The organism is Mucilaginibacter gotjawali (assembly GCF_002355435.1).
GTDB classification, from domain to species: Bacteria; Bacteroidota; Bacteroidia; order Sphingobacteriales; family Sphingobacteriaceae; genus Mucilaginibacter; species Mucilaginibacter gotjawali.
Genome location: NZ_AP017313.1, coordinates 5,934,126 through 5,991,796 on the forward strand (window position 1 = coordinate 5,934,126; position 57,671 = coordinate 5,991,796).

A 57,671-nucleotide genomic window follows, 5' to 3' on the forward strand; every position below is an offset into this window, starting at 1 on the left:
GGGAAGTAGTGCAGCGACCGGCCTCGGCAGTAAAAGAGCTGGTGGAGAATGCGCTGGACGCCGGCGCCGACAAGATCCAGCTGATCCTTAAGGAGGGCGGCAAATCGCTGATCCAGGTGATTGACAATGGTTGCGGCATGAGCCTTACCGACGCCCGCATGAGTTTTGAAAGGCATGCCACTTCAAAGATCCGCAAGGCAGAGGACTTGTTTGCCATCCGTACCATGGGCTTCAGGGGCGAGGCAATGGCCTCTATCGCCGCCATTGCGCAGGTGGAGCTAAAAACCCGCCGGCACGAAGATGAGCTGGGCACCTGTATCCTGATAGAAGGCTCGGAAGTGATCAGCCAGCAGGCCTGTTCGGCTAATACAGGGACCTCCATCTCGGTAAAAAACCTGTTTTACAATACCCCCGCCCGCCGCAACTTTTTAAAAAGTAACCCGGTGGAAATGCGCCATATTATTGATGAATTTCAGCGTGTGGCGCTGGCCAACCCGCAGGTGTTTTTCTCGATGCACCACGACGGGCAGGAGATTTACCACCTGCCGCAGGCCACATTAAAACAGCGCATCATTCACCTGCTGGGCAATAATTATAACGAGCGTTTAGTGCCGGTAGAAGAAGATACCAATGTGATTAAACTGCGCGGCTTTGTGGGCAAGCCCGAGTATGCCAAAAGAACCCGCGGCGAACAGTTCTTTTTTGTGAACAACCGATTTATCCGCGATGCTTACCTGAACCACGCGGTGCTGATGGCTTTTAAAGAATTATTGCCTGAGGATACTTATCCCCTTTATGTACTGTTTATTGAGATAGACCCGGCTAAAATCGACATCAACGTTCATCCCACCAAAACAGAAATTAAATACCAGGATGAGCAAACCATTTACGCCATTATCCGGTCGGCAGTAAAGCGCTCGTTGGGCAGGTATAACATCACCCCGAGCCTGGATTTCGACCAGGAAAACAGCATTGAGCATTTGGTTACGCCAAAACCTTTTGAGGAAATTGTAGCGCCAACCATCAGCTTTAACCCCGATTATAACCCTTTCGCCACGGAGCAAAAGATTGAGCGCGAGGCCCCGGTATACAGTAGCAGCAGTAACTACCGCAGCTCGCCGGTGCCGCAAAACTGGGATACCCTTTACGAGATCGCCAGGAAAGAAGAAAACGCACAAAGTGAAATGCACGGCCAAAAAACCATTGCTGTTGACGACCAGGACCTGAATAAACCCAGCGAGCAGCAGCTTTTCCAGGTGCATAACCGTTATATTTTATCGCAGATAAAATCAGGTTTTATGGTGATCAACCAGCAGGCGGCGCATGAGCGGATCTTGTACGAGCGTTTTTTGCAGCAACTGGAGAACCATACCGGCGTAAGCCAGCAAAGCCTGTTCCCGCAGTCGGTTACACTAAACAGCAGCGATTTTGAGTTATTAAAGGAACTTTTACCCGATATTCGTGCGCTGGGTTTTGATATCCGCGAGTTTGGCAAAAACACCGTAGTGGTGGAGGGTGTCCCGGCGGATCTGAATAACACTTCGGAAACGGAGATCCTGGAACAATTGCTGGAGGGGTTTAAAAACAACCAGTCGATATTAAAACTGGACAAGCGCGACAGCCTGGCGCGGTCTCTTGCACGTAATGCTGCAACGAAAGCAGGCACCAGGATGTCATTGGAGGAAATGAATTTATTGATCGACCAGCTTTTTGCCTGCCAGATGCCCAACCTGGCGCTGAACGGTAAACTGGTGATCACTACTTTTACATTAAACGAATTAGCAGAACGATTTGAAAAATAATCCCGCAGGCGCGGGGTTCAACACATAAAAATATGAGTCCACAAAGGCAATCACCTTTCGATAATTTAACGCCGGTTGTAAAAAACCTGCTGATTATTAACATTATTTGTTTTTTACCCTTTCTGGTATTGGACCATAGCGATCCAAGAGGACCCTATACCACATTAATGGGCGGATTTTATTTCAACTCCCCCAATTTCAAGCCATGGCAGCCTATTACTTACATGTTTATGCACGGCGGTTGGCAGCATATCCTATTCAATATGTTTGCTTTATTTATGTTCGGCCCAATACTCGAATATGCAATAGGGGCTAAGAAATTTTTAAACCTTTATTTTATATGTGGAATAGGAGCTTACGTACTTCAAATGTTGGTACAGGCGATCGAAGTACACAATTTAATCGGTAGCTTCACTATCGCTCAGCCGTCGCTTGATGCCTCCTATCTCCAATTTGGCGACAGAGCGCAGGCTCTTCACGATCTCTATTTTGGGCCTTTGGTTGGCGCATCCGGAGCGATTTTTGGTGTTTTAGTTGCCTTTGCCATGTTGTACCCCGAGCTTGAATTAATGATCTTGTTTGTTCCCGTACCAATTAAAGCGAAATACCTTATCCCCGTGTACATTTTAATTGAACTTGTTTCGGGATTCGGACAATTTACCGGCGACAATGTTGCCCATTTTGCCCACTTGGGCGGCGCGTTGCTGGGTTTCATCATGATAAAAGTTTGGCGGTACAGGTAGGCGTTTTTTAAAGTTTCAGGTACAAAAACACCGCCACTGTTAATAGTTTGTAAAATGCATAGCGCAATACAACTTTTTTAAATTATTTGGGTTATCTTTAAGTACATTTTATCTGACATGAGTACCCTCTGGAAAGACATACAACTCAAAATGCTCCATTCGGGCAGTAAGCTGAATTTGCTTATTGGCATCAATATTATTGTGTTTTTATTGATCAATGTACCCTCGATATTTGAAACACTCTTTTTTAACTCGCATAATTTAGACCGCCTAACGACTGAGTATCTTTTGCTTCCTGCGTCCTTACACAAATTGCTTACGCATTTCTGGACACCGCTAACTTACATGTTCATGCACGCGGGTATTTTCCATATCCTTTTCAACATGCTATGGCTGTATTGGTTCGGGCAAATATTTGAAGAATTCCTGGGCAAAAAACGGACCGTCGGTTTATATTTAATGGGCGGTTTCGCCGGGGCATTTTTATTTGTATTTTGTTATAATGTACTCCCTTTTTATACCCAATTGCATGTAGCTGACAACAGCACCCTGGTAGGGGCTTCAGCGGGTGTTATGGCTGTTATGGTTGCCACCGCTACCCAACTACCCAATTATACTATACCACTGATATTGATAGGCCCGGTAAAATTGAAATGGCTGGTACTGTTTTTTATTGTCGTTGATTTCTTCGGAATTACCAGCGCAAACGCCGGTGGCGAACTATCTCACCTGGGCGGCGCGCTGATCGGTTTTATCTATATCAAACAACTGCAAAAAGGGAACGACTGGATAGCCGGCATCACCAAAATATTTAAACCCAGGCCAAAATTAAGGGTAGTGTCCTCCAATCCTTCGGGCAGATCCTCCGGCGCGCCAAGACAGGAAGAAATTGATTTGATTTTGGATAAAATTTCCCGTTCCGGATACGATAGCTTGTCCAAACAGGAAAAAGATATACTATTCAGGGCAAGTAATGAAGGCTGATAACAAGCTTCCCTTTATCGACAGGCTGTTTTTATGGATAAATATTATCCTTTGCGTTGCCCTGTTGCTCAGCTACCTTGCACCCTTTACCGATCCGCGTAAAATATTGTTCCCCGCCTTTTTAGGACTTGCCTACCCGCTGCTTTTATTGTTAAACGTCTTAATGATTTTTTATTGGCTTATCCGTAAAAAATGGCATGGCCTGATTTCTGTTATCACTATCCTTGCCGGGTACCCTACTTTGCTCAATAACATAGGCTTTCATGGAGGGAATAAAGAGGTGATTATACCGAAACCGGCAAATACCATCAGGATAATGACCTATAATGTTCACCATTTCAGGCATTACGGTTCAAAAATGGATGAATCAACCCGAACGGAAATATTGCAGATCGTTAAACAACAGCAGCCCGATATCCTTGGTTTCCAGGAATATTTCACCCAAAAAAAAGGCGTGTATGATTTTACCGATTCAATAATGAAAATTTTAAATGTAAACTTCGCCTACTTTAAAAGCTTTACCATAAGCCCGCATAAAACCATCGGCATGGCGATATTTTCAAGATACCCGATAACTGACGAACAGGTTATTCCCCTGTCTGACAGCACCAACGAAAACCAATGTTTATATATAGATGTGCTAAAGGACAATAAACCTTTTCGCTATTATAACGTGCACCTTAAATCAATTGGGTTTGACCCGGAAGATTATAAATACCTTGACGGTGTTTCAAAAAAAGGCAAAACAGATATACGTTCAACCAAACGCATGGGGAGTAAATTGGTAAATGCCTTCAAAAAAAGAGCCGCACAAATGTATTTGGTTAAAGAAAACAGCCGGCAATGCCCATATCCCTATATTATCAGCGGCGACTTTAACGATACCCCCTCGTCTTTTTCATTGAATCAAATGGCAGCCGGTTTAAAAAACGCATTCAGGGAAAAAGGATCAGGTTTTGTACGTACCTACAACGGAGATTTCCCTAATTTCCAGATTGATTATATTCTCACCAGCCAGCAATTCAACATCGTGGATTACCAGGTCATTGAAAAAAAGCTATCAGATCATTATCCGGTTAGGAGTGACGTTTTTTTAAGTCGTTAGTCTTGAGTCTAAAGTCGTAAGTCATTATTTCTGTAAGTGCCTGACTGGTAACTGAAGAATTGACCGGTTCAACTTTTTGACTTAAGACTTCGGACTTAAGACTTATTTCTTCATCTCTTCCTTAATCGCCCTTAATAATTCGTTGGCGTTATGTGAGCCGATGATGTAAACCAGCCCGTCGCGATCTGTTAAAAAGATAGCTTCTTTGCCAGATGCAAAAAAACGGATAGTTCCTTTGGAGTGCAGGTTATATACCGGGTTATTAAAAAGATACCTGCTGTACTGTCCCTGTTCGGCCTTAATAATGCTGTTAAGATCGATCTTTACCAGGCGGGTGGTCCATAAACCATCCAGCAAAACACTTTTATTTAAAATGCGGGTCCGAAAATGGAGTAAAAACCCCATAATGATGGAAATAATGATGATAGCAAAGCCAACCACTACCAGCAGGTCGCCGTTTCGTTCGCGCTCATCAGTAAAAAAGTATGCGGCAAAACAAAACATAGCCAAAACCAGGCGGATGGTAAGCGGTATAAACTCACGCCCCAGGTATTGTTTTTCGGTAAATGCCGGTTTATCGCTCATTTTTTTAATTTGAAAATTTGACGATTTGAAAATTTGAAAATTATTGCAAATGTTGAAGATGATTAAATCATTTTCAAATTGACACATTTTCAAATCTTCAAATTATCTTCATCAACTCGAATATAGTTACTTTTTTGGTTTCCTTACTTACTTTATAACGTTCATCGGGCCGGTATCCGCCAACCCATATCACCTCACCGTTGCCATTAATCAATAAAGGTATTTCATTTTTTTTATGCAAAGGCACTTTCTCCCCTATAAAAAATCACTTATTTTTTTATTCCCGCGCATGCCCAGCGGATAAAAATGATCTCCCTGCCGCCAGGCGCGCAAAGTTAACGGATATATCAGTAAGTCAGTATCAATTGATACCGCCAAAGGATTGTTTTTTACAATAAGCGGGCTGTCATCATGCAATATGCTGAGTTTATACCCGGGGTAATCCAGTTCCCGGTCATTTAAACGGATCCGTATTTCTCCGCCTGCCTGGCAGTCAACAGGGCTGATAATCAGTTTGCCCCTATCAATCACCAGCCGGTAACTGGGCGTTTCAAATACCCGTCCCGGGTGTTTATCCAGCGACGCGATGAGGTCATCAACAATAGTTTCGTTAACGCCAAACGCTTGTAAAAGGTTAAACAGCAAAAGTTTTTGGGGCGCCAGTTTTTTCAGCTCATCCAGCAACAGGTGTACCTCGCTATCCTGGTAAACAAACAGTCGTTTTTGCAAGTCAGCAACCGTATGTGCCAGCAATTGTTCCAGCTCACGAAAATGCTGCAGGTTTTTCTCAAAGGTTTGTTCCAGGGCGGGGTTAAGCTCTTTTAGTTTTGGGATCACCTCCAGCCTGAGCTTATTGCGGGCATATTTTACTGATGCATTTGAGCTGTCCTCTACATAATCCAGCCTGTTTTCAGCAATGATATTTTTGATCTGCTCCCGGTTTAAAAACAGCAATGGCCTAACCAATGCGCCATTCTTTGGCAAAATGCCATGCATGCCTGCAATGCCGGTGCCGCGGGTAAGGTTTAACAATATTGTTTCAATTGCATCGTTTTGATGATGCGCAAGCGCTATAACTGAGTACCCCGATTGTATCCTGACTTCTTCAAACCATTGGTACCGAAGATTGCGGGCCGCCATTTGGGTAGATATTTTTTCATCGGCGCCATATTTCAACGTGTCAAAATTGATAGTGTGGAAAGGAACATGCAGCTGTTCGGCAAGCCGGCGGCAAAATTCCTGGTCGCCGGTTGATTCATCGCCCCGTAATTGGAAATTACAATGGGCAATACCAAAATTAACGCCTGACGATTTAAGTAAATGAACCATTACCACAGAATCCATACCCCCGCTCACTGCCGCCAGTACCTTGCTGCTGTGGCCGAACAGGTTATTTAGGTCGATAAAATCAGTAAAAAGTTTAACCGGCAGCATCCATCAAAATTATTAATTTAAAACCCCAACAAAAAACTAATTTTGCCATCGTGAATAAATATGTTTTAAGTTTTTGTTTATTGCTTGCCGCCGGGGTTGCTATGGGCCAAAAAAAGTCGATTGTAAACCTGATCAAATCCCAAAGCAGCACAGGTATAAAACTTAACGGCAAGGATATTATAAAGGTGTACCAGGGCACATTTAAGCAGGATTTCTCTACGCTAAGTTCGGATAGCGCCTACTTTTATCCCAAGGATAATGCCGTGGATGCTTTCGGCAACGTACACATCAACCAGGGCGACACGCTGAATGTTTATTCGGACAAGCTGAATTATAACGGCAACACCAAGGTGGCCATATTAACGGATAATGTGCGCCTGGTAGACAAGGATGCAACGTTAACCACCAACCACCTTAACTATAATACGGCAACCCGCATAGGTACCTATACCGATGGCGGCAAGCTGGTAAACAAGGACAATACCCTTTTAAGTAAAAACGGGTATTATTTCGCCGTAAGCCGCGATGCCTATTTCAGGTATGACGTGTCACTTAAAACGCCCGATGCGCTGGTTAAAACAGATACGATGCGCTACAATACAGGCACGCGGATCTCTTATTTTTACGGGCCCACCAATATTTACAGTACCAAAAACGAAAAAGACAAGGATACCCTGTATACCGAAAACGGCAACTATAACACGGTGAATGAACAGGCCTCCTTCGGGAAAAATAACTTTTACCACTCGGGAACAAAATCCTTAAAAGGCGACAGTTTGTTTTATGACAAGCTGAAAGGCTATGGGCGGGCGGTTAAACATGTGATTTTTAACGACCGGGAGCAAAAAACGACTATCAGGGGGAACCTGGGCACTTATTTTAAGGCCGATGAACGTACCATTATTACCGATGACCCTTATGTGATCATGGTTACCGAGCAAAAGGATACCACTAATGCCGACTCAGCGGCCAAAGCGGATTCATTAAAAAAATTGCAGCCGCAAAAAAAGGGAGCAATTACGATGGATCAGCTGATCAAAAAAATGATCCCGGGTAAAACCGGCAGCATCAGCAGCGAACAGAAGAACAAATTGATTGATTCTGCCCTGATTAAAAAGGACGAACTCATCAAACGCATCCAGGCCGAAAACTTATCAAGAACCGATTCTGCCTTTAAAAAACTGTCGCCACAGATCAATGCCGTCATACCAAAAAAAGACATCCCGGCAGTGGTTAATACAGCGACGGGCTTGATAAAAAGCGATTCGACAGTTAAGAAGTTGATGGCAAAAAGCAATACGCCAAAAACCAAAATAGTGCCTGCAAAAAAGCCGGGCGGTGCCACGGTAGCCAAGAACACGGGCAAGCCAGTAGCTACGGATAAACTACAATTCAAAAAGCTAACTGGCAAGGATACGTCTAAAATGAAGACGGACTCTATTTATATGTCGGCTGATACGATCGAAACGCAAATAATGACCTATAAGGATTTAAAAGTTTATTTCGAAAAACAGCGCCAGGCCCATTTGATTGATACTACCGTAAAGAAAAAAGCTAAAGTAAAAGAGTCGAAGTTTTTGTCGGGAGCCCGTGCCGTTTTAAAAATAGATTCGAACTTTTTGCAACGCGAAATTTTTGGCAAGGCGAAACCCGTTGCCGTAAAGAAAAAACAACTCACCAAAAAGCAGTTGGAAAAGGATAGTATCATAAAAAAACAACAGGCCGATTCTATCGCGACAGCAAAACTGCATGAACCAAGTGACACCGCCCGTATCAGGATCATTATTGCGCACCATAATTTTAAAATGTTTAAGTCGGATCTGCAGGCAAAAGCCGACTCGATGTTTTACAGCAACAGCGACTCCACCATCCGCTGTTATGTAAACCCTATGATGTGGACACAAGGCTCGCAACTTTCTGGCGATACTATCCATTTGCAGATGAAGCACAAAAAACTGGACAATTTGACCATGTGGCCACATGCCTTTATTGTAAATATTGAAAAAACGGATTCATTGCATTTTAACCAGGTAGCAGGCAAACGAATGCGGGGATTTTTTAAGGACGATAAACTGCACCGGATGCTGATTGAAGGCAATGCTGAAAGCATTTATTTTGCACGCGACAGCGGAAAAATGACCATCAGCGGCATGCAGCGCTCATTAAGCAGTAAGATAAGGGCCGATTTTAAAGATAACAAAGTAACCAATATGGGCTTTTATACCAAGCCCGAAAATAAATACGGCCCCCTGAATAAATTTACCGAAGACGATAAAATATTAAAAGGTTTTATCTGGAAGCCAAAAGACAGGCCGGTATCCAAGGAGTCGATCATCCCCTCGTTCAGCAAAAAGAAGAAAAAAGCCGAAGCCAAAGCTCCTGCCGCAAAAGCAGCCAAAGGAAAGCCAAACGATAAAAAAACAGGGGGCAAAACAGCAAAGGACAGCACCCAAAAAACTAGCCCCGGAAAACTGCCTGCACTAAAAACAGCGAAAGATAGTACGGTAAAACCACCCGCAATAAAAGCGGCAAAAGACAGTACCATAAAAACTCCTTTAATAAAAGCCGCAAAAGACAGCGCGGTAAAAAAAGGACCGGCCAGTTTGCCGGTTGGCGGAGCAGGCAAAGATTCTACCCTTAATTCCCCGGTAAAGCTACCCGTTATAAAAGCGATTAAGGACAGCGCCAAAACGGTGCCGCCGAAGGGTAACCGATAGCGTAAGTTTTGCGGTCATTGGGCCAAATTTTTAACTACAAAGGGCACGAAGAACGCACAATGAACACGGATGATAAGCCCGATAGTGATGAGCTGTTATTTCATATAATTACGGAATCAATTTGCATATCTGCACATCAAACCGCTTTCTCTTCCCAAATCATGCATAAATACAAAATGGTTTCCACTGCTTTTTGCATATCCTGTACCGACACCCATTCCTGCCGGCTGTGGAAGGCATGTTCGCCGGCAAAAATATTAGGGCAGGGCAATCCCATAAACGAAAGTCTTGATCCATCGGTGCCGCCCCTTATGCTGCACATTTTGGCTTGCAAACCAGCACGCCTCATGGCCTCCATACCATATTCAACAATTTGCGGATGCTGATCAAGCACCGACCGCATGTTGCGGTACTGCGGCTGCACGTCCAGGTCATAGGATGAACCGGGGTATTTTTGCAAAACCTGATTGACAACGCCACGGATCGTATCGGCATGGTCCGCCAGCTTTGCATCCTCAAAATCGCGGATAATAAACTCTATGGTTGCTTTTTCTACATGGCCCTCAACTGCAACCGGGTGCACAAAACCCTGCATCCCTTCGGTACCTTCAGGCGACAGGCCATAGGGCAGCGCCGCGATGATCTCGCCGGCTATTTTAATAGCGCTTTCCATCTTCCCTTTCGCGAAACCGGGGTGTGTGCTTACGCCTTTAATGGTGAGTTTTGCCCCATCGGCCGAAAAGGTTTCGTTTTCCATATTGCCGGCGCTTTCGCCGTCCATGGTATAGCCGGCATAGGCCCCAAGTTTTTCGATGTCGACCTTATCGACGCCACGGCCGATCTCTTCATCCGGCGTAAACAGGATCCTTATTTTACCATGTTTTATTTCGGGGTGATTGATTAATTGATAACAGGCGTCCATAATTTCGGCAACGCCGGCTTTATTATCGGCGCCCAGCAAAGTGGTGCCGCTGGCCGTCACCAGGTCGTTACCAATCTGGTTTTTCAGGTCGGCATGGTCTTTTAATCTGATGATCTCTGACGGATCATCGGGCAGAACGATGTCCGCTCCCTGGTAGTTTTTATGTACAATAGGTTTTACCCCCGTACCGCTGCAATCAGGTGCGGTATCCATGTGCGAACAAAAACAAATCACCGGCACATTGCTTTTTGAAGTATTGGCAGGGATAGTAGCATAAACATACCCAAATTCATCCAGGTGCGCATCATCAATTCCCATGGCAAGCAGTTCCTTTACCAAAATGTGGCCCAGGTCCTTTTGTTTTTCGGTGGAGGGGATCATTGTAGAAGCAGGATCGGATTGCGTATCCACCGTTACATATCGTAAAAAACGCGCTGTAACTGTAAATTCCGCTATTGAATTGAAATTCATATAAGTATTATTTGAGTAAATTTTATACTTTTGAAAAAGCTCCTAAAATTGTAAATATTGATCAACATTTAGCATTGAAAAAATATATTTTATTTTTCGCAGTAGTTTTTATTGCAACTGCTGTAAAGGCACAAAGTGGGTATAATTATCAGGAATGGGGTATCGGGGGCGGCGTCAGTTGGGAACGGGGATATACCAACATCACCACACAATACAGTCACCCGGCATTTAATCTCAATGTTGTTTATAATTATAATCCATATCTGCCGGTTGAAGCCGAAATTCAGATAGGACAGCTATCCGGCGGAGGCAATTCACCCAAACAGGATCCTTACGGCCGCCATTACACTAATAATTATAAAGCGATTATTTTTCATGCCGATTTTCAGCTTGGCGCCGGTATTGATTACAGCAACGACTGGTTCCTCCAAATTGTAAAGGATTTTTATATCGGCTCAGGTGTCGGTTTTATTTCAAACACCAATACGGTGCAACGAAACAGCATCTATCAGCCCAGTTATGTATTCCCCGGGAATAACAACAGCGTGGATATCATGGTACCCATTCGTTTTGGTTATGAGTTTAAAATCTTTGATGAATATAACGAGCCGGCTTATGCTATTGATATCGGATATATCCATACCCTTGCTTTTGGCGAAGGCCTCGACGGTTATAACGATCCTTCGTCGAAATTTAAAAATAATGCCATCGATCAGTACCGGCAGTTCAATATCACCTTTAAATATTATTTCGGCCGGGTGGTATCGTTTAATAAACTGATAAGGGAATTTCATTAACAAGTTGAATATAGAAGAACTTCGCGAATATTGCCTGCAAAAACCGGGCACGACCGAAGGTTTACCTTTTGGCGATGACACCCTTGTTTTTAAGGTTGGCGAAAAAATATTTCTGCTCACCAGCATCCGCCAGGGCGACCGTTTCAACGCCAAATGCGATCCCGAACTGGCCGTCGAGCTACGCGAACGCTATACCGAAGTACAGCCGGGCTACCACATGAACAAAAAGCTTTGGAATACTATTCATATGGATGGCGCGTTAACCACCCGGCAACTACAGGAAATGATCGATCACTCGTATGAACAGGTATTTAAAGGCCTGCCGAAGAAGGTGCAGGAAGAAATAAATGTTAACAGGAATTGGAATTGATATTTACCTTTATATTTATAAACCTAAATTGCAAAAGTAGAAATGGGATTATTTAGCTTTCTTAAAAACAACGGTAACGGGCAATTTGTATCTGCGCCAGCATTTGAAAATCAGGTTGCAAAACAAATGCAAATGACGCCCCTGACGATGAAGGAGTTAAGGAAGCTCGACGTAACTGAAGACAAAGAGCTTAAGCTTGAATATTTCTTTTATACAAATACTGCTCAAAAAGCAAGTGTATTCGCACAGGAACTCGAAAAGTTAAAATATGAGGTTAAATCAGGGCAATCTGCCGGTGATAAAAAGCTTTTCATAATTACAGGCTGGACAACAAAAATGAAAATGGATGATGTAACTGTTTCAAACTGGACAACAAAAATGTGCGAATTGGGTTTTAATTTTGATTGTGAATTCGATGGGTGGGGTACAACACCTGATCAGTAAATTAACTGACCGTCAAAAAGCAAAATATAAAGTTGTACAAAATAGACTAAAGGCCTTTGCGCGGTCATGGTTCTGCAAGCTCACCATTACAACCCATCGCATTAATAAATTAACTCCGATACTAATAAAATCTGCATCGGATAATCCGCTAATCAAATAACTTTGTCAAAACTTATCAAATGAAATCAACTCTAACGGCGCTGTTTATTTGTATTATTTTTTGCTCCGCGAAGGCCCAGCTTACCCCATTTGAATTAAGCAAGGATAAAAACTATACCGCTACCTACAGCGAAATAATAGCTTATTACCAAAAATTAAGCGCCCATTACCCTCAAATGCGCCTGTTGAATATTGGCATGACCGACGTTGGCAAGCCCTTAACCCTTGTTGTTTTATCACGCGATAAGGTTTTTGATCCGGCCCTCATCAAAAAGCAAAATAAAAGGGTACTGCTTATCAATAACGGCATCCACCCCGGCGAACCGGAAGGTATCGACGCCAGCATGATGCTTACCCGCGACCTGCTCAAAAAAAATGCCCTGCCAAAAGATGTGGTCATCTGTTTGATCGCGGTTTATAATATTGATGGTTGTTTGAACCGCGGCCTTAGCCGCATCAACCAGAACGGCCCGCGGGCCTACGGTTTCAGGGGGAATTACCGCAACCTGGATCTGAACCGTGATTTTATCAAGGCCGACAGCCGCAATGCGCTGGCTTTTGAAAAGATCTTGAATACCTGGAACCCGGAGGTCTTTTTGGATAACCATACCAGCGATGGCGCCGATTACCAGTACGTAATGACCCTGATTGAGACGCAGAAGGATAAACAAAACCCCATCCTCGCTGCATACACTTCGAAAACGTTATCGCCGGAGTTATACAAAAGGATGAAAACAAGCGGTTACGAGATGACCCCATACGTGGAAAGTGAAGAAACCAGCCCGGATTCGGGCATTGTAAGTTTTTTGGAGACGCCGCGCTTTGCTACCGGCTTTACCGCACAGCACAATATCATCAGCTATATTACCGAAACACATATGCTGAAAGCTTTTGATAAAAGGGTGTATGCCACTTATGATTTTATGCAGCATTTGATAGACATTGTGCAACGCGATGCCAAACAAATAGGCCAGGTAAAACATGATGCCGATGAACAGGTAAAACAGCAGAAAACCTTTGCCCTTAACTGGGAACTTGATGAGCAGCATTATGATACCCTTGTATTTAAAGGTTTTTACGCAGGCCATAAAACCAGCGAAGTAAGCGGCCTGCCGCGTTTGTATTACGACAGAAGCAAGCCCTATACCAAAACCATTAAATATTTTGACAATTACAAAGCCAGCGCAACCATTGATAAGCCCCTGGCTTATGTGATCCCGCAGGCTTGGGGGAAGGTGATCGATTTGTTTAAGCTTAATAATGTTGCTATGAAACAGCTGGCGCATGATACCACGCTTGATTTGCAGCTATATTACATTGGCGATTATAAAACACCCCAACGCCCATACGAAGGCCATTACCTGCACAGTAACGTCAAACTGAACCCCGTAGACCTAAAAGTAAAATTTTATGCCGGCGATTACGTTGTTTATACCAACCAGGCGCTTAACCGCTATATTGTAGAAACATTGGAGCCACAGGGCGTGGATTCATTTTTTGCATGGAACTTCTTCGACTCGGTATTGGGCGAGAAAGAATATTTTTCGGATTACGTTTTTGAGGATGTGGCCGCTGACTTATTAAAAAAAGACCCTGACCTGAAGAAAAAACTGGAGGATGAAAAACTGAAAGACCCTAAACTTGCCGCCAGCGCTTCCGCGCAATTATATTTTGTTTACCGTAATTCGACCTATTTCGAAAAAACATACCTTCGCTACCCGGTAGGCAGGTTGCTTACTGATACAAAACTTGATTTAAAATGACCAATATCCTATTGCAGGCCGAAGATTCCGGCATGATGCAGCTTATCATGACTGCGCCGGTGGCCTCGTTCATATTTGCAATCACCATAGCTACCTCTCTATGGGCTTTTTATAATGAAACCCTTTATAGTAACATGATACTGCACCCGGCCAGTGTTTCAAAAGGCTACCGGGTTTATACCGTAATTACCAGTGGTCTTATTCATAATGACTGGATGCACCTGTTCTTTAACATGCTTTCCTATTATTTTTTTGCGTTTCAACTGGAACCTGTTTTAGGCCATTGGCAATTTGGTTTGCTTTATACGCTCAGTTTAATTTTAAGCGACCTGCCAACGGTTTACAAACATAGGAACGATGATTGGTACCATAGCCTGGGCGCTTCGGGTGCTGTTAGTGCGGTAATATTCAGCTATATTATGTACAATCCTATGGGGTCCATGTACATCATTCCGTTCCCTTTTCCAATTTATTCAATCGTTTTCGGGGCGTTGTACCTGGTATATTGTAATTACGCTTCAAAACGTGCACAGGACAATGTTAACCACGATGCACATATGTTTGGCGCGTTAAGCGGGCTGTTGCTTACTATCATTCTGCATCCGCACACCGCGCATGATTTTTTGATGCAAGTCAGCGAGAAAGTTCAATCGTGGATCCATTGATCAGGCTGCCGTCAGCATTAAATAAAAAGCTCATGGGCTGTTCGGGATTTTTGATAATCTCGAACAGCAAAAACCCCCAGTTTTTCCAGAAGCTTTCCAGCACCTGCCCGTAGGTTTTTGGCATCCAGTCGTCAAATAAAGGTTTGCTGCTCATGCCGCGCAGGGGCATCGCCTCCAAATAGATCTCATCCCCAACCGGCAAAATATTATACTCGGGCAGGCGGTTAAACAGGTAGGCCGAATAAAATACCCGCCCGCAAAACTCCTCAAACTGGATTGGATGCAACATGGCATCTCCTATTTTGTCAACCGTTTCTTTATGGTACCTGCCATTGGCGCCGTTATCCTGTAAACAGAGGATCAACCCGAAATCTTTTATCCTTAAAGAAAACGTTAAAGTATTGATCTCATCGCGGTAATAGAATTCGTCCGGATCATTATCAACCTTAAATAAAAAAATGCTATAGGGCTTAAAGCCGTCAAAAATTACCGGAAGATTTAAGCTTTGCAGCATTAAATGCAGGTTGGTAAACTTATGGATAATGGCCTGCGAAATATTAAACTCTTCGCCCTGCGCATGTTGCTGTTTAATGCCCGATTGGATCTCGTTAAAGATCACTCCATACAACATTTTGCCCGCCCATTGAAATAATTTCAAATCATCCAGCGCTTTTACAGCTTCATAACCGATATCAAATGCCGCTGCAATCTCGGCCTCCAGCGGCTCCAAAAAAGCTTCGTTCACACTGGCTTTACAAGGAACCTTTAGATCCTTATAAGTGATCATGTTTTCGTCAAGCATTTTCAGGGGCTGATCCTCCAGTTTATAACGGCTCATCAGCCATTGAGGAAAAACCTGGATCTTCTCTTCGGCAGAAGTTAAAGCCTCCCCTGTTAAAAAACAGTTGCGGTTGCTAAAGTTAAAAGTGCTGAACGGGTTATAAATTTGTGCCGGCATGGCGGCAAAGATACACATACCGGTGACTTGTTATGTCGCGGTAAAATCAAAAAACAGCCTCACCAACAACTTTGAAACCAGCCTAACCTTTGGTTTTATTTAGCTGCTTCAACGGAGTTTTTCTGTCCGCCAACACCAAACGCGATCAATATTCTTTCAAGGGGACAAAAATTGGTAAAGGCCGACTGCAATAAATTAGCGCCAACAAAAATACCGAGCCACATCCAGTTGATATCGACAAAAACAGCTAAAGCAAAACTGGCTAAAATTAAGGCGCCGGCTACGGCATGTACGATTCTATTTATCATATTCTCCAGCTTAAATAAACTTTTCTACGGGAAGCATAAATGCCCTGACCGGGAAGTCGGGCGTATGGGTTTCGTTATAGTTTTTAAATAATTCAAGGCCGCGCTCCGCGTTTTCGTCAGCGGTAAAGCTGAAAACCATCAGGCTGTCAAATTGCTCATCGCCCCGGGCAAACCATTCCTCCGCCAGGTTAATTGTTTGGTTGTTTTTAAACCCTACCAGGTCGGTCGCGCTGAATACATTGATATTAGCCTGTTTAAATAGTTTATAAACATCGTCCTTGCATTCCTTCACGCAGGTAACTATTAATAATTTCATGTTATATCGGTTTATTTTTGTTCAGGATATTTTTACGCATCATTTTATAATAAAGCAAAGGAACCACCAGCAGCGTTAAAAAGGTGGAAGTGATGGTACCGCCCATTAACGAGATGGCCAGGCCCTGGAAGATCGGGTCGAACAAAATAATTACCGCGCCCAGGGCAACAGCGCCTGCGGTTAATAATATCGGAGTGGTACGTACTGCGCCTGCCTCAATAATAGATTGTTTTAACGGGATACCTTCCCGTAAGCGGATATTGATAAAATCGATCAGCAGCACCGAGTTGCGCACCATTACCCCGGCCAGCGCGATGAAGCCGATCATGCTGGTGGCAGTAAAATAAGCGCCAAGCATCCAATGACCCAGGATAATACCCACCAGCGATAAAGGAATAGCCGCCAGCATCACCAAGGGCACCGTAAAGTTCTGGAACCAGCCCACAATGAGGATATAGATCATCAGGATAACCACCGCGAAAGCGATACCCAGGTCGCGGAATACCTCGAAGGTGATCTGCCATTCGCCATCCCATTTCAGGCTGTAATTGTCTTCCATCACCGGCTGGTGGGTATACTCTTCAGTTAAGGTAAAACTTTTAGGTACTTTAATATTCTTCAAATGATCCGACACATCTGATATCGCATACGAAGGACTTTCCAGGTTCCCGGCCATATCTGCCAGCACATAAACCACTTCCTTTTGGTTTTTGCGGTAGATGCTTTTCTGGCGGATCTGTTTGGTAACTGTTACCAGGTCCTTTATTGGCACCGTATTGCCCTGCAAGTTGGCGATCTTCAGATCAAGGATATCATCAAGGCTTGATTTATCGGCATCGTTTAATTGCAGTTTGATTGCAGTTTGCTTATACGATGCTGGCTCCGATAAATTACCAACCGCCATACCCGACAAAGCGGCGTTTACTGTTGCTGCTACCTGCGCGGTGGCGATGCCATAACGCATCGCTTTATCTTTATTTACTTCGATGTGGTACTCGGGCTGGTCGGCTTCAACCATCCAGTCAACATCCACCACATCGGGGGTTTTATTAAACAGGTCTTTTACCTGTTTGGCAATATTTATTTGCTGTTGATAATCCGGGCCGTAAATCTCAGCGACAAGGGTTGACAGCACGGGAGGGCCAGGCGGCACTTCCACAATTTTAACATTGGCATTGTATTTTTTGGCGATGGCCTGTATTGGGCCGCGCATTTGTTTGGCTATAGCATGGCTTTGCAGGCTGCGGTCTTTTTTATCAACCAGGTTCACCTGTATATCGGCCACGTTATCCCCACGGCGCAAATCATAGTGCCTTACCAGCCCGTTAAAGCTGATGGGGGCCGAAGTACCGATATAAGATTCATAATTCATCACCAACGGCTGCCGCGAAACATAGTCGGCAATATCTTTGGTCACCGCCTGGGTTTTCTCCAGCGTAGTACCGGCCGGCATATCCACCACCACCTGGAACTCGTTCTTGTTATCAAATGGCAGCATTTTTACCGCAACCGCCTTGGTATAAAACATAGATAGCGATGCGAAAAGAACCACCACGATACTCAAAATAAATGTCCAGCGTTTCCAGCGGGTTTCCAGCATCGGTTTGATGAAGGCGCTGTAGATCTTATAAATGCCGGTTTGCTCAAGCGTGCGTGGCTTGGTTTCTTCATGGCCGATACCTTTCTTTTCTTTTTCCCGCAGGAAAATATAACCCAGGTAAGGTGTAAGCGTTAAAGCAACGATCAGCGATAACATCATGGCGATGGATGCCCCGATAGGCATCGGGCTCATGTATGGCCCCATCATGCCCGAAACAAAGGCCATTGGCAATACGGCCGCAATAACCGTAAAGGTTGCCAGGATAGTGGGGTTGCCCACTTCGTTAATGGCATATATAGCCGCTTGCAACGGTGGCAGCTTCTTCATTTTAAAATGCCGGTGCATGTTTTCGGCAATGATGATAGAATCATCAACCACTATACCCGTTATAAATACCAGTGCAAACAGCGTGATGCGGTTGAGCGTGTAATGCATAAAATAATACGCAAACAGGGTAAGTGCAAAGGTTACCGGTACCGATAAAAATACCACCAGCCCGCCGCGCCAACCCATCGCCAGCATTACAAACACCGTTACTACCACAATAGCTATAAACAGGTGGAACAGCAGTTCAGATACCTTGTCTGATGCTGTTTCACCATAGTTGCGGGTAACGCTCAGGTGTACATCGTTAGGCAGCAGATCTTTTTTTAACAATTCGACTTTTTTAAGGATCTGGTCAGACAGCTGCATGGCATCCGCACCTTTCTTCTTGGCGACCGAAAGCGTAACTGCCGGGTAATTTGACCTGAATACTTTGGCGTGCGTGGCATCGGCTTTGCCATAACCAAACAGCACGTATTGGTTGGGCGATTCAGGGCCCTCCTCCACTTTCGCTATTTGCTTTAAATAAACAGGCTGCTGCTGGTTGGTACCCACAATCAGGTTGGCCACATCATCCACCGTAGCTAAAAAGTTGCCGGTCTCTACCGAAAATGCGGTATCCCTTTGCAGCAGTTCGCCGCCCTGCAGCTGCATATTGCCGCCCTGGATCATTTTGCTGACCGATAAAAAATCAACATGATTTTCAGCCATCTTATTTTTATCCAGCAATACTTTTATCTCGGTATTGCGCCCGCCAATAATGTTGATATCCGATACATCACTGATCTTTTTAATTTCGCCTGTCAGCTCCTGGCCAATCTGTTTCAGCTGGTAATCGCTGTATTTATCGCTCCACAGGGTAAGGCCTAAAACGGGCACATCATCAATAGCGCGTGTTTTTATCATGGGCAGGGTAACGCCCTGCGGCATTTTGTCCAAGTTTTTCATCAGCTCGCTGTAAAGCTTTACCAATGAGCGCTCTACATCTTCGCCGACATAAAACTGTACAATGATCATCGCCTGTCCCTTCATGGAGGTGGAATAAACATACTCTACCCCTTTTACGTTCGAGATGATTTTCTCCATTGGCGCGGATACTTTCGTTTCCACATCCTTTGGTTCAGCACCCGGATAGCCAATAAAAATATCGGCCATCGGCACCTGTATCTGCGGCTCTTCTTCCCTCGGAATTAAAAATGTGCTGTACCCGCCTATCAGTAAAAAGGCGATCATCAGCAATATGGTTAATTTCGACTGTAAAAAAGCCTTTGCTATATTTCCTGCAAATCCGTTCTTCATCGTTGTCTATTTAATTTTTACAGGTTCGCCATTAAACAATTTGCCATCGGCGCTTACTATAAACTGCTCGTCAGCGGCGAGGCCGCTCAGCACTTCAACCTTATCGCCATAAACTTTACCCAGGCGCACCCATCTTAACATGGCGGTATTGTTATTGCCGATCGTGTATAAGCCTGTCAGTTCATCCTTATGCTCAATACAGGCAAGCGGCACCATTACCTGGTCGCTGCCGATGGTTGCTGTTGCGGGTTGTTTTACCGGGATGCCTACATTGGCATACATGCCCGCGTAAAGGCCGGTTTTTTCATCATCGGGGATGGTAACTTTGATGATGTATTGCCCGCCGGTGTAGGCTGAACTCTGGTTTACCTGTGCTATGGTGCCTTTAATAGTTTTGTTGATCGCCGAAATGCTGATTAATGCGGTGCTGCCCTGTTTTACCTGCCCGACGGCGCTTTCAGGAACGGAGGCGCTGACCTGGTAGCTGCCCTTGCGCTCAATGGTTAAAATCGGCATACCGGGATTGGCCATGCTGCCGTCATCCAATGTTTTTTGGGTAATGATACCTTCAAAAGGCGCGGTTAAACTGGTATAGCTCAGCATTGCGGTGGCTTCGTTACGCATTTGCCTGGCCGATTCAAGGCCAGCTTTGGCTGCGCTAAGTTGCATGGCTATGTTATCCATCTCTTTAGCAGAGGCACTTTGCTGCTGGTACAATACGGTAAAGCGGTCGTAATCTTTTTGCGCATTTTTATAGGCGGTTTCGGCCTGTGCTATTTGTGCATCTGCCTGCGCCCGTTTGGCCTTAATGTCATCATTGCTGATGGTGCCCAGCAACTGGCCCTTGTTTACATGGTCGCCAATTTTTACATCCAGTTTGGTAATGTAGCCCATTACCCGGGTGCTTATCGTGGCCGACTGTGAGGCCTCCACCTGCCCGCTTACATTGATGCTTTGCGCCTGGCCCGCCGCAGGAATGGCTATGCTTACCATAATGGCCGAATCAGCATTTACAGTGGCCTCGCTTTTCTGTTTCGATGAACAGGAACTAAGGATGACGATACCAATACCTGTTAACAATTGTAGGGCCCTGTTTAAATTTATCGTTTTGCTCATGGTTGAGTAAATTATTTTGTGGTTGAAGTGGTTAATAATTGTATGTATGCGCGGGTAAGATTCAGGCTGAACTGTGCCTGCGCCAGTGCGAATTTTTGCTGCGATAGTTGTGTTTGCGCCATCAGTATGTCGGTGGTGTTTACCAAACCCTGCTGGTAGCGGTTTTGTAAAATCCTTAAGGCTTCGGCGGCCTGTTCAACAGCGGCTTTATCCTGCCTGATCTCAAATTGAGCGTCTGACTGGTCGCGGTAGGCTTTATTAAGTTCCAGCTGGCCCTGGTCTTTTTGTTGTGCCAGTTGTTCGCTTAGTTTATCGCGTTCCAGTTTTTGCGTGGCGATGGTATTTTTGGTTTTGTTGCCTTTAAACACATCCCATGACAGTTGTGCGCCCACAAAGTAGGCGTTGGCGCCAAAACCGGTTAAGCGGTTATCGTTATATTGAAAATTACCGAAGGCGTTCAGTTTGGGCAGGTAACTCATCCGGCTCGATTTAATCATCAGGTCCGATGCTTCAATAGCCTTTTGCATAGCCATAAAATCAGCACGGCCGGGCGCTATCTTCTGGCTAGTATCTGCATTGCCTGCAATCTCCTGCGGCGCTTCAATTTTATAGGTGATGCCTGCCTTTTGGCCCATTAGCAAGCTCAAATAGTCGCTCGCATTGCGGATATTGCTTTGGGCTTTCTCCAGGCTGCTTTGCACGGTAGTAACCTGCACCTGCGCGTTTAACAGGTCCGATTTCTGGATCAGCCCCTGCTTGTAATGGTTATCTGTAAACCCGTAAACCGATTGTGCCGTTTTTTCAGCTTCGGTTAACACACCAACCGCATCATAAGCCAGCTGCAATTGCAGGTAAGCCTTTTGCACCTCGAAGATCAGGTACTCTTTGGTGCGCTGTGTTTTGTACTGGTAAACTTCAGTTTGCTTTTGGGCGCCTTTGCGCATGTACAGCATATCCATATTCAGTATGGGTTGCTGTACTTCCAGTTTGGCGTTAAAATCGGCAGTGCCGTTGGGGTGGTTAAGTAATTGCGGGTTAAAATCAGCTTGCGTGATAGAACGTTGCTGCAATTTAAACCCGAAGGCGTTCAGCGGGTCATTAGTGCCCATGGCGGTGTAGGATACGCCTACCTGCGGCAAAAACACGGCTTCGGTTGTTTTGTAATTTGATGCCGCGATATTTTCGTCCAGTTTGGCCAGCTGTATGGCATGGTTATTATTTAAGGTAGCCGATATAGCATCGGTTAAGCTTAAGGTTTTAACGGTATCCTGTGCCGAAACCTTCCCGGCAAACAAGCTTAGGATGATGGATCCCGCAACGGCTATCGAAATAAAATAAGTTTTGCTGCTCATTAATATTTAATTTGATGCAAAACTACCGGGGCAAAAAATAGCAAATCGTAACATTTGTTACGGTAGGGCTATTTAAAAGCGCAGGAACTTCTTTAGGAGCAATTCATAGCTATTGAAAATGTAAAACAACCCGGGTGATATCTGGGTATTTTTGCCGGCGCTAACGCCGCCTGGGGATATAATATAAGATATTAACCGGTACGGTAAATGACCAAACTGTTTGCCGGTAACCCCTGGTTCAACATTTTTTTCCGACAAGTCCTATAATATTTTAGCTTTGAATTTAACATGAAACTGACTTACCAACCCTTCGAACTGCTGCTGCGGCATACCTTTACCATCGCCAAATTTTCGCGTACTTCAACCCCCGTAATGTTGATAAAAGTAGAGCATGAGGGGCAAACCGGTTACGGTGAAGCGTCTATGGTGCCTTATATGGGCGAGAGTTATGAAACTGCCAACGCGTTTTTAAAAAAGGTTGATGCCAACCAGTTTAAATACCCTTTTGATTTTGAGGCGATCATTGCCTACCTGGACAGCATCGCCCCCGGCAACCCGGCCATTAAAGCCGGTATCGATATCGCCCTGCACGACCTGGACGGCAAGCTGCAACAAAAAACCTGCTGGCAAATCCTGGGCAGCGACCCAGCCAAAATGCCCTTAACCAGTTTCACCATTGGTATTGATACGCCGGAAGTGATCGTGCAAAAAGTAAAGGAAAACCCGGATTGTAAGATCATTAAAGTAAAACTGGGCCGCGACAGTGATAAAGAACTCATCAGAACCATCCGATCGGTAACCGACCTGCCGCTGTTTGTGGACGCCAACCAGGGCTGGACGGATCTGGAAAAAAGCCTGGATATGTGCCACTGGTTGCATGAGCAGGGTGTTTTACTGATAGAGCAACCCATGCTAAAAACCGACCCGGACAGTAACGCATGGCTCACCGAGCGCAGCCCCATCCCGCTTATCGGCGATGAAGCTGTACAGCGTTTGCCGGATGTGGAAAAGGCCAAAGGTATTTACCACGGCATCAATATAAAGCTAATGAAATCTGCAGGGATGTACGAGGCGCACCAGATGATATTAAGAGCAAGGGAACTGGGTTTAAAAGTAATGATCGGCTGCATGAGCGAAACCAGCTGCGCCACCCTCGCCGCAGCCGCCCTGGCCCCCCAATGCGATTGGGCCGATTTGGACGGCCCGTTTTTAACAAGTAATAATCCCTACCAGTTGCCCGAATTTGTAGAAGGGAAGTGGGTGTTGAACTATGAGCCGGGGTTGGGATTAAAAAATAATTGAATTAACACGAATTTCACGAATAGGAACGAATTTTCACGAATGAAAAAGGACGGTAACCAAGCAATACTCCATTACCATTAAACCGATGAAAATCGCAGCTATTTAAGCTTTAGCAAAGCTTCTTTGATCCTCGGCGCCAATTGTTCGATTTCGCTTAATGTGCTTGCGCCTACTGACGCCCTGAACCAGTTGATGTCCTCGCCTGTACCAAATGCCGAGAAGGGAACAAAGGCCACCTTAGCTTCCTTGATAAGATAAAAGTTGATGTCGGTAGCCGTTTTCAGCACTTTGCCTTCGGGCGTAGTTTTGCCGGTATAATCAATTTTCAGCGTCAGGTAAATTGCGCCCATGGGCTCAATGGCATCCACCTTTAAGCCTTCAGCTTTTAGTTTTGAAAGCCTTCATAAAGCGCGGTTAAACTTTTTTGTATGTCAATTTTTAAAGCGGATAGATAGGTGTTTACCGCGTTATCGTCTTTTAAAAAGTTAGCCATGGCAACCTGCTCTGCTTTTGGCGCCCAGGCGCCCATGTGCCCTACGATGGATTTCATGTGGTTAACCACATGCGCCGGGCCGAAGCCCCAGCCCACACGCACACCTGTTGAAGCAAAGCATTTCGAGGCGCCGTCAACAAAGATGGTTACGTCCTTCAGTTCAGGGCGCAGGCTTACCGGGTCATAATGGCGGTGCTGGCCAAAGGTAAGCTGCGAGTAGATCTGGTCGTACAAAATATACAGCGGTTTCTCGCCGGGTTGGCGGGTTTTGTTTTCGGCAATTACCAGGTCGCAAATTTCCTCCAGGTCCTTTTTGCTGAACATGGTACCTGTCGGGTTAAGCGGCGAGCACAGTGCCAGCATCGTAGCACCCTTAATAAACGGGCGCAACTCCTCTGCCGTAGGCATAAAATTATTTTCGGGCGTGGTCTGAATGATGACCGCTTCGGCTCGTGTTAGATCGCAATAATGATTATTGTTCCATGATGGCGCCGGGAAAACCACTTTATCGCCGGGATCAACAATTGCCATAAATATCGAATAGATCAATGGCCTTGATCCACCGGTGATAAGGATCTGGTTTGGGGCATAATCAAAATTAAACCGGCTCTTTAAAAAAGCCGATACACTTTCGCGCAGGCTGAGCATACCGTCTGCAGGCGGATAATTGGTGTGGCGATGTTCATATGCATCAACGATACCCAGCTTCAGGTCTTCCGGAATAGGGTAAATATTGGAGTCAAAATCGCCGATGGTTAAATTGGCAATATTTTGGCCCTGGCGCTTCAATTCATTTATCTCTCCTGCAATTTTTATTATTTCGGACCCATGCAGATTTTGGGCCAATACAGATACGCTCATTTCTAGGTGTGCAAATAGTGGATGTGCAAAGGTGCGGATTTTAATTTATTAGTCCATGGTCGATGGACCATAGTCCATGGATATTTTCATTTTTTTTAATAAGAATGGCTATTGACCATCGACTATGGACCATCGACTTCTGTAACCCTCTTGTTTCTTTGGCGTTAAGTGCCTAATTTTGCGCCTCGATTATATATTTTACCCATATGGCTAAGGCATCCGAATTAAAAAATGGCAACTTTATCCGGTTTAACGGCGAGTTGTTACAGGTTGAAGAATTTTTACACCGCACTCCCGGCAATTTGCGCGCATTTTACCAGGCGCGCATGCGTAACGTTAAAAGCGGCAAACTGGTTGAATACCGTTTCCGTACGGATGAAGAGGTAACGATCGCCCGGGTTGAAACCAGCGACTACCAATACTTATATGACGACGGCTCCTCGCTGGTAGTAATGGACAATGTTACCTATGATCAGCACAATATCCCCAAAGCATTATTTGGCCCGGCGGTAAAGTTCCTGAAAGAAGGAATGAACGTGATAGTAGCCTTTGAAAGCGATGAACCGATAATGGGCCAGGTGCCGGGTTCTGCTGAACTGGAAGTAACGTACACTGAACCTGCCGTTAAAGGCGATACCAGCAGTGGTGCAATGAAAAATGCTACCCTTGAAACAGGCGCCGAAATAAAAGTTCCCTTATTTATCAATATCGGCGACAGGATTAAGGTTGATACTTCCACTGGCGCTTATGTTGAACGCGCTAAGGGATAAGATCACCGCTGTAAAAATAAAAACCCGGTCAGTTTAAAAGCTCACCGGGTTTTTATTTGTTATGCCTTATGATGCAAATTGTGCTTTACGGAAATTTATAAAGCATACCCAGCGCCAGCCCTTCTGTTCCCTGGATTGCAGTGGAGGTGTTTTTATCGTATAGGACGGTCGTATTCACCGTCATCGCTATCAGGCGGGTTACTTTTGCGGTTAACGTTGCATCAAGCCTGTGGCTGGTATAGGCCAGTGGCTGGATGTATGGAATAAATACAGCGTACCTGGCATTGATATGGACGTTTTTCGAAAGGTCTTTATCCAGCTGCGCTACTACCTGTACCGCCAATTCATTGTAAACTGTATGGTCTATCGGCACACCGTAATTACCTGCCTGGTTATGGTAAATGGTGGTATCCAGCACAAAAGTTTGCCTTGCGGTACCGGTACCCAGCCTTAGATCGAAATATTTCACCGGCTTGTATTCAAACCCTAATGATTCTGTCAGGTATCCCGGCGACATAAAATCTGATATCAGGTATGGGTTTTGCGCATTTGAACCATCGGGATTGGTGTAGTTATACCCGGCCGAGAACTGCGATTCAAAGGTTAGCGATCCAAAAAAGAACCATTTTTTGGATAGTTGGGTTGCCACCTTGTTATCGAAAAATATGCGGTCGTTTGTTTTCCGCGAGCCCTGTCCTTTATTTTTGGAAACACCGTAAACCAAATTTGTTTCGGATGCAAAGTCAAAAGGCTTTTTATTATATTCCGTTTTAAAATCTAAATTCGACCCTAATGCGATGGCGCTTATACCACCGGCACTATAATTATTAGTGAATGATGACTGGCTGAAATTAAGCCCGAAGATCAGGGATTTATGCCAATAATTTATTTTGTAATCAAGCAAATTAACAGGCAACTGGCTGGGCTGTATCTTAATCGGCCTTAATATATTAGGCAGCGCGTTATGGCCCGGGTCAACACGGTATCTATTGAGTTGATTGGTATCTGATTTAAGGGAGTCGGTATTTTGGGCCTTTGCAGATATAATAAAGCCAAATAACAACAGGAAGAAAACCCCGGAAACGGTTTTTAGCATAGCGGGTATTTAAAATTTAAGCTGAAAGCAATACACACGTTCAGCTACTTTAACACTTTAGCCGCAAATTTATTATATATCTATTAAAAATATTGCTTTTTGTTTGTAAAAATACCATACAATTTCAGTCAGCCAGGGAAATCGCTTTTTAAACAGGGGGCTCCGCCGGAGCCATTAAAAACATATTCTTACGTGCTATAAGCAGGTAGTTCCGCTGGAACTAATGTGGCTTTCCGTCAGCGACTCCAGAGGAGTCGCCGGTTTATAGCATAAATAAAGCAGCTGATGGCTCCGTAGGTGCCTCCTGATGTCCATTAATTTTTAAAAGCGATTTCCCTGTTCAGTCAGCCCGGCATTCATTGAATTAAGTTTTTTTATACTTTTAGCCTCCCGTTGCCAATTATATGATTAAAAAATTACCGTTCCTGTTATTGTTTATTTCATCATACGCTTTTGCACAGGATGCGGATTTTTTTAAACCTGATTCTATCCGGAAAACCGTAAAAGCGGTAAAAATATCAACCAATATTAAAGTTGACGGCTTGTTGGATGAGCCTGAATGGCTTTTGGCCCCTGCTTCCCCTGATTTTATACAAATAGAACCCTACCAGGGAAAAGCGCCCAATTTTGCCACCCTGGTTAAGGTTTTATATAACCAAAAATACCTTTATTTCGGTATAACATGTAAAGACCCATTGGGGAAAAAGGCCATAATGGCTTCGGATTTTGTACGGGATTTTGATTATACCCGGCACGATCTTGTAAACCTTTCCATCGATGCTTTTAATGATAAAAGGAACGCAATGGTTTTCGCCACTAATGCCTATGGCGTACAGCGTGACCTGCTTTCGTTTGATGACCTATATTATGATATTGATTGGAACGGCCTTTGGGCTGTCCGCACTAACCGCACCGATTCGGGATGGACAGCCGAGATCGCCATCCCCTGGAAAACATTGCGATATCCCAAACGTGCAGATACAGTGCAAAGCTGGGGTTTTAATGTTTACCGCAACCGGCGTTACACCAACGAGGTTACCGCCTTGTCGCCCTTCCCGCGGGTATTTTCTGCCACCCATATGGATTATGCAGGCGTTTTAACTAATTTGCAGCCACCGCCGCCGGCTACCAATATACAGGTTGACCCGTATTTTTAACCTCGTATGACCACTATACCAATTTTGGAAGCGCGGAACCGGTACATGCCTCGAGTATTAAAGTGGGGGGCGATTTAAAATGGGCCATCAATTCAAACTCGGTGCTCGACCTTACAGCACATACTGATTTTGCCCAGGCCGATGCCGATATACAGGTGAATAACATTACGCGTTTTTCGGTTTTCTTCCCTGAAAAGCGGCAGTTCTTCCTGGAGAATGCTTCCTTATTTGGCATGCAGGTAAACCCCCTGCCCGACGGATCGGGCGGCAGCATGAACTATCAGCCATTTTTTAGCCGGAGCATTGGTTTGGATACAGCCGGCAATCCGATCCCGATTGTTGCGGGCGGACGCTTTGTTTACCGTTCGTCCAAATTAAACTTTGGCGCTATCGCTATCCGCCAGCAGGGAGCAAATGACCTGCCGGGAACTAATTTTTTCGTGGGCAGGGTATCCGAAAACTTTGGCAGCCAGGACAGGGTTGGGGCGCTGATCAGCGTCAAAAACCAGCCTGGCGGCTCAAATATAGAAACTACTGTCGATGGCTTTTTCCGCCTGGGCGAATCCAACTCGTTAAATACTTTACTTACCCAGTCCACCACCACCAATACCGGGCAAAAAGGCTTTGGAGGTATTATGCAGTATTATAATTCCAACAATCATTATAAAATTTGGTGGACAGAATCTGTGGTTACCAAAAACTTCGACCCGCAAATGGGTTTTGTATCCCGCAAAGACGTTATCGGCACTACGCCGGGCATAAACTTTTACTACCGGGGCAGTTTGCTTCCTTTTAAAAGCGTTTTGCTTGCATTTGAACCGGGTTTCCTGCCTGAGCTATACTATACTGCCTCTACCGGCAAATTTGCTGAAATGGACCTGCCGCTTTTCCCGGTATGGCTTAACTTTAAGAGCGGCGCATATTTTGGCTACGGTATCGATCCCATCCGCCAGCATTTGACCAGTGTTTTTCAGCCGCTGGGCGTGAGCATTGCGCCCGGGGACTATAGCTACTTAACACATCAGTTCTGGGCCAGTACCGATCCCTCTAAAATCATTAACCTCTCTTTTATTTATCAAACCGGCTCTTATTTTAACGGGAAACTCAACTCAGGCGACTGGAAATTGCAGTTTGCGCCAGTTCCCTACATTTCTTTTTTGGGCGAATACAGCCGCAACCATTTTGAAGGAGTGGGCGAAAATAAAACAACCACCAATGTTAACCTGTATGTTTTGCGTGCCCGCTTTGCGCTTAACCCGCGGGTACAGCTTACAGGTATTTACCAGCGCAATTCATTAAACAATGCCGATAACTATAATATCCGCCTTTCATGGGAGTTTTTGCCGTTGTCCTATGTTTACCTCATTTATAACCGGGGTGTAACCAATATGATTAACAACATGGTTATCCAAACCCAAACAGAGGATCATATTATTTATAAGATCAGCTACCTGCAGCAATTTTGATTTGAAAGAGATGTTGTTCTGCGGAATTAATAATGATATCAAACGCTATGGTATTGGCCCGGCGTTTTGTATCAAAACATAAATTTAAAATTCTTTAATTATCTTCACTGCGTTAATTGTGACTTCATGACCCAAACTTTTTCAATCAACCAAGATCTAATTGGCAGTCTACAGCAACGCATTGCAATTCGCTTTATCAAGATATATGCTGTGGTACTAATATTAATTATTCTTCCCGATATCATTAACCCCACCAAACCAATAATGTCAATTGGCGTAGCTATCTGTGGCGTAATATTTATGATTGGATTTACAATAATAATTGGAGTCAGAAAGGCACGAAAGACGTATCGCAGCTTTCAAATAGCTTTAGACGATGTCGGTATAGAACTTAAGGCCCCAATGACCCCTTATAAGAGAATTGACTGGAGCGAGGTCGATTATGATGAAAAGAAGAATGGTGATATCAAAGTATATAATAAAACTGTTGGTGCATTTAGTAGATGGTGGGCTGGGAATGGTGTAATATTCATTCCACGCGAAATAAATGACCGAGATCAATTGATCCTATCGATTGACAGGCACCTAAAACGTATTTAAACCTAGCCAACAAAGTGTAAAACGCTAGGTCTCGCAGCCTGCTGCTTCCTAGTACGCCGGTTAAAGTTTTCCCTTCGCTGCTATAATTTGTTCAACCGTACGTTTTTCCTGCACACCGGTTTCCATGTTTTTTAGGGTGAGCAGGCCGCTCTCAATTTCCTCGCTGCCGATGATGATGACATAAGGGATATGTTTGCCATTGGCGTAATCCAGTTGTTTTTTAAGTTTGGCTCCGGCAGGATACAGTTCCGCGCTAACGCCTTGTTTCCTTAATTCCTGGATAATGGGGAAGCCGAATTTCTCGCCCTCCTTATCAAAACAGCAGATCAGCAATTGAGTGCTTTGTGCTGTTTCCGCAGGGAAGAGGTTAAGCTCTTCCATCACATCATAGATCCTGTCTGCGCCAAAAGAAATGCCGACACCTGTAAGGCCTTTCAGGCCGAACATCCCGGTAAGGTCGTCATACCTGCCACCGCCGCCGATGCTGCCCATGGCCACTTCGTTGGTTTTTACCTCGAAGATAGCGCCGGTGTAGTAATTTAATCCTCTCGCCAGGGTAATATCTAACTCCAGGTTGGCAGTTATTAGTTGGCAATTGGCAATATAGTTGAATACCGTTTCAATTTCGTCGCAGCCTTTTAAACCAGTATCCGAGTTGATGAGGGCGAGGCGTAAACTTTCCAGCTTTTGTTCGTTAGTACCCTCGAGCAGGATAACAGGTTTTATTTTTTCGATGTCATCGGCCGAAAAACCCCTTTCCATCAGTTCTTTGATCACGCCATCCAGCCCGATTTTATCCAGTTTATCGATGGCCACGGTAAGGTCGATGATGTTATCGGCCTTATCGATGATCTCCGCAATGCCCGACAGGATCTTGCGGTTATTTATTTTTATGGTGAAATCCTTTAGCCCAAGCGTGCTTAAAGCCTCGTCATAAATTAATACAAACTCAGCTTCATTTAGTAAAGAATCTGAACCAACTACATCCGCATCACACTGGTAAAACTCACGATAGCGGCCTTTTTGCGGCCTGTCGGCACGCCAAACCGGCTGCACCTGGAAACGCTTGAAGGGGAAAGTTATCTCGTTTTGGTGCTGCACCACGTAGCGGGCAAAAGGAACAGTGAGATCGTAACGGAGGGCTTTTTCAGAAATTATCGGCAAAAGTGATTTCGAATTATAATTGAAGCTTTCATCTTTAAGTTTCCTATTTTCTGCATCACTCCAATAATCCCCGCTATTCAAAATCTTAAATATCAGCTTATCCCCTTCATCGCCATATTTACCTGTCAAGGTCGACAGGTTCTCCATCGACGGCGTTTCAATCTGCTGATAACCGTATTTGCGGAAAACATTTTTAATGGTATCAAAAATATAATTGCGCCTCACCATTTCGGTGGGCGAAAAATCGCGGGTGCCTTTTGGTACTGATGGTTTGATGGATGCCATGGCCGCAAAGGTAACATGATTTCAGGATTTTTTGGACGAACAAGTTGAATTGCGTTCAATTCAACTTCTCGTTGCTAATCTATTTGCTTGCTTAGCTTGCACAACCCGCGGAATTTTTGGCTAAAGCCTTGTTTTAATACCTTTTTATCCATCGGTTAAAACCGACGGCAATGAATTACACACGCAATTGCCTTCATTGCCGTCCCTTTTAAGGCTGCCACATACCCAAATCTTTAAATACAGCCGTCAGGACAATCTGCCCCGGAGGGGCTACCCATTTGTAGAAATAAAAACGCAATAGCTTTGTGCCGCATAGCGGCTACCCTTATACAGTAACCCCCCGCTGACTTGCCTGCGGGGGGCAGCACCTAACGGAGCTGTCACTTTTATTATTTGACATTTCTCCAAAGAGGTAGCACCTACGGCGCATAATACCTTATGATCACACGGCAGCCTAAAATGAGACAGATACGCAAACAGAAAACCAAGGCTTTAGCCAAAATTTGTGAATTAGCAATAGTTGGATTTACCCCCTCGCATAAAATCGCAATAAAAACCCTTTAGTCTTAAAATCCCAGGCATCTTAATTCAAACCTTCACCAAAAAATGCTCCTTTACCTGCCCTGGTTTAAAAAATACCAGGCCGATCCAAAACAAATCAACGGTAACGGTAACCTGCGGATGCGCCTTAATTTCGTTCCAGGCCTCTTTCATGCCTTCGCTCCAGTAAATATCATCAAAAATAAGCAGCGTGTTTTCATGCGCTTTGGGCAGGCACCATTCAAAGTATCTTAAAGTGGCATCCTTCTGGTGATTGCCGTCAACAAAAACAAAATCAAGCTTGTCAAGCTTTTTAATTATCCCCGGCAATGTATTGTCGAAATTCCCGGTGATTAATTCTATATTTCCAACGCCGGCTTTCCCAAAGGTTTCTTTGGCAATAGCCGCTGTTTCCGGGCACCCTTCCAGCGTATAAACCTTTGCTGCAGGAGCGGCGTTTTGCAGGTAGATGGACGTTGTACCCAAACAGGTGCCTAATTCAATAATGCTGGAAGGCTGCAGGTCAGCCGCCAAACGATAGAGCAGTTGAGCCAGCCCGGGTGGTTTTAAAGCATTTTTAGCAATGTCGCCAATCCTTTTTTGCCGGTTATTATTCACCAGCGAGCCTGCCCCCAGGTCGGTGACCGTGATTACCCTTTCGTCATGTAAAAGTTGCTTTCGCAGATTTTCAACTTGTGTGTATACTTTTTTGGGCGCAAAATCGTAAATAACCTTATCAATCAAGTGGTAAACAAAGGGCGAGTGTACACCATGCCTGGTTTTTGCCTTTAAGCGGTGCAGCAAATAGTCTTTAGCGAACCTTAAATTTAACATGGTTGTAAAAGTATAAAAGGTTTAGTATTTTAGCAGTACAGCGCATGATAAATCCAACAGAAGTAAAATCATTGATACGTTTACTGGACGACCCGGACGGGGAGATATTTGAACATGTGCATGAAAAATTGCTCTCGTTTGGTCCTGAAGTAATCGACTACCTGGAATCAGCATGGGAAGAAGCGTTTGACGCCATTCAGCAGGAGCGCATCGCCAACCTGGTCCATGAGATTCAGTTTGGCATCGTAAAAAACGACCTCCGCTTATGGTTTCATGGCGGGGCCTTTGATCTGTTGCAGGGCATCCTGATCATTAACCGTTACCAATATCCTGATCTTGACGAACAAAAGGTAATTAACCAGGTGGAAGCCATTAAACGGGATATCTGGATCCAAATGATGAATGAAGCCAGCCCGGCCGAACAGGTAAAGCTGATTAACCACGTTTTTTATAATATTTACGGGTTCAGCGGCAATACAGCTAATCACCAGGACCCGCAGAACAGTTATATCAGCCAGGTGCTCGAGACCAAAAAAGGCAACCAGATCTCGCTGGCGATTATTTATTCAATCATCGCGCAAAAATTGGACATTCCCGTATATGGCGTTAACCTGCCGCAGCATTTTATCCTTGCTTATATGGATGAAACTCTGCAAAGCGAATTTGAAGGCGGGATTCTGTTCTATATCAATGCGTTCAACAAGGGTTTTATTTTTGGCCGCCGGGATGTGGATATGTTTTTAAAACAGCTGAATTTAAAGTTCGATAAGCAATTTTACGAACCCTGCTCAAATACTGATATTATCAAACGGGTGTTGCGCAACCTCATCAGCGCTTACGAACATCTCGGCTCGGTTGAAAAAGTTGCGGAGTTGAATGAATTGCTGCGAATAGTAGAGCAGGACCAGCCCCCCGGGCCCCTAAAGGGGGAGGGACAACGGGTGGGGTTGTGAATACTCCGGTTTTACCGCCAGAAAAAGTGGCTGGCTATAATCGCTGCCGCAACGATGCTCAGGCATGAAGCGATCATCCTGCCAACAGCATACTTCCGGTTGTAGTTGATATATAAGAAGTTATTGATCTCGGTAACAAAACTGAATGCGGCAAAACAAATCAACCCTAATTTTATGTGCGACCATAAATTATGTACGATTACATATTTCGACCCGATCTTCATATAAAAAAGCGTAAACAGTGCCCCAAATAAAACAGCTAGGAAAATGCTGTATAAATAACTACCGCTACTTTCTTTCTTCCAGGTGTCCGGCGTTAGCGCCTGCGATTTATGGAACAAAAATCCAATAATTAACCATTCTATTAAAATATTTGCCAAACCTATGCAGGCGGCCGAAAGGGTAAAGTGAACAGGTGTCATTGTGTTTTAAAGTTTAAATAAAGATACTTTTTATTTAAATATCTCATTTACAATAATTTATCATCCAGCTCTGTTTCAGCGACGTATTCCATTATAGATTTTTGGAAAACAATCTTTCGAAATAGCCGTTTATTTTTAAAAACGTAAAAGTATGCATTTATTGAAATATATCATCGTTGGAGCTGCAGTAGGTTACGGCGTCAACTATATCACCAAAAAAGGTGCAAGCGGGCGATCAATTATTGAAGATCTTGCCGACAATATACCCAATTGGTTTGATGAGGGCAAAAAAGTTGCCGTAGAGACAATTAACGCAGTCAATAATTCGGTAAAGACAAGAACAGGCCGCTAAACAGGCTTGGCAAAGTCAATATAAAAACAGTGCATGCCCTTGCTGAAAGCGTATTTGATTTCGCAATGATACAGCGCACAGATGTTTTTCATAATGGCCAGGCCAAGCCCGGTGCCATCAGAGGTACGCCCCTTATAAAAACGTTCAAAAATAGCGTCTTTCTGTAATGGGTTGGGGTCTCCTGTATTTTGAAACTGAAGGCGGTTGCCTGAGAGTTGAATTTTTATTGTGCCTGAATTTTTGTTGTGCCTGATGGCATTGCTGAAAAGATTGTTAATCAGTACGTCTATTAAATACCGGCTGGCGTTTATTTCAAGGTCGGCCAGTTGCAAGTCCAGTTGAATATTCTTATTAACAATCATCTCCTGGAACTGCTGCGCTTTCTCCAGGACGATCTTTTTAATATTTAGCTTTTCGGTATCCTGCAATAAATTGTTATCGATTTTTACCAGCAACAAAAGCGACTGGTTTAAACGGGAAAGCCGGCTGGCGGCTGAATAAATATCAGTTATCTGGGCAAACTGATCCGGCTTCAATGTTTCATCCTGTATCAGCATATCCAGCTTTGACGTTATAACCGCCAGCGGCGTCATCATTTCATGCGAAGCGTTTTCCGTAAAAGCCTTTAACCCCTGGTATTCCGTAGTAACCCTTGCCGACATTTTTGCGACGGCGTCGCCCAGGTCTTTAAACTCATCTACATTGGTTTCAACAGCAGCCACTTTGTTGGTATCGGCAACATTAAACCATTTCACCTGGTCTAAAATACGGTAAAAGGGCCGCCATAAACCGTTTAAAACATACCGGTTGGTAATGATGAGGATGCCAAGCAAAACCGCCGTTAGCACAAGCGTGATCGCCGAGATGATCTGGATAAGGTATTCGGCATCCTCTCTCGATTCAATAATAGTAACCACATAGTTTTCGCCATCCGCATTAATCAACGCCGATACAGCGCGGCCTGCTTCTACTTTCTTTTCTTTTGTATTTGCATAAGGCGCATCAAAAAATCTGGTATTATAATGGGTAAGCTTAGTTTTTGCAAATGAGGTTTGGTCTTCATCAAATTCAACCGGCTTAGGCAACCGGTGGTTAAGGTTTACATAATTAATTACTTCTGCAATTTCCTCGCTCAGGTTATCATCAAGCTGCTGCCTGGCGATATGGTTGATAATGAGGTAATAAACCAATCCGGAGATGAGCAACACCGAAACACTGATAATAACACTCGCCTTATTATAATGGGAAGCTAATTTCATGTATTAAACAAATTTGTAGCCAATGCCGTAAATGGTTGCAAAAAAATCCTTCCCGCTTAGTTCCATTAGTTTTTTTCTAAGGTTTTTAATATGGGTGTAAATAAAATCAAAGCTATCCAGCATATCCATTTCGTCACCCCAGAGATGTTCAGCGATCGCATTTTTCGAAATCACCTTGCCCTTGTTGGCAATAAAATAAAGCAGCATATCATACTCTTTCTTGGTCAGCACCATCACCTTGTCATTTACGGTAACATTCCTGCCCAGCAAATCGATATTGATCTCATTATATGTTAAATTGCTGTTGCTGCCGAAGGTTTTCCGGCGAACGATTGCCATCAGCCTTGCTTTTAACTCGGCCAGGTGAAAAGGTTTGGTAATATAATCGTCGGCACCTATATTGAGGCCCTTTATTTTATCGTCGAGCGAGTTACGGGCCGAGATGATCAATACACATTCATTTTTACCGGATGACCGCAGGTATTCCAGCACCGCAAAGCCATCCCCGTCAGGTAAACCTATGTCCAAAAGGATACAATCGTATTCATATACGGCTATTTTCTTAAGTGCCGTTTTTAAATTTTCGGCTACCTCGCAAATACTTCCCTCTTCTGTAAAATACTTTTCAATAGTGTCGCGAAGGGTTTGCTCGTCTTCAACAATCAGGAGTTTCAATATTAAATTTTTATTAAATCTATAAAATGATTTTGAAGCAAACCTGAAGATTTTAAATAAAATAAATGATGCCGTGTTTACACAGGTTAACGAATATAAATAATCTCCCTGAAATGAATTAATCTTCAATATTGCTTCAGATTTTACACTTATTTTTATCGCAATGTGCCGCACAAATTAGTTAAAACACAGAATACCCCTATTAAATTAACACCACCGGTAAAATTGCGATTACAATAATGCCATGTATGTGCAAATCCTATACATTTGATTAACGCGGAAATATAAAAATGGACAATGGCCGCAAAGCACTGCTTAATCAAAAAAAAAGGAAACTGACAATCTGAAATCAATGCGAAAATATTACATAACCGCAATTTTAGCTTTTGCCCTGACATATAAACTGAAAGCACAGGACAACTACGAAATCCAGGTATACGGATCCGAAACAGTTGACGCCGGCCATACGATGCTCGAATTGCATAGCAATTATACTTCGGATGGCAGCAAAACAATGGCAGATGGCGTTTTACCCACCAATCATGTTTTTCACGAAACTATCGAAATCACCCATGGCTGGCTGCCCTGGTTTGAAACCGGCTTCTATCTTTTTAATACCATCGGCAGCGACGGGCGAACCGCCTATGTTGGCTCACACATCCGCCCGAGGGTTGCTATACCCGAAAGCTGGAAATGGCCCGTGGGCTTAAGTTTATCGGTTGAATTTGGATTTCAAAAAGCGCAATACTCGGCCAATACTTCCACCTTAGAGATCAGGCCTATTATTGATAAAAAATGGGGGGGCTTATATGTAGCCTTTAACCCTACTTTAGACCAAAGCTTTAAAGGGCCCGATGAAAACCGGGGCTTAATATTTTCGCCAAATGTTAAAGGCAGCTATGACATAAGCAAGCTGGTTGCTTTGGGGCTTGAATATTACGGCAGTACCGGGCCGTTTTTTAATTATGACCCGATACAACAGCAGCAGCACCAATTATTTATTGCCACGGATTTAAATTTTAACCCCAATTGGGAATTTAATGCAGGGTATGGCCGGGGCTTTACCAACAGTACCGATAGATCAATATTCAAGATCATTCTCGGCCGGAGGTTTTAAAATAGCAAAAGGAACAGCTATGTTTGGGATAAGGCCTGAAATAATAAATGCTGAATTATAAAATTTAAATCACCCCACTACAATATAATAGTTATTGAACCGAAGATTATGGCCACACAACAACAAATCAAAAGAAATTCTTCCGCTATCCGCTTATGGCATTGGTTGAATGCCGCCATCATCAGCGGATCATTATTAACCGTTTTAATTAATTCAACTATATTAAAAACAAGGCCAAATGCATCATTTATAAAGGACACGCTTAAGGAGGCCGGCGCAACGGTCAGCAATGACCAGGCCCGCGCTGTAGCGCATGAATTGAGTGACAAGATTTGGACGCTTCATACCTATTTCGGTTATGTACTGGTTGGGCTGGTTGCTTTCAGGCTGTTACTTGAGTTTTTCCAGCTCGCTGATCAACGGTTTATTCGCAGTTTGAAAAGCGCCTATGCAAAATACCAAAGCGTAAAACAACAGCGGGAAACCGCCCGGCACGATTTTTTAGTAAAAACCGTTTACGCTATGTTTTACCTGATGATTATTACCATGGCGGTTACCGGTTTATGCCTTGCATTTGAAGACGATGTACCCGCACTTAAGGCGGTTCATGCCTTCAGGGAGATCCACCAGTTTACGATGTACCTGATACTGGCCTTTATTGTTGTCCATTTGGCCGGCGTGTTTTTAGCTGAACGAAAAGACAGCCCTGGAATAGTATCGGACATGATCAACGGAGGAAAAGAATAAGCATAAGCCTTAATGCTAAAAGCCTTCCTGAATTTGAGTCAGGAAGGCTTTTTTATGGATAGTATCTTTTATAAACGCTCAAATCTCTTCAACCTAACCGTTTTATTGACTGCACCGCGTTTTAAAATCTGATTAAAATAAAGCCGACTATTTTAAGGGCTGCTTTGACCAGGCATAAGCACACCATTTTGCAGTACATTCAATGGTGCCTTTTACACCAGCGTTCCGCTCAACAAAAATATAATGCCCATCAGCACGAGCCAGAGATAAAAAAGGATCCGATCACTATTGATCTTTATTGAGTTTATCATATTTTATGCTGTTAATACAAATTCTCTGCTATAATCCCGTTATCAACGCGGCTTTTGTAATTTACATAAAAATTGCCGGTTTCCGGCCCTTTCACGTAATATTATTATTGAGCGCGGTTATCTTCAATTTGCCCGATAAATTGCTCCGGCTTTTCATTGGGGAAACCATCCCATGAAAACAACACTTTCCCGTTTTGATCAACCAGGAGCGTGTAAGGAAATTTACCATCCGGGTTGTATTTATCAGCAAGGGCCTCGTTCAATTTCACTTGTTCAGGGCTTAATTGATTCTTCTTCTGCCGCGGAAAATCAGCTCTTACCAATACCAGGTTTTTTGCAGCATACGTTTCAAACGCCTCCGACTCCAGGATTTCTTTCCTTAATCGTATGCATGGCCCGCACCAGTCAGAGCCTGAAAAATTAATCAGAATTAATTTATGCTCCTGCGCCGCCTCTGTCCTGGCAACATTAAAATCCCCAAGCCAGCTAACGGCTGAAGAAAAGAACATCATAAAAGCAATTGAAAGCATCTTCATAACAAATACTCTAATTTTTTGGTTTCACCTGCTGTATGTATGAGCAATATACTCACACATTTTGTAGATAAAATGAATTTTACAATAATATAACGTAACAATTAAAAATTTAATAGTGCCCTAACAAGCCCGAAATATACAGGCTATTTAAACCCCATACTTAATGAAACCACGTCCGATGCAAGGTTGGTAGTTTGCGTATAGTGCCCGTACCTTATTTCCATTTCGTGGAAGCTATGCATACCAAATACGCCATTTGGCGGCGCTATCCTAAAACCTACACCATAAAAGCCCGCATTAAATTTTGCGTATTCAATATTACTGGTATAATAGGTATCCGATGCACTATGTTGTTCATACGGTGCATAGTACTTAGCCGCAGTTTGGTCATAATACCGGTAAAACGGCGAAATAGAAAAGAATGGCGTCACTTTGTATGGCACTTCAATACTCGCTGTATTTGAGCGCGTTCCCCAGTTATCCATGTAATACCTGTAATACGTTCGCAGAATGATATTATCCCCAAGGAAATAATTGAGCCTGAATCCAACCGGCAGCTTAAACCGCGAAGAAGGCAGCTTTTCAATGGTATCTTTTCCGGTGTTGAAATATACCCGGTGGAAAGGCAAACCAAGGTAACCACTTTGGCTAACCACATCACCCAGAAACATCACCTGCAGCCTTGAATTTATCTGTTGCGAATAGGAAAATGCCGCTGTTAGGGTTGTCCGTGGGCTGGTTGGCAGGGTATTTTTTGAACTCGAAATTACCTGGCCCGAAGAGCTTAATACCTCAACAACCCCGCTTGCAGTAGTGTATATGGTTGTACCCGTCTGGGTTGCAGCAGCAGCGGGGACAAATTCTGACGGATAAATAAGCGTTACCTTATCGAAATAACCTTGCAGCTTCACACCAAACTCCCCGCTTTTATCATTGGTTTTTGTCGACCAATGAAAATCTATACCTTTCGACTTATAATTGTATTCGCCGGAATAATAGGCGCCAATACCAAAGGTACTACCTGTTTTTGCATTCTCCACGGTCCAATCCAGCGAAGGATAAATCCTTGTACCACGTGGGTTTCCGCCGCCGTTTAATGCAACGTATGCTGCAGACGCCGACGAATGATGGTCGTACCCTAAACCCACAGATAATGTATTTTTGTTATTCGCCTGGTTTAGCCAAACCAAATTCAGGTTCAGGCCGTTTGAAAAATCGGTTACATTTTGTGTTCCTTTTGGCCCGGGCATTCCTCCCATAACCGCCGAACGGTCGCCCGTTTGGGTATAATAACTCGAAACCAGGTCAATCTCGTCTATTCTTAGTCGGCGGGGATTATAGTTGCTGGTATCCTCGGCAACAGGTGTATATAAGCTGGTATACGCGGGCCTGGGCAGCCGGCTTGTGTCAGTGTTAACCTGCGCATACACTTGAAATCGGCATAATATTGCAAATCCGATTACGGATAAAAACTTTCTCTTCATAAATTATAAATAGTGCGCGTATCGGATAATTAGTTGCAACCACAGCCTCCACCGGTTTTCCCGGCATTCGCGCCCGAAGCCGCTTCGCGATATGATTGAAAATTCAATTCGTTTTTCTCAGCTTTTCTGTTGGTAAGCGCCATTTCAGAGTCATTTAGCCGGCTTTTCTGGTACTCCTTTAAATGCACACATGATGTGGCAGAAATAACGAGCAGTAAGCATGCCGATATTTTTATCAATCGTTTCATTCTATCGGGGGTTTTATTTTATATGTATATTTTTTGATGTGTACATTTTGTCATCATCGTCAATAATGATAGCTTCTATATTGTTCATCTGGTTGATCAGGTCGAGGCCGGTATAAATGCCCATGATCATCACCGGGGTGGCCATTGCATCAGCAATTTCAGCATTGGTAGTAATGATAGTTACGCTTTTGATGCCGGTAACCGGCAGACCTGTACGGGGATCAATGGTATGCGAATATTTTTTACCGTCTATCATTACAAACTTCTCATAATTGCCCGAAGTGGCAACCGCCATATCGGTGACAGACATCCACGAAAATATTTCGTTTTTAACATTTGGGTTTACAATCCCAACGGTCCACGGAGCGCCATTTGGCTGAAGTCCCCAGGCACAAAGGTCACCCGAAGCGTTTACTACACCGCTGGTAATACCAAGGTCCTTCATCACCTGCCTGGCCCTTTCGGCCGCATATCCCTTACCAATCCCCCCAAAACCAATCCGCATCCCCTTTTCCTTTAAATAGATGGTGCTTTTTTCCCTGTCGAGTACAACATTCCGGTAGTTGATCAGCCTCACCATTTTTTTTGCTGTAGCCTTATCCGGTAACGCTGTCATGTTTTTATCGAAATTCCAAAGACGCTTATCAATCGAGCCGTAGGTAATATCAAAAGCGCCCTGTGTTATGGCTGATATCCTGATGGAACGTTCAACCAGGGCAAAAGTTTCGGCACTTACCTTCACAGGCATAATACCGGCATTTTGATTTACCTGGTTAGTTTCACTCTCATCACTAAACGTGGTTAACAACCGTTCTATCCTTTGTATTTCGGCAATTCCGGCATCAATCCTTTTATTGGCCCAGTCTTCATTATCAGCAACGGCCGTTAATTCAAAATGGTTGCCCATTAGTTTGCAACTCTTTTTAAAAACCAACTGATCATTCATAACCATACCATACAGCGCTGAGAATTTTAAACACTTTTGTTTCGTCCGGGAGTCTTACAACAATATTACCCGAACATTCTGTAGTGTAAATGAAATTACCTTTCCAATACCCGGCATCCATTCATATTTAACATAAATTAACAACTGCACGTTTAAACATTTATTTTATCAAAGGATATATTTAATTTAACATCCACAGGCTCAAATTTAAAACCTCCCCGCCGGGCAGGCAACAAAACACCCTGTAAATCAATTATTAAACTAAAATAGCCCGTTATTTATTTTTTTAAAGACGAAAATAGATGGAGAGCGGAAATGTATCGACGAATACACTTATGAGTGCGCAGGAAGGGCGGGTTATTAAAGTATCCGGCATATCTAAAAACTATACCCCAGGTTAAACATACAATTCCGTGGGGCACCAGGCCATTTATTAATATTATTATATGCTCCCTGCCAATAAGTTTTATTAGTAATATTATTCATATTTAAGGCAAAGCGGTATCGCTGCAAGCCATAGCGTACACCGCCATTTATAACCAGGTAACCGGGTAATTTAATTGCCGGATCAAGCGTATTGCGAGCGCCAACCTGCGAATGGCCTGCGGATATTCCCAATCCTTTTAAGACGCCATTGCTAAAAGTGTATTTAATCCAGCTGCTGCTGGTATTTCGGGGGGCATTTTCAACTACAGAGCCTATTTGAGACGCAATATCGCTTTTAGAAACGATGGCCAGGCAGTTTGCATAATTAAAATTAACGCTCAAATTCGAAAGTATATAACCCGTGGCTTCCACCTCAAACCCCCTCGACCTGTTTTCACCCTGCTGCACAAATAGGTTCGGATCAGAGATATTGTTTGCATTTACCGCCACATTTTGAACTTTTAGCTGATAAAGCGCCGCAGATGCAAAAAGTCTATCATTAAAAAAACCGCCTTTTAACCCTGTTTCAAGCAACTGGCTGGTTAGCGGCTTAAACGGCGCATCAAAAACCTGTATACTGGTCGATGCTTCAAACGGATCGAAACCTTTGTTATAACTGGCATAACCGTTTAGTTTTGGCATAAGCGGGTAGACGATGCCGATTCTCGGCAAAAACACTCTTTCATTTAGCCCGCTGCCGTCATCTGCTTTATAAAATTCCTCGCGCAGGCTACCTAATAGTTTCACTTTGCCAACGTTAGCCTGATCCTGCAGGTATACGCCCTGAGTATGGTAAATATTGCTGTTCACATCCGATTCGTCGCTGTTATAATCAGACAAACGGTAAGTATTTACCGGCATTTGAAAATACTGCGGGCTACCTAGGCTTAAAGTTCCAACAATGCCACTGCCCGGGCCAAACTGATCGGGCAATTCGTAGTATTGCTGGTTTAAATTAACCGAGCTCCTTACATAATCGTACCCGGCCAGCACCACATGGCTTGCTTTACCTGTTTTGAATTTGTAAGTGAGATAATTAGTGAGGGTGTTGGTAACCGTATGGTAGGCCCAGGTAGTGTAATAAAGGGAAACTGAATCCGGGGTGATGTAATTATTCAATCCGTGCGCGGCCACATTTTCCCGGGTAATATAATTCAAGTAACCCATACTAAAAATAAGGTTTTTATTGATCTTGTACGATGCAGAAATAACGGAGGCAACATCCGTCTCACGCAAATAGTCGCCGGGCTGCGTTAAGGTTAGATTGATTGGGGTTGAATTCAGGTTATTGTCCTCTTCATATCCTGGCTGGCCCTGGTTAAGCACAGTGTGAATATTTGATACCGAAAAATTAAAATTCACCCTGAATTTATCATTTGGGATAAAGCTGAATGAGGGTGCCAGTTCATACGATTTAGCAAATGTTTGATTGATAAACGAATTGGTATTATCATACCCGGCGTTAATGCGGTACAACAATGTCTTGCTTTTATTTAAGGGCCCTGTCATATCGCCCTGAACCCTGAAATGGTTCCAGGCCCCCCTGTAAATATCAATCGCAGCCCTGCTGGTATCTAATGGCTTTTTTGTAACCATGTTGATCGTGCCCCCTGGATCGCAGTTGCCATATAAGGTCGCCGTAGGCCCCTTTATAACCTCTATCCTTTCAATATTAACCAGTATTGTGCTCGTATAGGTAGTACTATAACCACGCAAGCCATCAATATCCCGGGCATTTTCGGCCTTAAAGCCCCTGATCGTGTATTCATCAAAACCGGAATATTGATTTACTCCTGCAACGTCGTTCAACGCATCTTTTAGTGTAAGTTCCATTTTATCATGGATAAGTTCCTTGCTGACCGTCGAGATCGCCTGCGGAATATCCACAATGAGTGCTTCTGTTTTTTCTCCAAAAAATGAATTTTTGTTTAAGTACGAATGTGAAACCCGCCCGTTAACTTTAACTGTCTGCAGCTTTATAGCTTCGCTGATCAACCTTATTGTATCCAGGTTAAGGAGCGTCCCTTTCTTTATTAGTATGCTGCGTTCCCTTAAGGCAGTCCCATGGCTGATGATGATCAGTGTATCATTTCCGGCGGGAAGATCTGTCAATAAAAAAAATCCGTTTCTGTTTGTAAGCGTTGTTCTATTTGAGCGTCGCAAAAACATTTTGACAAATGCCGCCGGTTTATCATTGTCCGTTACAATCCACCCTTTTATCCCGGTAGTTTTTTGGGCATAAAGGGGTGATCCATGCAGCATCAACCAAAACACAACCGGCAAAAAAACATATTTTATTCCCGGTTGTTTCAAAATCATCTGTGAAAAAAATGGGGTTGACTATTAACACCGCTATATCCTTTTATTTTAGCCCGTATACCACTACTTTTTTTGAAAAGGTTGCCAGGTAAACATGCCCGTTTGCTATGGTTGGCGAACAATATTTTGCATAAAAACCAACCCCATCGCCATTGGTTTGATTGCTGTTCCACAATTCTTTGGTGATATCATTCGCATCGAAAGCTCTTAATATCCCGGTAACCACGGTATTGCCCGCATCGCCTGCGGATGCGTAGGAAGCCCAAAGTATGCCGGAGCCATTTACAGAACCGTTGCCGGAAACTGATAGCTGTGCACCACAGTCCCCTCCCGGACCGGGATCCTGCGAAACCGTTGAATTTTTTGCAAACAAACCTGTTCCATAATCAAATGCGAAGGCTCTCAACTGATCGTTTTCGGACCACAAATACATATACTGGTTTAATCCGCCTTTGTAAAATGCCGGCTGGCAGTGCATGCTGCCGTTTAGCGGTATGGTTTGCTGAATGACATTGAATGAAGTTGAATATCCCCCCATATTGTCTTTATTGAGCACATACAAATTGCCATCCTTACAACCGGTGAGGTATAAATTTGTGCCCGGAATTAAAAATGTACCCATAACGCCATAATCCAGATCGTTTGTGTTCAGGTTCAAATAGTTTAAAGGGGTAAAGTAACTGGTAACGTTAAGTGTGCTACCCGAAGGGGTAAGTTTTATGGCACTTTCGCCACGGTTAATAAGGTCGGTAGGAACCTGGTTGCCTATATCGTTTGTGCCATTGCCGGTTGCTGAAAAACTGCCTTTACCCACGGTTCCGTTGCCCGTTGTAATGTATAAACTACCTTGCGCATCTGCTGCTATGCCCATTCCGCTTTCCCATATTCCGCCATTTTCGCCATTGGGGGTGTCATTATAAACGCCTTGCTGTGCCAGCGTGGATGCGTTGTAACCTATAACCCAGCCATGATAGGGGTTCCAATCGCAATGAGACGACCAGGAGATATATACAACGCCGTTTACCAGCACCAATCCCTGCCGCTGGTTGTTCCGCCGGGGATCAAAGCTTACCGTGCCACTCACATTACCATCCCCGGTTCCGGGCACACTGGCACTAATCAAAACCGGGCTCCCTGCTTTGTCGGCACCTGTTAAAATATCGATGGCGTGCAGGTGCTGTACAAACTTTTGCCCATCGGTACTGCGCACAACAAAATACATGGTTTTAGTTGCTGAATCAATTACGGGTGTGCCAATAATGCCGATATTGTAATTAAAGTCAGTATATGGGGTACACCAGGAAGAATTCATATCGCTGGAATTAGGGGGCCTCATGCCAGATACGGTAAAGTTTTTTTTCCAGTATAAATTACCGATGGTACCGTCATAAGCATATACCGTGTTGTTCACAGTAGCTATAAACACGACGTTGTGTGTGCCGGACGCAATAGGCAAACTGCTGTATACCAGCGGCTGTGCGTAAATCTGGTCATCAACAGGTAATGTAAAAAGCTTGCCAAACTGCTGCGGATTTACGTTGGCAGTAGTTAAAACCGTTTCATGGCTATTGAAACCTGCCCTTGAATTATCATTGTGCTGGGTGAGTACATTGATATGCTCGTTGTTGAGTTTGCCAACAATGCTATCAGGAGGAGTAACCACAACAACAGGCGTGGGTGCTTCCTTTTTTTTACACCCAAAACAAATCATTATCGCTAAAAGCGGAATGGCAATTTTTCTGATCATTTTATTTGTAAATTATTTTCATTAAGTTCATTCAATCAGTTTCCTATTTTCCGGATAAGGTTATTCTGGTAATCTGCCACAAATAAATTACCTGCATTATCAATAGTTATTCCGAACGGCCTGTAAAAGGTGGCGGTAAACGCGGGGCCGTTATCGGCGCCGCGTTTACCTGTACCGGCATAATCGCTTACCATACCATCGGGGGTAATTTTCCTGATCTTGTTGTTACCAACATCCGCCACATAAACGTTGCCTTTTTTATCAACAGCTATCCCATCAGGATGTGAGAATGATGCTGCAGCGCCTTTGCCATTTGCTGAACCCCGTTTGGTTTTACCAGCCAGCGTAGAAACGATCCCATCCGGACTTATTTTCCTGATCAGGTTATTATAAGTGTCGGCCACGTAAAGGTTGCCTTTTTGATCCAGGGCGATCCCCTCGGGCAAATAAAATGAAGCGTTGCCGGCGGGGCCGTCTTTCAAACCCCTGTCGCCTGTACCTGCATATACACTTACTTTTCCGTCAGGACTCACTTTTTTTACCTGGTCCTTATCCCAATCGGAAACAAAAACGTTACCGTTTCTATCAACTGCAATCCCATAAGGATTATCGAACCTGACCAGGGCCTCCGGATGATCCTTCGTCACCGCATCGGGTCTTCCCGCCAGGGTGGTTACAATTCCATCAGGCGTTATTTTGCGGATCAAGCTGTTATGCGTGTCGGCAACATACACAACCCCATGCGCGTCAACGGTAAGCGCCGCCGGAAAGAAAAATGAAGCAGCAACACCTTTGCCATCGGCCGAGCCCTGGCTTCCGCTTCCGGCGAGTGTACTTACCACACCATCCGCGCTTATTTTGCGGATCATGTTGTTGCGCGAATCGGCAACATAAATATTGCCGCCGGAGTCGATAGCCAGCCCCATCAGGTTTGAAAATGAAGCCTCTGTTAATTTGCCATTAACTGCGCCTATTGCGCCGCTGCCCGCGTAGGTTGTTACCTCAATATTTTTGTTTTTATTACAGGCCATTGCAAATGCGATGGCTGCAGATAGAAATAACAGGTTTTTCTTCATTAATATCTTGCTCCGTTCCCGGATAATTAAATAAAAAAGTATGCTTTGTGTTGATGTTTATAATCTTTCAGGCTGGTTTGCATGCCGCCCAATTGGCAGTACAATTAACAAATAAAAACGAGCATAAACAAACCAAAATGTAACCCGGCTCCGCATTTAGGTTGAAAGGCGAGATTATCACATCGGCTGACAGATTACGCCGGAACTTAACCCCGAGAAAGACTAGCCGGCCCTGATGTGTTGGGATTAATACCCGCCGTTTTTAGGGTTGTTGCCTCTAGGCCCCCCGCGGAATAAAAATATAGTCCCCGCCGTCTTTCGTAATTTTTGTAAGCCGTTTATAAAGGATTAAAAAGTAAAGAATTTTAGATAATTAAGCGGGTTCCACTTCAGTTACCGCTTTTGCGACAGCGATTTTTTGTGATAAGTCGTTTTTATTTTCAATCCTATCAAGGCATTGTTGCAATACCTGCGCAAATTCTATATCGTTAGGTGCTTTAAATATTGTATTGTGTTCGCCCGGGATAAGGTGGATATTAACACCCTTTAATGCATAAGGTTTCCAACCCATATAAACACTATCTTCTGCATAAAATGTTCGTGTTTCTGCCTTAAAAGCATCAACTTCAATATCCAGTGGATAAAACCGGTAACGATTGAGCGCCTCTGTGTTATATTTATCTATTTTATGAGCATAGCCAAAAAAACCCTGCTTATTATGTCCTTTACCATGTCTTAATGACCAATACCGCCCCATCATCCTTCGTTTAAATAAGGTTGTTTTTTCAGCCAGGGTACTCTTAAAGCCCGCGCTGAACTTAAAAATATACAGCAGGCTTTTAATATAAAAACCCGTATTTTTTGCAATCTTCAATAACAGCGGATCATAATAGGTGCACTTTTCAATGTAGGCATCAAATAAAGCAAGCATTGATACTTCTTTTCCGAGTGCTTTTATTTGCCTGGTCATTTCAAAAGCGATCACCCCTCCCATAGAAAAACCGCCCAGGGCGTATGGCCCGTCTGGATTTTGCCTGGTTATTGCGTTTACATAGTGGGCTGCTATTTCCTCAATGGTCTTTAACGGCTCATCTATGCCATTCAAGCCTTTAGCCTGCAAGCCGTAAACGGGCTGATCGGGCGAAAGCCCGGTGGCAACCGCATTAAACAACAGCACATTCAGCCCGGCGCCATGCACCAGGTATAAAGGTGTTTTGTGTCCGTGTGGCTTTATTGGCACCAACGAATCCCAGGTAATTGAAACGCCATCGCGGCTAATCAATTGAGCCGTGCGCTCAACAGTTTGGTGTTCAAACAATGTGGCTAACGGCAAACGTTTCCCGGTTTTTTGTTCGATCATTGTCATCACTTTAACAGCAATGAGCGAATGCCCGCCAATTTGAAAGAAGTTATCATAAATACCAACCTTCTCCAGGTTTAGCGCTTCTGCCCATATGTCTGCTACAAGCTTTTCGATGTTTGTACGCGGGGCGATATAAAAACTTACCTCGTCCGTTTCGGGTCCCGCATACAATAACAAAGCCTTTTTATCTACTTTTCCGTTGCTGGTTAAAGGGATTGAATCAATTTTCACAAAGCTGCCTGGTACCATATAATCCGGTAACTGGCTATTTAGGAAGGACCTCAGCTCGGCAGGACCTGCATCACCAACCACGTATGCCACCAGTTCTTTTTCACGGTCCTTAACCGGCTTAGCCAGCACTACGGCTGTTTTTACTTTTTCGTGTTTTTGCAGGAAAGCATTAATTTCTCCCAGCTCAATCCTGAATCCCCTGATTTTCACCTGGTCATCAATGCGGCCTAAAAACTCCATGTTCAGATCAGGCATCATACGGCCCATATCGCCGGTTTTATACATTCTTCCGCCCATCTGATCGGTAAACGGATCCTTTAAAAAAGCTTTGCCGGTTTTTTCAGTATCCTGCGCATAACCCCGGGCTACTCCGACACCGCCAATATATAGTTCCCCAACTTCGCCAACAGGAACGGGGTTTAGCTGCTCATCAAGTATGTAGTAAAAATTATTGCTCATCGGCCTACCGTAGGGGATGCTGGCCCAATGAGCTTCCGTTTTATCTATCGGGTAAAAATTACTCCATACAGTCCCTTCTGTTGCGCCACCAAGACTGATGGTTTTGGCAGCCGGAAAATATTTTTTTATCCTGTCCGGCAGCCCAACCGGTATCCAGTCGCCGCTCATAAAAACCAGCCGTAAAGCATTTTCAAAACGGGGACTTTCAACCGTTTCCTGCACGCCGATAAAATAATCGATGGTTGAGGGCACCGAATCCCAAAAAGTTACACGGTGTTTCGTCATCAGTTCCTTTAACTTCGGCACGTCCATCAATTCCTGTTTTTCAATGATCAGGAGAGACCCACCAGCTGCCAGCAACCCGAAAATATCATAAACAGACAGGTCGAAACACATAGAAGTTACGAATAGCAGGCAATCATCAGGCCCAACGTTAAACTCCCTGTTTACCCACAATACCAAATTAACCGCCGAATGGTGTTCTATCATTACGCCCTTTGGCATGCCTGTTGAGCCGGAGGTATAAATAGTGTAGGCAAGCTGTTTACTATCTGCTTTTATAGCGGGTTTTTCGTTTTTAAATTGATCAGTATTAATTTCTCTGAGCTTTACCAGCTGACTTTCGTCAAGAGAAGCTGACAATGGATATTTACAATCGGTGATTACGAGGCTTACTTCCGAGTTTTTTAGGATATATTGCTGCCTGTCCAAAGGGTACTCCGGATCAATGGGTACATAAGCGCCGCCGGCCTTCAGTATCGCCAGCATACCAACGATCATATCAAAATTCCGTGAAACCAAAAGCCCAACATTATCGCCGCTTTGTACGCCATGGGTTATAAGATAATGCGCCAGCTGATTGGCTTTTTTATTTAGCTCATCATAGCGCATTATTTGGTCGTTACGGCGCAGGGCAATTGCCTGCGGGGTCCGTAATACCTGCTCCTCAAAAAGGTCAGTAAGTGTTTTTTCACGCGGATAAAAAACAACCGTGTTGTTAAATTCCTTCAGTAACTGATAGTCTTTCACATTCTCAAATTTTTCGGACCAAAAACTTGTTTTAGGTTCAACTTTATCAGTTTTGGATATTGTCATAATTTTAGGGGGCATGGTTGATCATGGCTTATACGCAAACAGATTTTTTTGGTTACCTGCCCTACTTCAACTATCCCTACCCGGTACAATCCGGCAGGCATAACTCCTTGCGGGATATAAATGGCACGCACATCATTTAAAATCTTTTTCTCAAGGCAACTTAACCTTCAGCCATACCGTAACGCATATAGTAAGTAAATTCCTTAAAATGAATATTCATTTATCCTGACAGGGGATGCTTTGTTAAAAATTGATACCAATTCACAAGCCTTTGAAACATTTTATTTTAACGGTTCTCAGCATTCTAAACCCTAAAGAAAGGGTGAAAATGTTGCTGCACGCTGTGTTTGACAGCATGATCGGCTTGCTTGATATTGTATTTTTGGGCGGTTTGTTAATAGTGGTTAATTTTTATACATCAGGCGAACTGCCAGGTCACCCCGTTTATTTACAATCCATCAGTCATAGAAATCCCCTGTTGCTGGTGAGTACCTTCTTATTGTTATTCAGTTTAAAAAACTGGTTCGGGTACCTCCTCACAAAAAAAGAATATGCGTTTTTTTACAACATAGCTTCGCGCTTATCACAACGTAACGTAATGCACTATCTGCAGGGAAATTACGTCCAATTTGTAAATACCGATTCATCGGTGTTTTTCCGCAAAATAAGCCAGCAACCTGTTGAATTCAGTAATTACATATTAACCAATTTACAGCAGATCATATCGCAAAGCATCCTGATCTTTTTTACCATTACTGCGATCCTGTTTTATCACCCCGGCCTGTTCATTTCTCTTTTTTTGCTATTGCTGCCACCCGTTATTTTACTTGGCTGGATGATCAAAAAGAAACTAAAGCATATCCGTGCGGACATCAAAATCAACAGCCAGTTAACCATACAACATTTGCAGGAATCATTATCCGGGTATGTAGAAAGCAATATTTATGATAAGAACCCTTTTTTTACTGATCGGTATTACAAACACCAGCAGCAGATGAATAATCATATTGCGACCCAGCAAACTTTACAGAGCCTGCCTTCCCGGCTGATAGAAACTTTCGCGGTGCTGGGTTTTTTTATTTTGATCGCTGTAAATAAATTGTCGGCAAGTGTGCCCGCAATCAGCTTGCTTACTATAGGCGTTTTTATGGCGGCGGCCTATAAGATCATCCCGGGGATTATCAAAATTTTAAATAGCGCCGGCCAAATCAAGACCTATCAATTTACGCTGAATGATCTTGCTTCTCCCACAGGGGAAATGCACCATGCAAAAAACCCCGGCTCGCCCGGTTCAATCAATTCCATTCAATTTGAAAATATTCATTTTAAATACAAGCATCACGATGTATTAAACGGAACGAGCTTTTACATTGTGCCCGGAGATTTTGTCGGTATGTCTGCCCCATCAGGAAAAGGGAAAACCACCATCATCAACCTTTTATTGGGCTTCCTGGAACCTGACAGCGGGACGATAACTGTTAACGATAAAAAAACAGATGCTGCTGACAGAATGATGTATCGCGGCAACATTTCCTACGTAAAACAACAGCCTTTTTTTATCCATGATACTATTTTAAAAAACATTACGCTGGCCGAAGATGGATTTAAAAAAAGCAAACTCGATGAAGTGATAGCGTTCTGCGGTCTTGCTCAGTTATTGGAGAAATATCCGGAGGGGCTGCAAAAAGTGATCCGCGAAAACGGTAAAAACATCAGTGGCGGTCAGCGGCAAAGGATAATGCTTGCCCGGGCGCTATACCATGATTTCGACCTGCTTATCCTGGATGAGCCTTTTGGCGAGATGGATGATTTTTCGGAAAGAACCATATTAATACGCCTGCAGGAGCTTGCCCTGCAAGGCAAGATGATCCTTTTTATCACGCACAACAAAGCAAGTTTATCATTTTGTAATAAAATATTTTCGATGGATGAAGCGTACGCCTGAAACCCTGGTGATCCTGAGTCCCGGCTTCCCCGAAAATGAGGCCGATACCGCGTGCATTCCACCCCAGCAAATATTTGCCAGGGCGCTTAAAAAGATCTGCCCCGGGCTTAATATTGTTGTTATCAGCTTTCAATACCCTTTTGTTAAAAGTGTATATAACTGGCATGGCATAAAAGTTTATACTATCGGCGGGAAAGAAAAAGGCGGTTATAATCGCGCGCTTGTATGGTTAAAAGCCTGGAGGATATTATTGAAACTAAAAAAGGAAACCAAACTCCTGGGCATCCTCAGTTTTTGGTTTGGGGAGTGCGCCTTTGTTGGCAGCTATTTTGCAAAGCGATACCGGCTTATCCATTACGCCTGGGTATTGGGGCAGGATGCAAAAAGCGGGAATAAATATTTCAGATGGGTAAAGCCCAGTGGCAATGAGCTGATAGCGCTGTCGGATTTTATTGCGACAGAGATCAGGCGAAATTATTGGATTTCGGCCCAGCAGGTAATCCCCGTTGGTATCGACACCTCGATGTTCGGGCCCGCGCCCGCAAAAAGGGACATAGATATTTTAGGCGCCGGTTCATTGATCCCCCTGAAGCAATACCATATTTTTGTAGAAGTTGTTGCTTCCTTAAAGAGTTACTTTCCAAATATAAAAGCTGTTATCTGCGGCAAGGGCCCTGAATTAGCGCATCTGGAGGCATTGGCCTCCTCTCTGAATTTGCAAAACAACCTCGTGTTTGCTGGTGAGTTACCACAAAAGGAAGTATTAGCTTTAATGCAACGGTCGAAAGTATTTTTACACCCTTCTGCATATGAAGGCTTTGGTTCTGTATTATCCGAAGCTTTATACGCCGGCGCCCACGTAGTTTCTTTCTGTAAACCGATGAACAAAGATTACCGGCATCATTACGTGGTAAAAACCCCGGATGAAATGAATGCTGCTTTATCCGCCATATTAAAAAATACACACCGTGGCCACGACCCTGTTTTAATGTGCCCGATTGAACAAATTGCCAAAAATGTGATCAGTTTGTTCGTTTGATCCCGTTCATATGTTGATTTTACCTGGCTAAAGGCCTGCTGCAACATGCTGGATTTTTGCGGCTATCGCTTCAAACGAAAGGTTTTGTTTGAAGTAAGCTAATGACCTGGCCCTTTTTTCCGCTATATCCAGGTGTTTTGTCTGTTCCAATGCAGCCAGCAACGCTTTTTGATTACCCGGCTCGTACAATAAACCGCATTTTCCGTTATCCGTCATCGTCCTGAAGGAAAATATATCCGTAACTAAAGGTACGCAACCGCATGCCATTGCCTCGCAAAGCGCAGTACCACTCCCTTCATAATGCGATCCGGAAATAAAAAAATCAGCACTGTTGAACCAGTAAAGCAATTCCTCATGTGGAACCTCTCCAACCATCGTGATCGCATTTTTTACAGCGGCCTTTTCCACCTCCTGCTTTATTTCATTTAGCAATTCTTCCGTATGGTAGATCATGTATAGCCGCGCTCCTGGGTTAGTTTCCGTAAATTTCAGGAATGCCTTTACAACATTCAAAGGATCCTTGTTCGCATTCAGCCGGCCAACCCATAAAAATACAGGCACCCCCTCTGCCCCTGTTATTAATTTGGCGGCGGCCCTTTTCATTGGATAAAAACAGGAGGATACTTCCATCACTTCATGTATTTTTCCAGCTGAAGCGATATTACCCCTTTTCACCCAGTCTATGCCTATCGATGCCGCTGCAAATAAATAAGCGCCGACAAAACGCCCGGCTGTTCTTTGAAGATACTTCTTTACACCGGTAAATGGCTTTTCAGCATGATGCTGTACAATGACTTTTGTTTTCCCACCCAACAACAAACCCGACGAGATCAGCTGTAAAGGCTGGTGCAAACCCTGAATAAATAAAATATCCGGCTTTAAGCTTTTTATAAAACGGATTAAACCGAACGGGAAATACGCTTTATTTTTGCCAAAATCAACAAAGTGGGTAACAACTCCATTGTGTTCGCATTTACCCCGGTAATTGATCCTTATTATATTATGAACTGTATTTTCTTTACTTAAGCGTTCCAACACACCCGAATAAACCGCCGTTCTTTCGAACCAGCTTTCGGGCGAATCCAGGTCTGCCAAATAAGCAAAACTTACAAAAACGTAGGTCATTAGTTTGTTGGATTATATTTTATCGGTAATATGCACTGAATCAATTATTTGCACTTAACGGAAACCGCACTGCAGGATAATATTCCTTTATCTTTTCCATTAAACCAGGTAAATCACCCTGGACATATTTGCCGACCCCATTTATATATACTTTACTGTATTCAGCAACGTGGATATTTTTTAACTGCCCGAGGATAGTTTCATCAAACAACCTGATATTTCCTTTATGCATCACCAGTAACAAATCAGCCGGCGTGATTGCGAAAAACGCATCAAAGCCTTTTTTATGGTCCTTTATTTTTGCAATAACAATATCAGCATCCTTACCGGCTGCTACTTCGCCATTGTTCATCAGCCATGTTTTCGATGCATTTTGATTAACTGTTTGAAATAGTTCAGCGTCGGAAATTTGTTTCGTTGCCCGGGCACTCCGCAGATGTTCCCATATATCCCAATGGCTCGTCAGGGTTGAATCTGTTCCGAATAACAACCGTGTGCTGTTTTTTAAACCATTTACCTGCGCGGTTTGGTTAAGTAAAAAATAATTGGATTGCGGGCACCAAACTATAGCTTCAAAGTTTTTGGCCTGGGCTTCTGACATGGCAACAGCGTGTACCCCGATCAATTTTTTTCGCAGTAAGTTCCACCTGGTTAGCTGATCAATTTCATCATAGGAAGGCCAGTCGACCCCCTCGCCAATATGTATGTTTACGGGGAGCTTTATTTTTAAAGGATTGTTCAGTTTGATCTTCCAGCCTTTTTCAAACTTTACCGAATGCAAACAATGGCTGTTTTCAAAAACGGTTAACGGCGCATCCTCCAGCAACTGTTTTTCTCCATGATTCACTACCGTTGTAACCCCACCCAGCAGGTTTTTATAAACACCCCACACCGAACGCAATTGCTCAGGTACTTTTAAAACCGCGGCGATTTCGGTCTTATATGCCTGGTGGATATCTTTGCCCCATTCGGTATAATTGCTATAAATCCGGGTGCCTAATTGTTGGAACAAGTTAAAATCAAGGTGATCGTGCGAATTGATCAGGCCCGGGAAAACTAGTGCGTCCCGAAAGGTTATTTGTATCTCTTCAATTGAAGTGGTTCCCGGATTTGACGATACGTTTGCTATTTGCTCACCGGAAATCCCAACATCAACAACTTCGTCGGTGCCGGCCATCTTCAGGTTGTTAAGTTTCATCACGGCCTCCTGAAATGTATCCCGTAAATTACCGGGAAGCCCTTAAATTTTTCGTAAACCAACACTGCATTTTGGTCGGTATAATAATGTTTTACCGATTCATCAATTTTCCTTTCGATTTCATTCACGGCTTTAAAGCCATTTCTCAAAAGTATTTCCTTAATGCTGTTAACAGTGTGTACAAAATTCCTGACTGCTATTTGTTTGTTCCCGTGTTTGAAAGTTCTTTTACCTCCAAAAGCCAGTATATCGGGATGAAAATCTGTTATAATAATGTCCCCCTCATCTTTTGTGATCCGGCACCAGGCCTCCAGGGCTTCTTCCAGGTTTTCGATATGGGCAACGGTTAGCGTTGATACAAGCACATCAAAATTATGATCGCTGATGCCCGAAAAACTATTGTCGGTGATGGTATAGGTTTCCGCTGCCGGAAATTTTTCCTTCAGTTTTTGGAGCATCCCCGGAGAGACGTCAAACCCGGCTAAACTTGCAGGCTCGTTTTTAAAAATTCCGGGCCAGTGCCTGCCGGTGCCACAGCCAATATCAGCAACAACTTTATCACGTATGTCAACACCTACCATTAATTTCGAAAACAACATTTTATCCAGATCGAGCATGAGGTTACCCGGCTGCGAATCATAATTTTCGGCCCAAAGGTCATACGCCGCCACAACTTCCCTTTCAGCTACCTGTGGCGGGAACAAATGCCTGCTGATATATTTTTTTACTGTTTTGATCATGATATGAAGCTGGTTTTGATCTGGAATATGCAACCCTTTACTAAAGAAATACGGAGCATCACCCCGAAAGGTTGCTCTGCGATTTTTATTTCCCTTTACAGGCAACCTTAGTTTTTTGCCGGGCGTATTGTTAACAGTGACCGTTCATATCAGTAAAGAAATAGTTTGATGGTTAAATTGGGTTTGTTGTTTATCGCCCCCAATTAGAGGGTTAAAAATAGCGTCGGGTTTAAACCCGACGCTATCGGGGGCATAAACAGCAATTCAAATCCATATTGTGAGTTATAAAATGAGTAAGATTTTATTATTTAATCCCCAAAGCGCAAACGGTAAATACCGGATACCCAACTCTATTTTAAGTATAGCAGCGTCTGTTGAAGGAAAACACGAATGGGTGATTGTTGACGGCAACCGTGATGCAAATCCGTTGGAAGTAATAGCATCCTATTTGAGCACGGGCGACTATAAATACCTTGGGTTTACGGTAATGCCGGGGCCCCAACTAAAGCAATCCATACCTTTTGCAAAAACAATAAAGGAAAGGTTCCCTCATACCACTATGATATGGGGGGGCTATTTTCCCTCAAGCCATCCAAAAATCATTCTTGATTCGGGCTATGTTGATTTTATTATCAACGGCCCCGGCGACCATGCGTTTCCGTCGCTAATCGATGCACTTGAAGATAACAAGCCTTACGAGTTTATCAGGAATCTGATTTATAAGGCGGGTAACGAGATTGTTAAAACCCAAAAGGAAGACTTGTTCGACCAGGATCCACTGCCGCCCTTGCCTTACGATAAACTGAACAAGATCTATAACATTAAAAAATACCTTGGTAAAACATTTTTAGGGGAAAGAACACTGGCCTATCATTCCAGCATTGGCTGCCCTTTTACCTGCTCTTTTTGCGCTGTCGTGCCCATTTTTGAGGCAAGGTGGAAAGCAAAATCGGCACAAACGGTTTATAATGATGTTAAATACATCAAGGATAAATGGGGGGCCGATGCCATTGAGTTTCACGATAATAATTTCTTTGTTTCGGAGAAAAGGACGGT

Annotated in this window: 51 protein-coding genes (2 of these 51 cut by a window edge); 22 read left to right on the top strand and 29 right to left on the bottom strand. The window is 43.8% G+C overall.

The window, feature by feature from the left end:
* The 4 genes from mutL to MgSA37_RS26110 all read left to right on the top strand — a co-directional run.
* A protein-coding gene (gene mutL, locus MgSA37_RS26095) for a DNA mismatch repair endonuclease MutL (protein ID WP_096356514.1) crosses the window boundary here: on the top strand, positions 1 to 1,802 show its 3' portion. It extends 55 nt beyond the left edge of the window; the window shows 1,802 of its 1,857 coding nt (coding positions 56-1,857); its start codon lies off the left edge, out of view; it ends in the stop codon at positions 1,800 to 1,802.
* 32 nt (positions 1,803 to 1,834) lie between these two features.
* Positions 1,835 to 2,545 (top strand): rhomboid family intramembrane serine protease, encoded by a 711-nt coding sequence (locus MgSA37_RS26100; protein WP_096356516.1) that lies wholly within the window; start codon positions 1,835 to 1,837, stop codon positions 2,543 to 2,545.
* A 117-nt stretch (positions 2,546 to 2,662) separates the two neighbouring features.
* The gene (locus MgSA37_RS26105; protein ID WP_096356518.1) at positions 2,663 to 3,529 is read left to right on the top strand and encodes a rhomboid family protein; all 867 of its coding nucleotides are present in this window, start codon (positions 2,663 to 2,665) and stop codon (positions 3,527 to 3,529) included.
* Entirely contained in the window at positions 3,519 to 4,634 is a 1,116-nt protein-coding gene (locus MgSA37_RS26110) for an endonuclease/exonuclease/phosphatase family protein (protein WP_096356519.1), read from the top strand. Before MgSA37_RS26105 ends, MgSA37_RS26110 begins: the two co-directional genes overlap by 11 nt.
* 102 nt (positions 4,635 to 4,736) lie before the next feature.
* On the opposite strand, the gene MgSA37_RS26115 is transcribed toward MgSA37_RS26110, so the two are convergent.
* The 3 genes from MgSA37_RS26115 to tilS form a co-directional block, all read right to left on the bottom strand.
* The gene (locus MgSA37_RS26115; protein ID WP_096357757.1) at positions 4,737 to 5,219 is read right to left on the bottom strand and encodes a hypothetical protein; all 483 of its coding nucleotides are present in this window, start codon (positions 5,217 to 5,219) and stop codon (positions 4,737 to 4,739) included.
* Positions 5,220 to 5,316: 97 nt separating this feature from the next.
* Complete coding sequence (locus tag MgSA37_RS29270) at positions 5,317 to 5,466, bottom strand: TilS substrate C-terminal domain-containing protein (RefSeq protein ID WP_232010735.1); 150 nt, start codon at positions 5,464 to 5,466, stop codon at positions 5,317 to 5,319.
* An 8-nt stretch (positions 5,467 to 5,474) separates the two neighbouring features.
* On the bottom strand, positions 5,475 to 6,653 hold the full coding sequence (gene tilS / locus MgSA37_RS26120; RefSeq protein ID WP_232010736.1) for a tRNA lysidine(34) synthetase TilS: 1,179 nt from the start codon (positions 6,651 to 6,653) through the stop codon (positions 5,475 to 5,477).
* 50 nt (positions 6,654 to 6,703) lie between these two features.
* Here tilS and MgSA37_RS26125 point away from each other — a divergent pair, with 50 nt between their 5' ends.
* Entirely contained in the window at positions 6,704 to 9,370 is a 2,667-nt protein-coding gene (locus tag MgSA37_RS26125; RefSeq protein WP_096356521.1) for an OstA-like protein, read from the top strand.
* 136 nt (positions 9,371 to 9,506) lie between these two features.
* On the opposite strand, the gene pepT is transcribed toward MgSA37_RS26125, so the two are convergent.
* Positions 9,507 to 10,763: a peptidase T gene (gene pepT / locus MgSA37_RS26130; protein ID WP_096356523.1), complete on the bottom strand. Its 1,257-nt coding sequence runs from the start codon at positions 10,761 to 10,763 to the stop codon at positions 9,507 to 9,509.
* A 74-nt stretch (positions 10,764 to 10,837) separates the two neighbouring features.
* On the opposite strand from pepT, the gene MgSA37_RS26135 reads away from it, so the two are divergent.
* The 5 genes from MgSA37_RS26135 (at position 10,838) to MgSA37_RS26155 (ending at position 14,961) form a co-directional block, all read left to right on the top strand.
* Positions 10,838 to 11,560, top strand: a complete 723-nt coding sequence (locus tag MgSA37_RS26135) for a hypothetical protein (RefSeq protein WP_157750753.1) — start codon at positions 10,838 to 10,840, stop codon at positions 11,558 to 11,560.
* 4 nt (positions 11,561 to 11,564) lie between these two features.
* Positions 11,565 to 11,930, top strand: coding sequence for an MmcQ/YjbR family DNA-binding protein (locus tag MgSA37_RS26140; protein ID WP_096356527.1), 366 nt, complete (start codon positions 11,565 to 11,567; stop codon positions 11,928 to 11,930).
* A gap of 42 nt (positions 11,931 to 11,972) precedes the next feature.
* Entirely contained in the window at positions 11,973 to 12,374 is a 402-nt protein-coding gene (locus MgSA37_RS26145) for a ribonuclease E inhibitor RraB (RefSeq protein WP_096356529.1), read from the top strand.
* A 179-nt stretch (positions 12,375 to 12,553) separates the two neighbouring features.
* Positions 12,554 to 14,296: a M14 family zinc carboxypeptidase gene (locus MgSA37_RS26150; protein ID WP_096356531.1), complete on the top strand. Its 1,743-nt coding sequence runs from the start codon at positions 12,554 to 12,556 to the stop codon at positions 14,294 to 14,296.
* The gene (locus tag MgSA37_RS26155; protein ID WP_232010737.1) at positions 14,293 to 14,961 is read left to right on the top strand and encodes a rhomboid family intramembrane serine protease; all 669 of its coding nucleotides are present in this window, start codon (positions 14,293 to 14,295) and stop codon (positions 14,959 to 14,961) included. The genes MgSA37_RS26150 and MgSA37_RS26155 overlap by 4 nt, the downstream gene beginning before the upstream one ends.
* On the opposite strand, the gene MgSA37_RS26160 is transcribed toward MgSA37_RS26155, so the two are convergent.
* The 6 genes from MgSA37_RS26160 to MgSA37_RS26185 form a co-directional block, all read right to left on the bottom strand.
* On the bottom strand, positions 14,930 to 15,937 hold the full coding sequence (locus MgSA37_RS26160) for a hypothetical protein (RefSeq protein ID WP_311732853.1): 1,008 nt from the start codon (positions 15,935 to 15,937) through the stop codon (positions 14,930 to 14,932). The two genes, MgSA37_RS26155 and MgSA37_RS26160, sit on opposite strands and share 32 nt — an antisense overlap.
* Before the next feature lie 77 nt (positions 15,938 to 16,014).
* Positions 16,015 to 16,227: a YgaP family membrane protein gene (locus MgSA37_RS26165; protein WP_096356535.1), complete on the bottom strand. Its 213-nt coding sequence runs from the start codon at positions 16,225 to 16,227 to the stop codon at positions 16,015 to 16,017.
* Positions 16,228 to 16,237: 10 nt separating this feature from the next.
* Positions 16,238 to 16,543: a hypothetical protein gene (locus MgSA37_RS26170; RefSeq protein WP_096356537.1), complete on the bottom strand. Its 306-nt coding sequence runs from the start codon at positions 16,541 to 16,543 to the stop codon at positions 16,238 to 16,240.
* Between the two features lies 1 nt (position 16,544).
* The gene (locus tag MgSA37_RS26175; RefSeq protein ID WP_096356539.1) at positions 16,545 to 19,766 is read right to left on the bottom strand and encodes an efflux RND transporter permease subunit; all 3,222 of its coding nucleotides are present in this window, start codon (positions 19,764 to 19,766) and stop codon (positions 16,545 to 16,547) included.
* Between the two features lie 6 nt (positions 19,767 to 19,772).
* Complete coding sequence (locus MgSA37_RS26180; RefSeq protein WP_096356541.1) at positions 19,773 to 20,882, bottom strand: efflux RND transporter periplasmic adaptor subunit; 1,110 nt, start codon at positions 20,880 to 20,882, stop codon at positions 19,773 to 19,775.
* Between the two features lie 11 nt (positions 20,883 to 20,893).
* The gene (locus MgSA37_RS26185; protein WP_096356543.1) at positions 20,894 to 22,234 is read right to left on the bottom strand and encodes a TolC family protein; all 1,341 of its coding nucleotides are present in this window, start codon (positions 22,232 to 22,234) and stop codon (positions 20,894 to 20,896) included.
* Positions 22,235 to 22,522: 288 nt separating this feature from the next.
* Here MgSA37_RS26185 and MgSA37_RS26195 point away from each other — a divergent pair, with 288 nt between their 5' ends.
* A complete protein-coding gene (locus MgSA37_RS26195) occupies positions 22,523 to 23,536 on the top strand; it encodes a dipeptide epimerase (RefSeq protein ID WP_096356547.1) in 1,014 nt (337 codons plus the stop codon).
* 98 nt (positions 23,537 to 23,634) lie between these two features.
* On the opposite strand, the gene MgSA37_RS29605 is transcribed toward MgSA37_RS26195, so the two are convergent.
* Both MgSA37_RS29605 and MgSA37_RS26200 read right to left on the bottom strand, forming a co-directional pair.
* Positions 23,635 to 23,904 (bottom strand): hypothetical protein, encoded by a 270-nt coding sequence (locus MgSA37_RS29605; protein ID WP_317046610.1) that lies wholly within the window; start codon positions 23,902 to 23,904, stop codon positions 23,635 to 23,637.
* Positions 23,905 to 23,921: 17 nt separating this feature from the next.
* Positions 23,922 to 24,890, bottom strand: a complete 969-nt coding sequence (locus tag MgSA37_RS26200) for a pyridoxal phosphate-dependent aminotransferase (protein ID WP_317046611.1) — start codon at positions 24,888 to 24,890, stop codon at positions 23,922 to 23,924.
* Positions 24,891 to 25,096: 206 nt separating this feature from the next.
* Between MgSA37_RS26200 and efp the strand changes: the two genes are divergently transcribed.
* Positions 25,097 to 25,660 (top strand): elongation factor P, encoded by a 564-nt coding sequence (efp, locus tag MgSA37_RS26205; RefSeq protein WP_096356549.1) that lies wholly within the window; start codon positions 25,097 to 25,099, stop codon positions 25,658 to 25,660.
* Between the two features lie 85 nt (positions 25,661 to 25,745).
* On the opposite strand, the gene MgSA37_RS26210 is transcribed toward efp, so the two are convergent.
* Positions 25,746 to 26,756, bottom strand: a complete 1,011-nt coding sequence (locus tag MgSA37_RS26210; RefSeq protein WP_096356551.1) for a DUF3078 domain-containing protein — start codon at positions 26,754 to 26,756, stop codon at positions 25,746 to 25,748.
* A gap of 404 nt (positions 26,757 to 27,160) precedes the next feature.
* On the opposite strand from MgSA37_RS26210, the gene MgSA37_RS28905 reads away from it, so the two are divergent.
* The 3 genes from MgSA37_RS28905 to MgSA37_RS26220 all read left to right on the top strand — a co-directional run bounded on the left by MgSA37_RS28905 (position 27,161) and on the right by MgSA37_RS26220 (position 29,979).
* Positions 27,161 to 27,913 carry a carbohydrate binding family 9 domain-containing protein gene (locus MgSA37_RS28905; RefSeq protein WP_197706046.1) on the top strand — a complete coding sequence of 251 codons (753 nt, stop codon included), beginning with the start codon at positions 27,161 to 27,163 and terminating at the stop codon, positions 27,911 to 27,913.
* A 56-nt stretch (positions 27,914 to 27,969) separates the two neighbouring features.
* Positions 27,970 to 29,379, top strand: a complete 1,410-nt coding sequence (locus MgSA37_RS28910) for a DUF5916 domain-containing protein (RefSeq protein ID WP_262497488.1) — start codon at positions 27,970 to 27,972, stop codon at positions 29,377 to 29,379.
* A 126-nt stretch (positions 29,380 to 29,505) separates the two neighbouring features.
* On the top strand, positions 29,506 to 29,979 hold the full coding sequence (locus MgSA37_RS26220; protein ID WP_096356553.1) for a hypothetical protein: 474 nt from the start codon (positions 29,506 to 29,508) through the stop codon (positions 29,977 to 29,979).
* Positions 29,980 to 30,039: 60 nt separating this feature from the next.
* On the opposite strand, the gene hisS is transcribed toward MgSA37_RS26220, so the two are convergent.
* Positions 30,040 to 31,428, bottom strand: coding sequence for a histidine--tRNA ligase (gene hisS, locus MgSA37_RS26225; RefSeq protein WP_096356555.1), 1,389 nt, complete (start codon positions 31,426 to 31,428; stop codon positions 30,040 to 30,042).
* A 588-nt stretch (positions 31,429 to 32,016) separates the two neighbouring features.
* Entirely contained in the window at positions 32,017 to 32,802 is a 786-nt protein-coding gene (locus tag MgSA37_RS26230; RefSeq protein WP_096356557.1) for an O-methyltransferase, read from the bottom strand.
* 44 nt (positions 32,803 to 32,846) lie between these two features.
* On the opposite strand from MgSA37_RS26230, the gene MgSA37_RS26235 reads away from it, so the two are divergent.
* Positions 32,847 to 33,755 (top strand): transglutaminase family protein, encoded by a 909-nt coding sequence (locus tag MgSA37_RS26235; protein WP_096356559.1) that lies wholly within the window; start codon positions 32,847 to 32,849, stop codon positions 33,753 to 33,755.
* Positions 33,756 to 33,766: 11 nt separating this feature from the next.
* Here the strand turns inward: MgSA37_RS26235 and MgSA37_RS26240 are convergent, their stop codons facing one another.
* Positions 33,767 to 34,177 carry a hypothetical protein gene (locus MgSA37_RS26240; protein WP_096356561.1) on the bottom strand — a complete coding sequence of 137 codons (411 nt, stop codon included), beginning with the start codon at positions 34,175 to 34,177 and terminating at the stop codon, positions 33,767 to 33,769.
* Positions 34,178 to 34,328: 151 nt separating this feature from the next.
* On the opposite strand from MgSA37_RS26240, the gene MgSA37_RS26245 reads away from it, so the two are divergent.
* Positions 34,329 to 34,529 carry a hypothetical protein gene (locus MgSA37_RS26245; RefSeq protein WP_096356563.1) on the top strand — a complete coding sequence of 67 codons (201 nt, stop codon included), beginning with the start codon at positions 34,329 to 34,331 and terminating at the stop codon, positions 34,527 to 34,529.
* Here the strand turns inward: MgSA37_RS26245 and MgSA37_RS26250 are convergent.
* Both MgSA37_RS26250 and MgSA37_RS26255 read right to left on the bottom strand, forming a co-directional pair.
* Positions 34,526 to 35,788: a sensor histidine kinase gene (locus MgSA37_RS26250; protein WP_096356565.1), complete on the bottom strand. Its 1,263-nt coding sequence runs from the start codon at positions 35,786 to 35,788 to the stop codon at positions 34,526 to 34,528. The genes MgSA37_RS26245 and MgSA37_RS26250 overlap by 4 nt on opposite strands.
* A 3-nt stretch (positions 35,789 to 35,791) precedes the next feature.
* Complete coding sequence (locus MgSA37_RS26255) at positions 35,792 to 36,463, bottom strand: response regulator transcription factor (RefSeq protein ID WP_096357761.1); 672 nt, start codon at positions 36,461 to 36,463, stop codon at positions 35,792 to 35,794.
* Positions 36,464 to 36,815: 352 nt separating this feature from the next.
* Here MgSA37_RS26255 and MgSA37_RS26260 point away from each other — a divergent pair, with 352 nt between their 5' ends.
* Positions 36,816 to 37,580, top strand: coding sequence for a hypothetical protein (locus tag MgSA37_RS26260; protein ID WP_096356567.1), 765 nt, complete (start codon positions 36,816 to 36,818; stop codon positions 37,578 to 37,580).
* A 108-nt stretch (positions 37,581 to 37,688) separates the two neighbouring features.
* Positions 37,689 to 38,327, top strand: a complete 639-nt coding sequence (locus MgSA37_RS26265) for a cytochrome b/b6 domain-containing protein (protein ID WP_221199391.1) — start codon at positions 37,689 to 37,691, stop codon at positions 38,325 to 38,327.
* Between the two features lie 415 nt (positions 38,328 to 38,742).
* Here the strand turns inward: MgSA37_RS26265 and MgSA37_RS26270 are convergent, their stop codons facing one another.
* The 8 genes from MgSA37_RS26270 to MgSA37_RS26305 form a co-directional block, all read right to left on the bottom strand.
* Positions 38,743 to 39,174 (bottom strand): thioredoxin family protein, encoded by a 432-nt coding sequence (locus MgSA37_RS26270; protein WP_096356570.1) that lies wholly within the window; start codon positions 39,172 to 39,174, stop codon positions 38,743 to 38,745.
* Positions 39,175 to 39,317: 143 nt separating this feature from the next.
* Positions 39,318 to 40,658 (bottom strand): DUF3570 domain-containing protein, encoded by a 1,341-nt coding sequence (locus tag MgSA37_RS26275; protein ID WP_096356572.1) that lies wholly within the window; start codon positions 40,656 to 40,658, stop codon positions 39,318 to 39,320.
* 29 nt (positions 40,659 to 40,687) lie between these two features.
* Positions 40,688 to 40,906 carry a DUF4266 domain-containing protein gene (locus MgSA37_RS26280; RefSeq protein ID WP_096356574.1) on the bottom strand — a complete coding sequence of 73 codons (219 nt, stop codon included), beginning with the start codon at positions 40,904 to 40,906 and terminating at the stop codon, positions 40,688 to 40,690.
* Between the two features lie 13 nt (positions 40,907 to 40,919).
* The gene (locus MgSA37_RS26285) at positions 40,920 to 41,813 is read right to left on the bottom strand and encodes an FAD:protein FMN transferase (RefSeq protein WP_197706048.1); all 894 of its coding nucleotides are present in this window, start codon (positions 41,811 to 41,813) and stop codon (positions 40,920 to 40,922) included.
* 417 nt (positions 41,814 to 42,230) lie between these two features.
* Entirely contained in the window at positions 42,231 to 44,597 is a 2,367-nt protein-coding gene (locus MgSA37_RS26290) for a TonB-dependent siderophore receptor (RefSeq protein ID WP_096356578.1), read from the bottom strand.
* Positions 44,598 to 44,640: 43 nt separating this feature from the next.
* A complete protein-coding gene (locus MgSA37_RS26295; protein WP_096356580.1) occupies positions 44,641 to 46,344 on the bottom strand; it encodes a PQQ-binding-like beta-propeller repeat protein in 1,704 nt (567 codons plus the stop codon).
* A gap of 35 nt (positions 46,345 to 46,379) precedes the next feature.
* Complete coding sequence (locus MgSA37_RS26300) at positions 46,380 to 47,420, bottom strand: NHL repeat-containing protein (RefSeq protein ID WP_096356582.1); 1,041 nt, start codon at positions 47,418 to 47,420, stop codon at positions 46,380 to 46,382.
* A gap of 373 nt (positions 47,421 to 47,793) precedes the next feature.
* Entirely contained in the window at positions 47,794 to 50,568 is a 2,775-nt protein-coding gene (locus MgSA37_RS26305; protein WP_172885375.1) for a non-ribosomal peptide synthetase, read from the bottom strand.
* Between the two features lie 328 nt (positions 50,569 to 50,896).
* Here MgSA37_RS26305 and MgSA37_RS26310 point away from each other — a divergent pair, with 328 nt between their 5' ends.
* Together MgSA37_RS26310 and MgSA37_RS26315 are read left to right on the top strand one after the other, a co-directional pair.
* Positions 50,897 to 52,513, top strand: a complete 1,617-nt coding sequence (locus MgSA37_RS26310; RefSeq protein ID WP_157750754.1) for an ATP-binding cassette domain-containing protein — start codon at positions 50,897 to 50,899, stop codon at positions 52,511 to 52,513.
* Positions 52,497 to 53,552, top strand: coding sequence for a glycosyltransferase (locus tag MgSA37_RS26315; RefSeq protein WP_096356588.1), 1,056 nt, complete (start codon positions 52,497 to 52,499; stop codon positions 53,550 to 53,552). The genes MgSA37_RS26310 and MgSA37_RS26315 overlap by 17 nt, the downstream gene beginning before the upstream one ends.
* A gap of 27 nt (positions 53,553 to 53,579) precedes the next feature.
* On the opposite strand, the gene MgSA37_RS26320 is transcribed toward MgSA37_RS26315, so the two are convergent.
* The 3 genes from MgSA37_RS26320 to MgSA37_RS26330 are packed head-to-tail and all read right to left on the bottom strand — an operon-like array spanning position 53,580 to position 56,615.
* On the bottom strand, positions 53,580 to 54,677 hold the full coding sequence (locus MgSA37_RS26320) for a glycosyltransferase family 4 protein (RefSeq protein ID WP_096356590.1): 1,098 nt from the start codon (positions 54,675 to 54,677) through the stop codon (positions 53,580 to 53,582).
* Between the two features lie 40 nt (positions 54,678 to 54,717).
* The gene (locus MgSA37_RS26325) at positions 54,718 to 55,875 is read right to left on the bottom strand and encodes an amidohydrolase family protein (RefSeq protein ID WP_096356592.1); all 1,158 of its coding nucleotides are present in this window, start codon (positions 55,873 to 55,875) and stop codon (positions 54,718 to 54,720) included.
* Entirely contained in the window at positions 55,875 to 56,615 is a 741-nt protein-coding gene (locus MgSA37_RS26330; protein WP_096356594.1) for a class I SAM-dependent methyltransferase, read from the bottom strand. The genes MgSA37_RS26325 and MgSA37_RS26330 overlap by 1 nt, the downstream gene beginning before the upstream one ends.
* A gap of 289 nt (positions 56,616 to 56,904) precedes the next feature.
* On the opposite strand from MgSA37_RS26330, the gene MgSA37_RS26335 reads away from it, so the two are divergent.
* Positions 56,905 to 57,671, top strand: partial view of a B12-binding domain-containing radical SAM protein gene (locus tag MgSA37_RS26335; RefSeq protein ID WP_096356596.1) — the 5' portion only. 733 nt of this gene lie beyond the right edge of the window; the window shows 767 of its 1,500 coding nt (coding positions 1-767); it begins with the start codon at positions 56,905 to 56,907; its stop codon lies beyond the right edge, outside the window.

What these genes read in the sequence shown, in the direction of transcription:
- MgSA37_RS26290 (WP_096356578.1), bottom strand. Translation starts at nt 44,597, where the DNA reads ATGATTTTGAAACAACCGGGAATAAAATATGTTTTTTTGCCGGTTGTG.
- MgSA37_RS26145 (WP_096356529.1), top strand. Translation starts at nt 11,973, where the DNA reads ATGGGATTATTTAGCTTTCTTAAAAACAACGGTAACGGGCAATTTGTA.
- MgSA37_RS26200 (WP_317046611.1), bottom strand. Translation starts at nt 24,890, where the DNA reads ATGAGCGTATCTGTATTGGCCCAAAATCTGCATGGGTCCGAAATAATA.
- MgSA37_RS26310 (WP_157750754.1), top strand. Translation starts at nt 50,897, where the DNA reads ATGTTGCTGCACGCTGTGTTTGACAGCATGATCGGCTTGCTTGATATT.
- MgSA37_RS26105 (WP_096356518.1), top strand. Translation starts at nt 2,663, where the DNA reads ATGAGTACCCTCTGGAAAGACATACAACTCAAAATGCTCCATTCGGGC.
- MgSA37_RS26165 (WP_096356535.1), bottom strand. Translation starts at nt 16,227, where the DNA reads ATGATAAATAGAATCGTACATGCCGTAGCCGGCGCCTTAATTTTAGCC.
- MgSA37_RS26330 (WP_096356594.1), bottom strand. Translation starts at nt 56,615, where the DNA reads ATGATCAAAACAGTAAAAAAATATATCAGCAGGCATTTGTTCCCGCCA.
- MgSA37_RS26110 (WP_096356519.1), top strand. Translation starts at nt 3,519, where the DNA reads ATGAAGGCTGATAACAAGCTTCCCTTTATCGACAGGCTGTTTTTATGG.
- MgSA37_RS26245 (WP_096356563.1), top strand. Translation starts at nt 34,329, where the DNA reads ATGCATTTATTGAAATATATCATCGTTGGAGCTGCAGTAGGTTACGGC.
- hisS (WP_096356555.1), bottom strand. Translation starts at nt 31,428, where the DNA reads ATGGCATCCATCAAACCATCAGTACCAAAAGGCACCCGCGATTTTTCG.
- MgSA37_RS26315 (WP_096356588.1), top strand. Translation starts at nt 52,497, where the DNA reads ATGAAGCGTACGCCTGAAACCCTGGTGATCCTGAGTCCCGGCTTCCCC.
- MgSA37_RS26280 (WP_096356574.1), bottom strand. Translation starts at nt 40,906, where the DNA reads ATGAAACGATTGATAAAAATATCGGCATGCTTACTGCTCGTTATTTCT.
- MgSA37_RS26115 (WP_096357757.1), bottom strand. Translation starts at nt 5,219, where the DNA reads ATGAGCGATAAACCGGCATTTACCGAAAAACAATACCTGGGGCGTGAG.
- MgSA37_RS26170 (WP_096356537.1), bottom strand. Translation starts at nt 16,543, where the DNA reads ATGAAATTATTAATAGTTACCTGCGTGAAGGAATGCAAGGACGATGTT.
- MgSA37_RS26100 (WP_096356516.1), top strand. Translation starts at nt 1,835, where the DNA reads ATGAGTCCACAAAGGCAATCACCTTTCGATAATTTAACGCCGGTTGTA.
- MgSA37_RS26300 (WP_096356582.1), bottom strand. Translation starts at nt 47,420, where the DNA reads ATGAAGAAAAACCTGTTATTTCTATCTGCAGCCATCGCATTTGCAATG.
- MgSA37_RS28905 (WP_197706046.1), top strand. Translation starts at nt 27,161, where the DNA reads ATGATTAAAAAATTACCGTTCCTGTTATTGTTTATTTCATCATACGCT.
- MgSA37_RS26155 (WP_232010737.1), top strand. Translation starts at nt 14,293, where the DNA reads ATGACCAATATCCTATTGCAGGCCGAAGATTCCGGCATGATGCAGCTT.
- MgSA37_RS26195 (WP_096356547.1), top strand. Translation starts at nt 22,523, where the DNA reads ATGAAACTGACTTACCAACCCTTCGAACTGCTGCTGCGGCATACCTTT.
- MgSA37_RS26160 (WP_311732853.1), bottom strand. Translation starts at nt 15,937, where the DNA reads ATGTGTATCTTTGCCGCCATGCCGGCACAAATTTATAACCCGTTCAGC.
- efp (WP_096356549.1), top strand. Translation starts at nt 25,097, where the DNA reads ATGGCTAAGGCATCCGAATTAAAAAATGGCAACTTTATCCGGTTTAAC.
- tilS (WP_232010736.1), bottom strand. Translation starts at nt 6,653, where the DNA reads ATGCTGCCGGTTAAACTTTTTACTGATTTTATCGACCTAAATAACCTG.
- MgSA37_RS26185 (WP_096356543.1), bottom strand. Translation starts at nt 22,234, where the DNA reads ATGAGCAGCAAAACTTATTTTATTTCGATAGCCGTTGCGGGATCCATC.
- MgSA37_RS26175 (WP_096356539.1), bottom strand. Translation starts at nt 19,766, where the DNA reads ATGAAGAACGGATTTGCAGGAAATATAGCAAAGGCTTTTTTACAGTCG.
- MgSA37_RS26305 (WP_172885375.1), bottom strand. Translation starts at nt 50,568, where the DNA reads ATGACAATATCCAAAACTGATAAAGTTGAACCTAAAACAAGTTTTTGG.
- MgSA37_RS26180 (WP_096356541.1), bottom strand. Translation starts at nt 20,882, where the DNA reads ATGAGCAAAACGATAAATTTAAACAGGGCCCTACAATTGTTAACAGGT.
- MgSA37_RS26230 (WP_096356557.1), bottom strand. Translation starts at nt 32,802, where the DNA reads ATGTTAAATTTAAGGTTCGCTAAAGACTATTTGCTGCACCGCTTAAAG.
- MgSA37_RS26285 (WP_197706048.1), bottom strand. Translation starts at nt 41,813, where the DNA reads ATGGGCAACCATTTTGAATTAACGGCCGTTGCTGATAATGAAGACTGG.
- MgSA37_RS26150 (WP_096356531.1), top strand. Translation starts at nt 12,554, where the DNA reads ATGAAATCAACTCTAACGGCGCTGTTTATTTGTATTATTTTTTGCTCC.
- MgSA37_RS26240 (WP_096356561.1), bottom strand. Translation starts at nt 34,177, where the DNA reads ATGACACCTGTTCACTTTACCCTTTCGGCCGCCTGCATAGGTTTGGCA.
- MgSA37_RS26275 (WP_096356572.1), bottom strand. Translation starts at nt 40,658, where the DNA reads ATGAAGAGAAAGTTTTTATCCGTAATCGGATTTGCAATATTATGCCGA.
- MgSA37_RS26320 (WP_096356590.1), bottom strand. Translation starts at nt 54,677, where the DNA reads ATGACCTACGTTTTTGTAAGTTTTGCTTATTTGGCAGACCTGGATTCG.
- MgSA37_RS26220 (WP_096356553.1), top strand. Translation starts at nt 29,506, where the DNA reads ATGACCCAAACTTTTTCAATCAACCAAGATCTAATTGGCAGTCTACAG.
- MgSA37_RS26260 (WP_096356567.1), top strand. Translation starts at nt 36,816, where the DNA reads ATGCGAAAATATTACATAACCGCAATTTTAGCTTTTGCCCTGACATAT.
- MgSA37_RS26325 (WP_096356592.1), bottom strand. Translation starts at nt 55,875, where the DNA reads ATGAAACTTAACAACCTGAAGATGGCCGGCACCGACGAAGTTGTTGAT.
- pepT (WP_096356523.1), bottom strand. Translation starts at nt 10,763, where the DNA reads ATGAATTTCAATTCAATAGCGGAATTTACAGTTACAGCGCGTTTTTTA.
- MgSA37_RS26250 (WP_096356565.1), bottom strand. Translation starts at nt 35,788, where the DNA reads ATGAAATTAGCTTCCCATTATAATAAGGCGAGTGTTATTATCAGTGTT.
- MgSA37_RS26210 (WP_096356551.1), bottom strand. Translation starts at nt 26,756, where the DNA reads ATGCTAAAAACCGTTTCCGGGGTTTTCTTCCTGTTGTTATTTGGCTTT.
- MgSA37_RS26235 (WP_096356559.1), top strand. Translation starts at nt 32,847, where the DNA reads ATGATAAATCCAACAGAAGTAAAATCATTGATACGTTTACTGGACGAC.
- MgSA37_RS26270 (WP_096356570.1), bottom strand. Translation starts at nt 39,174, where the DNA reads ATGAAGATGCTTTCAATTGCTTTTATGATGTTCTTTTCTTCAGCCGTT.
- MgSA37_RS26295 (WP_096356580.1), bottom strand. Translation starts at nt 46,344, where the DNA reads ATGATCAGAAAAATTGCCATTCCGCTTTTAGCGATAATGATTTGTTTT.
- MgSA37_RS26265 (WP_221199391.1), top strand. Translation starts at nt 37,689, where the DNA reads ATGGCCACACAACAACAAATCAAAAGAAATTCTTCCGCTATCCGCTTA.